This window comes from Azospirillum baldaniorum (assembly GCF_003119195.2).
In the GTDB taxonomy this organism is placed as follows: domain Bacteria; phylum Pseudomonadota; class Alphaproteobacteria; order Azospirillales; family Azospirillaceae; genus Azospirillum; species Azospirillum baldaniorum.
On record NZ_CP022260.1, the window covers coordinates 114,324 to 170,024 of the forward strand.

At 69.2% G+C, this 55,701-nt stretch carries 53 protein-coding genes and 1 pseudogene (2 of these 54 running past the window's edge); 31 read left to right on the forward strand and 23 right to left on the reverse strand.

Annotation, left to right across the window (positions count from 1 at the left end):
• Positions 1-3,256, forward strand: partial view of a trifunctional transcriptional regulator/proline dehydrogenase/L-glutamate gamma-semialdehyde dehydrogenase gene (putA, locus tag Sp245p_RS27215; protein ID WP_014242018.1) — the 3' portion only. The gene continues 473 nt to the left of window position 1, outside the view; the window shows 3,256 of its 3,729 coding nt (coding positions 474-3,729); the start codon falls outside the window, past its left edge; it ends in the stop codon at positions 3,254-3,256.
• A 47-nt stretch (positions 3,257-3,303) separates the two neighbouring features.
• Here the strand turns inward: putA and Sp245p_RS27220 are convergent, their stop codons facing one another.
• Positions 3,304-3,492 (reverse strand): hypothetical protein, encoded by a 189-nt coding sequence (locus Sp245p_RS27220; protein ID WP_014242019.1) that lies wholly within the window; start codon positions 3,490-3,492, stop codon positions 3,304-3,306.
• A 212-nt stretch (positions 3,493-3,704) separates the two neighbouring features.
• Here Sp245p_RS27220 and Sp245p_RS27225 point away from each other — a divergent pair, with 212 nt between their 5' ends.
• Positions 3,705-4,745 carry an MBL fold metallo-hydrolase gene (locus Sp245p_RS27225; RefSeq protein WP_014242020.1) on the forward strand — a complete coding sequence of 347 codons (1,041 nt, stop codon included), beginning with the start codon at positions 3,705-3,707 and terminating at the stop codon, positions 4,743-4,745.
• 16 nt (positions 4,746-4,761) lie between these two features.
• Here Sp245p_RS27225 and Sp245p_RS27230 read toward each other — a convergent pair whose 3' ends face one another.
• Positions 4,762-5,469: an extensin-like domain-containing protein gene (locus Sp245p_RS27230; protein ID WP_014242021.1), complete on the reverse strand. Its 708-nt coding sequence runs from the start codon at positions 5,467-5,469 to the stop codon at positions 4,762-4,764.
• Positions 5,470-5,687: 218 nt separating this feature from the next.
• Here Sp245p_RS27230 and Sp245p_RS27235 point away from each other — a divergent pair, with 218 nt between their 5' ends.
• Positions 5,688-5,993: a hypothetical protein gene (locus Sp245p_RS27235; protein ID WP_014242022.1), complete on the forward strand. Its 306-nt coding sequence runs from the start codon at positions 5,688-5,690 to the stop codon at positions 5,991-5,993.
• Positions 5,994-6,007: 14 nt separating this feature from the next.
• Here the strand turns inward: Sp245p_RS27235 and Sp245p_RS27240 are convergent, their stop codons facing one another.
• From Sp245p_RS27240 to Sp245p_RS27260, 5 genes are all read right to left on the reverse strand, one after another.
• Positions 6,008-6,439, reverse strand: a complete 432-nt coding sequence (locus tag Sp245p_RS27240; protein WP_014242023.1) for a hypothetical protein — start codon at positions 6,437-6,439, stop codon at positions 6,008-6,010.
• A gap of 139 nt (positions 6,440-6,578) precedes the next feature.
• Positions 6,579-6,914, reverse strand: a complete 336-nt coding sequence (locus Sp245p_RS27245; protein WP_014242024.1) for a hypothetical protein — start codon at positions 6,912-6,914, stop codon at positions 6,579-6,581.
• 58 nt (positions 6,915-6,972) lie between these two features.
• Complete coding sequence (locus tag Sp245p_RS27250) at positions 6,973-7,791, reverse strand: anti-sigma factor family protein (RefSeq protein WP_014242025.1); 819 nt, start codon at positions 7,789-7,791, stop codon at positions 6,973-6,975.
• Between the two features lie 3 nt (positions 7,792-7,794).
• On the reverse strand, positions 7,795-8,313 hold the full coding sequence (locus Sp245p_RS27255; RefSeq protein WP_014242026.1) for a sigma-70 family RNA polymerase sigma factor: 519 nt from the start codon (positions 8,311-8,313) through the stop codon (positions 7,795-7,797).
• 92 nt (positions 8,314-8,405) lie between these two features.
• A complete protein-coding gene (locus Sp245p_RS27260; RefSeq protein ID WP_014242027.1) occupies positions 8,406-8,792 on the reverse strand; it encodes a cytochrome c maturation protein CcmE domain-containing protein in 387 nt (128 codons plus the stop codon).
• Between the two features lie 186 nt (positions 8,793-8,978).
• Between Sp245p_RS27260 and Sp245p_RS27265 the strand changes: the two genes are divergently transcribed.
• Positions 8,979-9,353, forward strand: a complete 375-nt coding sequence (locus Sp245p_RS27265) for an ArsR/SmtB family transcription factor (RefSeq protein ID WP_014242028.1) — start codon at positions 8,979-8,981, stop codon at positions 9,351-9,353.
• A 10-nt stretch (positions 9,354-9,363) separates the two neighbouring features.
• Here Sp245p_RS27265 and Sp245p_RS27270 read toward each other — a convergent pair whose 3' ends face one another.
• The 3 genes from Sp245p_RS27270 to Sp245p_RS27280 are packed head-to-tail and all read right to left on the reverse strand — an operon-like array spanning position 9,364 to position 14,031.
• Positions 9,364-9,687: a rhodanese-like domain-containing protein gene (locus tag Sp245p_RS27270; RefSeq protein WP_244439514.1), complete on the reverse strand. Its 324-nt coding sequence runs from the start codon at positions 9,685-9,687 to the stop codon at positions 9,364-9,366.
• Positions 9,688-9,740: 53 nt separating this feature from the next.
• Positions 9,741-12,962: an efflux RND transporter permease subunit gene (locus tag Sp245p_RS27275; protein ID WP_014242030.1), complete on the reverse strand. Its 3,222-nt coding sequence runs from the start codon at positions 12,960-12,962 to the stop codon at positions 9,741-9,743.
• 10 nt (positions 12,963-12,972) lie between these two features.
• Positions 12,973-14,031 carry an efflux RND transporter periplasmic adaptor subunit gene (locus tag Sp245p_RS27280; protein ID WP_014242031.1) on the reverse strand — a complete coding sequence of 353 codons (1,059 nt, stop codon included), beginning with the start codon at positions 14,029-14,031 and terminating at the stop codon, positions 12,973-12,975.
• Positions 14,032-14,153: 122 nt separating this feature from the next.
• On the opposite strand from Sp245p_RS27280, the gene Sp245p_RS27285 reads away from it, so the two are divergent.
• The 3 genes from Sp245p_RS27285 to Sp245p_RS27295 all read left to right on the forward strand — a co-directional run bounded on the left by Sp245p_RS27285 (position 14,154) and on the right by Sp245p_RS27295 (position 16,916).
• Positions 14,154-14,357, forward strand: coding sequence for a YgaP family membrane protein (locus Sp245p_RS27285; RefSeq protein ID WP_014242032.1), 204 nt, complete (start codon positions 14,154-14,156; stop codon positions 14,355-14,357).
• 104 nt (positions 14,358-14,461) lie between these two features.
• Positions 14,462-16,315, forward strand: a complete 1,854-nt coding sequence (locus Sp245p_RS27290) for a sensor histidine kinase (protein ID WP_014242033.1) — start codon at positions 14,462-14,464, stop codon at positions 16,313-16,315.
• The gene (locus Sp245p_RS27295) at positions 16,305-16,916 is read left to right on the forward strand and encodes a response regulator transcription factor (protein WP_014242034.1); all 612 of its coding nucleotides are present in this window, start codon (positions 16,305-16,307) and stop codon (positions 16,914-16,916) included. The genes Sp245p_RS27290 and Sp245p_RS27295 overlap by 11 nt, the downstream gene beginning before the upstream one ends.
• 3 nt (positions 16,917-16,919) lie before the next feature.
• On the opposite strand, the gene trxC is transcribed toward Sp245p_RS27295, so the two are convergent.
• Positions 16,920-17,369 (reverse strand): thioredoxin TrxC, encoded by a 450-nt coding sequence (trxC, locus tag Sp245p_RS27300; RefSeq protein WP_014242035.1) that lies wholly within the window; start codon positions 17,367-17,369, stop codon positions 16,920-16,922.
• A 280-nt stretch (positions 17,370-17,649) separates the two neighbouring features.
• Here trxC and Sp245p_RS27305 point away from each other — a divergent pair, with 280 nt between their 5' ends.
• The 4 genes from Sp245p_RS27305 (at position 17,650) to Sp245p_RS27320 (ending at position 21,313) form a co-directional block, all read left to right on the forward strand.
• Entirely contained in the window at positions 17,650-18,240 is a 591-nt protein-coding gene (locus tag Sp245p_RS27305) for a hypothetical protein (RefSeq protein WP_014242037.1), read from the forward strand.
• An 88-nt stretch (positions 18,241-18,328) separates the two neighbouring features.
• Positions 18,329-19,114: an SDR family oxidoreductase gene (locus Sp245p_RS27310; RefSeq protein WP_014242038.1), complete on the forward strand. Its 786-nt coding sequence runs from the start codon at positions 18,329-18,331 to the stop codon at positions 19,112-19,114.
• A gap of 28 nt (positions 19,115-19,142) precedes the next feature.
• Entirely contained in the window at positions 19,143-20,504 is a 1,362-nt protein-coding gene (gene pabB / locus Sp245p_RS27315; protein WP_109139081.1) for an aminodeoxychorismate synthase component I, read from the forward strand.
• Positions 20,501-21,313: an aminotransferase class IV gene (locus tag Sp245p_RS27320; protein ID WP_014242041.1), complete on the forward strand. Its 813-nt coding sequence runs from the start codon at positions 20,501-20,503 to the stop codon at positions 21,311-21,313. Before pabB ends, Sp245p_RS27320 begins: the two co-directional genes overlap by 4 nt.
• Before the next feature lie 10 nt (positions 21,314-21,323).
• Here the strand turns inward: Sp245p_RS27320 and Sp245p_RS27325 are convergent, their stop codons facing one another.
• On the reverse strand, positions 21,324-21,791 hold the full coding sequence (locus tag Sp245p_RS27325) for a DsrE family protein (protein ID WP_014242042.1): 468 nt from the start codon (positions 21,789-21,791) through the stop codon (positions 21,324-21,326).
• A gap of 104 nt (positions 21,792-21,895) precedes the next feature.
• A complete protein-coding gene (locus Sp245p_RS27330) occupies positions 21,896-22,981 on the reverse strand; it encodes a site-2 protease family protein (RefSeq protein ID WP_014242043.1) in 1,086 nt (361 codons plus the stop codon).
• A gap of 115 nt (positions 22,982-23,096) precedes the next feature.
• Between Sp245p_RS27330 and Sp245p_RS27335 the strand changes: the two genes are divergently transcribed.
• Positions 23,097-23,789 carry a hypothetical protein gene (locus Sp245p_RS27335; RefSeq protein ID WP_129557242.1) on the forward strand — a complete coding sequence of 231 codons (693 nt, stop codon included), beginning with the start codon at positions 23,097-23,099 and terminating at the stop codon, positions 23,787-23,789.
• Between the two features lie 133 nt (positions 23,790-23,922).
• On the opposite strand, the gene Sp245p_RS27340 is transcribed toward Sp245p_RS27335, so the two are convergent.
• Positions 23,923-26,331 (reverse strand): transketolase, encoded by a 2,409-nt coding sequence (locus Sp245p_RS27340; RefSeq protein ID WP_109139082.1) that lies wholly within the window; start codon positions 26,329-26,331, stop codon positions 23,923-23,925.
• Between the two features lie 140 nt (positions 26,332-26,471).
• Between Sp245p_RS27340 and Sp245p_RS27345 the strand changes: the two genes are divergently transcribed.
• From Sp245p_RS27345 to Sp245p_RS27355, 3 genes are all read left to right on the forward strand, one after another.
• Positions 26,472-26,954 carry an Lrp/AsnC family transcriptional regulator gene (locus Sp245p_RS27345; RefSeq protein WP_014242047.1) on the forward strand — a complete coding sequence of 161 codons (483 nt, stop codon included), beginning with the start codon at positions 26,472-26,474 and terminating at the stop codon, positions 26,952-26,954.
• Between the two features lie 172 nt (positions 26,955-27,126).
• Entirely contained in the window at positions 27,127-28,017 is an 891-nt protein-coding gene (locus Sp245p_RS27350; protein WP_041813479.1) for a LysR family transcriptional regulator, read from the forward strand.
• Positions 28,018-28,298: 281 nt separating this feature from the next.
• Entirely contained in the window at positions 28,299-29,585 is a 1,287-nt protein-coding gene (locus Sp245p_RS27355; protein ID WP_109139083.1) for an MFS transporter, read from the forward strand.
• Positions 29,586-29,985: 400 nt separating this feature from the next.
• On the opposite strand, the gene Sp245p_RS27360 is transcribed toward Sp245p_RS27355, so the two are convergent.
• The gene (locus tag Sp245p_RS27360) at positions 29,986-30,705 is read right to left on the reverse strand and encodes a GntR family transcriptional regulator (protein ID WP_014242052.1); all 720 of its coding nucleotides are present in this window, start codon (positions 30,703-30,705) and stop codon (positions 29,986-29,988) included.
• Between the two features lie 184 nt (positions 30,706-30,889).
• Between Sp245p_RS27360 and Sp245p_RS27365 the strand changes: the two genes are divergently transcribed.
• From Sp245p_RS27365 to Sp245p_RS27375, 3 genes are all read left to right on the forward strand, one after another.
• Entirely contained in the window at positions 30,890-31,873 is a 984-nt protein-coding gene (locus Sp245p_RS27365; protein ID WP_014242053.1) for a C4-dicarboxylate TRAP transporter substrate-binding protein, read from the forward strand.
• Positions 31,874-32,047: 174 nt separating this feature from the next.
• Complete coding sequence (locus Sp245p_RS27370; RefSeq protein ID WP_014242054.1) at positions 32,048-32,566, forward strand: TRAP transporter small permease; 519 nt, start codon at positions 32,048-32,050, stop codon at positions 32,564-32,566.
• Positions 32,563-33,840 (forward strand): TRAP transporter large permease, encoded by a 1,278-nt coding sequence (locus Sp245p_RS27375; RefSeq protein WP_014242055.1) that lies wholly within the window; start codon positions 32,563-32,565, stop codon positions 33,838-33,840. Before Sp245p_RS27370 ends, Sp245p_RS27375 begins: the two co-directional genes overlap by 4 nt.
• Before the next feature lie 207 nt (positions 33,841-34,047).
• On the opposite strand, the pseudogene Sp245p_RS27380 reads toward Sp245p_RS27375, so the two are convergent.
• Together Sp245p_RS27380 and Sp245p_RS27385 are read right to left on the reverse strand one after the other, a co-directional pair.
• Positions 34,048-35,087 (reverse strand): annotated as a pseudogene (locus tag Sp245p_RS27380) (DUF808 domain-containing protein).
• Positions 35,088-35,165: 78 nt separating this feature from the next.
• Entirely contained in the window at positions 35,166-35,774 is a 609-nt protein-coding gene (locus tag Sp245p_RS27385) for a transcriptional regulator (protein ID WP_014242057.1), read from the reverse strand.
• 249 nt (positions 35,775-36,023) lie between these two features.
• Between Sp245p_RS27385 and Sp245p_RS27390 the strand changes: the two genes are divergently transcribed.
• Positions 36,024-36,218 (forward strand): hypothetical protein, encoded by a 195-nt coding sequence (locus Sp245p_RS27390; protein WP_014242058.1) that lies wholly within the window; start codon positions 36,024-36,026, stop codon positions 36,216-36,218.
• A gap of 105 nt (positions 36,219-36,323) precedes the next feature.
• Here Sp245p_RS27390 and Sp245p_RS27395 read toward each other — a convergent pair whose 3' ends face one another.
• Together Sp245p_RS27395 and Sp245p_RS27400 are read right to left on the reverse strand one after the other, a co-directional pair.
• Positions 36,324-38,246, reverse strand: a complete 1,923-nt coding sequence (locus tag Sp245p_RS27395; RefSeq protein WP_014242060.1) for an O-linked N-acetylglucosamine transferase, SPINDLY family protein — start codon at positions 38,244-38,246, stop codon at positions 36,324-36,326.
• Between the two features lie 189 nt (positions 38,247-38,435).
• The gene (locus tag Sp245p_RS27400) at positions 38,436-39,119 is read right to left on the reverse strand and encodes an HD domain-containing protein (protein ID WP_014242061.1); all 684 of its coding nucleotides are present in this window, start codon (positions 39,117-39,119) and stop codon (positions 38,436-38,438) included.
• A gap of 226 nt (positions 39,120-39,345) precedes the next feature.
• Here Sp245p_RS27400 and Sp245p_RS27405 point away from each other — a divergent pair, with 226 nt between their 5' ends.
• Both Sp245p_RS27405 and Sp245p_RS27410 read left to right on the forward strand, forming a co-directional pair.
• Positions 39,346-40,272 carry an ABC transporter ATP-binding protein gene (locus tag Sp245p_RS27405; RefSeq protein WP_014242062.1) on the forward strand — a complete coding sequence of 309 codons (927 nt, stop codon included), beginning with the start codon at positions 39,346-39,348 and terminating at the stop codon, positions 40,270-40,272.
• Positions 40,269-41,042, forward strand: a complete 774-nt coding sequence (locus Sp245p_RS27410) for an ABC transporter permease (RefSeq protein WP_014242063.1) — start codon at positions 40,269-40,271, stop codon at positions 41,040-41,042. Before Sp245p_RS27405 ends, Sp245p_RS27410 begins: the two co-directional genes overlap by 4 nt.
• Before the next feature lie 34 nt (positions 41,043-41,076).
• Here the strand turns inward: Sp245p_RS27410 and Sp245p_RS27415 are convergent, their stop codons facing one another.
• The 4 genes from Sp245p_RS27415 to Sp245p_RS27430 form a co-directional block, all read right to left on the reverse strand.
• A complete protein-coding gene (locus tag Sp245p_RS27415) occupies positions 41,077-41,571 on the reverse strand; it encodes a GFA family protein (RefSeq protein WP_109139084.1) in 495 nt (164 codons plus the stop codon).
• Positions 41,572-41,846: 275 nt separating this feature from the next.
• On the reverse strand, positions 41,847-43,130 hold the full coding sequence (locus tag Sp245p_RS27420; protein ID WP_109139085.1) for an amidase: 1,284 nt from the start codon (positions 43,128-43,130) through the stop codon (positions 41,847-41,849).
• A 33-nt stretch (positions 43,131-43,163) separates the two neighbouring features.
• The gene (locus Sp245p_RS27425; RefSeq protein WP_014242066.1) at positions 43,164-44,510 is read right to left on the reverse strand and encodes an amidase; all 1,347 of its coding nucleotides are present in this window, start codon (positions 44,508-44,510) and stop codon (positions 43,164-43,166) included.
• Positions 44,511-44,666: 156 nt separating this feature from the next.
• On the reverse strand, positions 44,667-45,296 hold the full coding sequence (locus tag Sp245p_RS27430) for an isochorismatase family protein (protein WP_014242067.1): 630 nt from the start codon (positions 45,294-45,296) through the stop codon (positions 44,667-44,669).
• 346 nt (positions 45,297-45,642) lie between these two features.
• Here Sp245p_RS27430 and Sp245p_RS27435 point away from each other — a divergent pair, with 346 nt between their 5' ends.
• From Sp245p_RS27435 to kdpA, 10 genes are all read left to right on the forward strand, one after another.
• Entirely contained in the window at positions 45,643-47,226 is a 1,584-nt protein-coding gene (locus Sp245p_RS27435; RefSeq protein WP_014242068.1) for an ABC transporter substrate-binding protein, read from the forward strand.
• Positions 47,227-47,228: 2 nt separating this feature from the next.
• Complete coding sequence (locus Sp245p_RS27440; RefSeq protein WP_014242069.1) at positions 47,229-48,167, forward strand: ABC transporter permease; 939 nt, start codon at positions 47,229-47,231, stop codon at positions 48,165-48,167.
• 4 nt (positions 48,168-48,171) lie between these two features.
• Positions 48,172-49,059 carry an ABC transporter permease gene (locus Sp245p_RS27445; RefSeq protein ID WP_041813140.1) on the forward strand — a complete coding sequence of 296 codons (888 nt, stop codon included), beginning with the start codon at positions 48,172-48,174 and terminating at the stop codon, positions 49,057-49,059.
• 26 nt (positions 49,060-49,085) lie between these two features.
• Positions 49,086-50,144 (forward strand): ABC transporter ATP-binding protein, encoded by a 1,059-nt coding sequence (locus Sp245p_RS27450; protein ID WP_211101746.1) that lies wholly within the window; start codon positions 49,086-49,088, stop codon positions 50,142-50,144.
• Positions 50,141-51,265, forward strand: coding sequence for an ABC transporter ATP-binding protein (locus tag Sp245p_RS27455; protein ID WP_014242072.1), 1,125 nt, complete (start codon positions 50,141-50,143; stop codon positions 51,263-51,265). The genes Sp245p_RS27450 and Sp245p_RS27455 overlap by 4 nt, the downstream gene beginning before the upstream one ends.
• Positions 51,266-51,299: 34 nt before the next feature.
• Positions 51,300-51,953, forward strand: a complete 654-nt coding sequence (locus Sp245p_RS27460; protein ID WP_014242073.1) for an isochorismatase family protein — start codon at positions 51,300-51,302, stop codon at positions 51,951-51,953.
• Between the two features lie 94 nt (positions 51,954-52,047).
• Complete coding sequence (locus tag Sp245p_RS27465) at positions 52,048-53,106, forward strand: AbrB family transcriptional regulator (RefSeq protein ID WP_109139087.1); 1,059 nt, start codon at positions 52,048-52,050, stop codon at positions 53,104-53,106.
• Positions 53,107-53,170: 64 nt separating this feature from the next.
• Entirely contained in the window at positions 53,171-53,881 is a 711-nt protein-coding gene (locus Sp245p_RS27470) for a GntR family transcriptional regulator (protein ID WP_109139088.1), read from the forward strand.
• 411 nt (positions 53,882-54,292) lie between these two features.
• Entirely contained in the window at positions 54,293-54,382 is a 90-nt protein-coding gene (locus Sp245p_RS27480) for a K(+)-transporting ATPase subunit F (protein WP_014242079.1), read from the forward strand.
• A 10-nt stretch (positions 54,383-54,392) separates the two neighbouring features.
• Positions 54,393-55,701: the 5' portion of a potassium-transporting ATPase subunit KdpA gene (gene kdpA / locus Sp245p_RS27485; RefSeq protein WP_014242080.1), read on the forward strand. It continues 401 nt past the right edge of the window; 1,309 of the gene's 1,710 nt are visible here — the first part of the coding sequence; it begins with the start codon at positions 54,393-54,395; the stop codon falls past the right edge of the window.

Consider the following 55,701-nt stretch of genomic DNA (forward strand, 5'->3'; position numbering starts at 1 on the left):
CACCGGCAAGCTGACCTCGGCGGGCGGCGAGCAGGCGCTGTCCTCCGCCCTGACGCGCCTGATCGCGCGCGGCGGAGAGCCGTTGATCCGCCGCGGCGTCGATTTCGCCATGCGCATGATGGGCGAGCAGTTCGTCACCGGCCAGACCATCCAGGAGGCGTTGACCAACGCCCGCACGATGGAGGCCGAGGGCTTCCGCTACTCCTACGACATGCTGGGCGAGGCGGCGCTGACGGCGGAAGACGCCGCGCGCTACTACGCCGACTACGTGAACGCCATCCACGCCATCGGCACGGCGTCGGCGGGGCGCGGCGTCTATGAGGGGCCGGGCATCTCCATCAAGCTGTCGGCGATCCACCCGCGCTATTCGCGCGCCCAGGCCGACCGGGTGATGGACGAGCTGCTGCCGCGCGTGAAGGCGCTGGCGCTGCTCGCCAAGGGCTACGACATCGGCCTGAACATCGACGCCGAGGAGGCCGACCGGCTGGAGCTGTCGCTCGACCTGATGGAGTCGCTGTGCTTCGACCCGGATCTGGCGGGCTGGAACGGCATCGGCTTCGTCGTCCAGGCCTACGGCAAGCGCTGCCCCTACGTCATCGACTTCCTGATCGATCTGGCGCGGCGCAGCGGCCACCGGCTGATGATCCGTCTGGTCAAGGGCGCCTATTGGGACAGCGAGATCAAGCGCGCCCAGCTCGACGGGCTGCCCGACTTCCCGGTCTACACCCGCAAGGTCTACACCGACGTCTCCTACGTCGCCTGCGCCCGCAAGCTGCTGGCCGCCCCGGAGGCGGTGTTCCCGCAGTTCGCCACCCACAACGCCCAGACGCTCGCCACCATCTACGAGATGGCCGGCAGCGACTTCCAGGTCGGCAAGTACGAGTTCCAGTGCCTGCACGGCATGGGCGAGCCGCTCTACAAGGAGGTCGTCGGCCCGCTGAAGCGGCCCTGCCGCATCTACGCGCCGGTCGGCACGCACGAGACGCTGCTGGCCTATCTGGTCCGCCGCCTGCTGGAGAACGGGGCCAACAGCTCCTTCGTCAACCGCATCGCCGATCCGGCGGTCCCGGTCGATGAGCTGGTCGCCGACCCGGTGGCGGTCGCCAGGGCCATCGCCCCGACGGGCGCGCCGCACGCGCTGATCGCCCTGCCGCGAAACCTCTACGCGCCGGAGCGGGCGAATTCCGCCGGCATCGACCTGTCCGACGAGACGGAGCTGGCCCGCCTGTCCGCCGCCTTGTCGGCCAGCGCCGAAATGACCTGGACCGCCGCGCCGCTGCTGGCGGACGGCGAGCGGGCGGGGCAGGCCCAGCCGGTGCGCAACCCGGCCGATCGCCGCGACGTGGTGGGCTCGGTGACCGAGGCGAGCGAGGCCCTGGTGGCGGAGGCCTTCGGCCACGCCGTCGCGGCGGCCTCCGCCTGGGCCGCCACCCCGCCGGAGGAGCGCGCCGCCAGCCTGTTCCGTGCGGCCGACACCATGCAGGAGCGGATGCCGACCCTGCTCGGCCTGATCGTTCGCGAGGCCGGCAAGTCGCTGCCCAACGCCATCGCCGAGGTGCGGGAGGCCATCGACTTCCTGCGCTATTACGGGGCGCAGGTGCGCGACCGTTTCGACAACGCCACCCACCGCCCGCTGGGGCCGGTGGTCTGCATCAGCCCGTGGAACTTCCCGCTCGCCATCTTCTCCGGCCAGATCGCCGCGGCGCTGGCCGCCGGCAACCCGGTGCTGGCGAAGCCGGCCGAGGAAACCCCGCTGATCGCCGCGGAGGCCGTGCGCATCCTGCACGCGGCGGGCATCCCCGCCGGGGCGCTCCAGCTTCTGCCCGGCGCGGGCGAAGTCGGCGCCGCCCTGGTCGGGCATGAGGCGGTGCGCGGCGTGATGTTCACCGGCTCCACCGAGGTGGCGCGGCTGATCCAGCGCCAGCTGGCCGGGCGCCTGCTGCCGGACGGCGCGCCGATCCCGTTGATCGCCGAGACCGGCGGCCAGAACGCCATGATCGTGGACAGCTCCGCCCTGGCCGAGCAGGTGGTCGGCGACGTGATCGCGTCGGCCTTCGACAGCGCCGGCCAGCGCTGCTCCGCCCTGCGCATCCTCTGCCTGCAGGAGGACGTGGCCGACCGCACGCTCGCCATGCTGAAGGGCGCCATGCGGGAGCTGCGCATCGGCAACCCGGACCGGCTGGCCGTCGATGTCGGCCCGGTCATCAGCGAGGAGGCCCGCGCCACCATCGCCGCCCACATCGAGGCGATGCGCGCCAAGGGCCGCAATGTGGAGTTCCTGCCGCTGCCCGCCGAGACGGCGGACGGCACCTTCATCGCCCCGACCGTGATCGAGATCGGCGGCATCCATGAGCTTGAGCGGGAGGTCTTCGGCCCGGTCCTGCACGTCGTCCGCTTCCACCGCGACGATCTGGACGCGCTGGTCGACTCCATCAACGCCACCGGCTACGGCCTGACCTTCGGCCTGCACACCCGCATCGACGCGACCATCGAGCGGGTCACCGGGCGGATCGGCGCGGGCAACGTCTACGTCAATCGGAACACCATCGGCGCGGTGGTCGGCGTGCAGCCCTTCGGCGGCCACGGCCTGTCGGGCACCGGCCCCAAGGCGGGCGGCCCGCTCTACCTCTCCCGCCTGCTCAGCCGCCGTCCCAAGGGCTGGCTGGAGTTCCGCGGCCCGGACGCGGCGCGTGCGGCCGGGCTGGCCTACGGCGAGTGGCTGCGCGCCAAGGGCTTCACGGCGGAGGCGTCGCGCTGCGCCGGCTACGTGGCGCGCAGCGCCATCGGCGGTGGCGCGGAGTTGAACGGCCCGGTGGGCGAGCGCAACCTCTATGAACTGCATGGGCGGGGCCGCGTCCTGCTGCTGCCGCAGACGCGGACGGGCCTGCTGCTCCAACTCGGCGCGGTCCTGGCGACGGGCAACAGCGCTGCGGTGGACGCCCCGCCGGACCTGGCCGAGCTGCTGCGCGGCCTGCCCCCGGCGCTGGCCGCGCGGGTGCGGACCACGGCGGATTGGCGCGACGTCGGGCCGCTCGCCGCGGTTCTGGTGGAGGGCGACCGCGAGCGCGTGACCGCCATCAACCGGCGCGTCGCGGATCTGCCCGGCCCGATCCTGCTGGTGCAGGCGGCGACCGCCGAGGCACTGGCGGCGGGGCGGGGCGAGGGCTACGACCTCGACCTGCTGCTGAACGAGCGGTCGGTCAGCGTCAACACCGCGGCGGCCGGCGGCAACGCCAGCCTCGTCGCCATGAGCTGACCTGGGAGCTGACGGCTTCGAACGGGACGGGGCGGGCGGTGCGCCGCCTACCCCGCAACCTCCCGTTCGATCACCAGCTCCTCGTCGTCGATGCGCAGGAAGGATCCGACCTCCAGATCGCCCCGTGCGATGGCGTCGTTGATCATGATCTGCGCCTCCGCGAGTGTGATCGTCCGGTCATCAAAGAAAACCGGCCCGTCGACGTGGCGGATGATCCTGAACGTTGCGGTGGTCATCCGGGTATTCTCCTTTGGCAATGCCCTTTCGTTAACCGCTGCGCGGCGCATTCGTCGCGAATCCCCTGATGCTCCCGCGGCGGAGCGGCACATGGGACGGGAAACGAGGCGCGTCAATGACCGGAATGTTCTATCTGCGGATAGTTGACCAGACGCGAACCAACGGGTAGCCAAGAGGTTGGGGGCACCGCAGCGCAAGGAGGATCATCAGGGTGAAAGACGACGCCGAACTCATCCGCCATCCGTTTTCCGAAGCACCGGACAATGGAACGGTCCGGGAGGTGGCGCCGGGTGTGCTGTGGCTGCGCCTGCCGCTGCCCTACGCGCTGGACCACGTCAACCTCTACCTCTTCGAGGAAGGGGACGGCTGGGCGCTGTTCGACACCGGGCTTGGCGACGACGTAAGCCGCAATTGTTGGGATCGGCTGCTGCGCGGCCCGCTGGGCGGCAAGCCGATCGTCCGGCTGGTGGTCAGCCACTTCCACCCCGACCATGTCGGTCTGGCCGGCTGGCTGCACGAGCGCTTCGCGCCGCCGCTGCACATGACGCAGAGCGAGTATTTCTACGCCAAGCTGCTGCAGCAGGGCCGCGACCCCCAGGCGTTGGAGGCGCAGGAGACGTTCTACCAATCCGGCGGTCTGTCGCCCGACGAGATCCAGCAGATGCTCGGCCGCGGCCTCAGCTACCTGAATCGCACGACCGGGCTGGCGCCCAGCTTCGAGCGGATGATCCCCGGCCAGACCCTGCGGTTGGGCGGGCGCGACTGGCGCATCCTGACCGGCGGCGGCCATTCGCCGGAGCAGGCGATGCTCTATTGCGCCGCCGACCGGCTGTTCCTCGCCGCCGATCAGGTCATCGCGCGCATCTCCCCCAACGTCAGCGTCTCGGCGATGCAGCCCAAGGCCGATCCGCTGGGGCTCTACCTGTCGTCGCTGGCCGCGATCCGCGAGGAGGTGGCGGCGGACGCGCTGGTCCTGTCCGGCCACAGGCTGCCCTTCTACGGGCTGGACCACCGCACCCGCGCGCTGGAGGCCCACCACGCCGACCGTTGCGCGCAGATCGACGAGGCCTGCCGCGCCAAGCCGCTGAGCTGCAAGGAGCTGGTACCGGTGCTGTTCCGCCGCGCGCTGGATTCCCACCAGCTGAGCTTCGCCTTCGGCGAGGCGCTGGCCCACATCAACCACATGGTCGGGCGCGGCGAGCTGCGCACCGAGACGCGCGCCGACGGGGTGCTGGCCTACCACAGCGTCTGATTCCGGCGGCGCCGGTTCACCGGCAGACGCGGTACGGCCCCATGTCGAGGTGGAAATGGTCGCGGTGGGCCTCGTTGTAGTCGGGGCCCAGCACCGCGCGGAAAACCTCGCAGGCACCGTCGCGCACCTCGCGCAGGAAGGCGCCCTTTCTCCCGTCCTGCGGGGTCCAATCGCCGGGCAGCGCGATGGTGGTGCCGTCGGCCAGCGTGAAACCGGCGATGTCGAGGGCGTTGGCGGTGGCGTGCTCGCTGCGGCGCCCCTCCGCCCGGCCGTAGACGTTGCGGCAGGCGTAGCTTCCCAGATGCCGCACCCGCGTTACGCGCTGGCCGAAATGCCGCTGCGCCGCGGGCTGGAGCGTGTGCGTCTCGAACAGCATCCAGGCGGCGGCGAGCGGGCAGGTGACCGTGAAGCCGCTGTTGAAGGCCACCGCCGAGCGGCTGACCTGCACCGCGTCGGTCAGGCCGCAGCCCGGACCGGTCTGCCGGTCGGTCACCGGACTGAAGCGCAGGCCCGCGTCGCCCAAGACGGCGTGGCACTGCCGCGGCGCGCCGTCCAGCCGGGACAGCTTGAGGCGGGTCAGCAGGTTCGGCGCCTCCGCGATGTCCAGCGGCGCCCAGGGGTCGTAGCGGGGTGGAACCGTCACCGCGCCCGTTCCCACCATCGCCGCCCCGCCCATGGCGGCCAGAAGCAGCAGGCCCGCCGTCCAGCGCAAGAACCGTCCCATACGTCTGCCGTCACTCCCCGTTGCCGTGCCGCAAGGATGAACAGCCGGGATCGTCGCGCGGCTTTCCCGGATCGTATTCCCCCTAATTGCCTATGAACCGGCGGCGGGGGCGGACTGTTGTCCAAGCGGCGGTTCATCCGTTCGTGCAATTGGACGGAGCGTGACTTCCATGCCACAGTTCCAGCGTTGCCCTTCGTCACGCGGTGAGGGAGAGTCCGATGTCCGATGCACACGATGAAGTCCTGGCCATGCAGGGCCGGACCGAACGCGCGAATTCCACCATCCCGCTCACCGCTTCCTCCGCGCTGGCCTCCGCCGCCGCGCTGTTCCGGAAGATCGAGACGCCTCCGCCGCCTCCGCCCGCCGAGGAGTGGATCGTCGGCGACGCCGGGGCCTTCGGCATCGGTGCCTATGGCCGTCTGCCCGCCACGGTTCCCGCGGCGTCGGTGGCGCCGGAGCTGTTGGCGCGGCGGGAACTGGCGGCCCGGCTCGACGGCGGGATGGCCGAGGACACCGCCGGCTGAGGCGCGATCGTCGCTCAGCCGTCCTTGCGGTACAGGGCGACCAGCGCCGTGAGGACGGCGGGATCGTCGTAGCGGCCGAGGAACAGGTCGCCGATGGCCCGGCGCAACAGGATGCTGATCCGGGCGCGGGCGCGGCCATGAACGGCGCCCTCCAGCCGGCGGCAGCGGTTGCACAGCAGACGGACCCGCTCGACCGCCGAGCGGGTGATGCGCAGCGCCTCGACGCTGACCAGGATGTCGGTGGTGGCGGCGTATTCGGTGGCCTCCGGCCAGGGCACGCGGCGCCCGCGACCGTCGCGCCACGTCTCGTCCGCCCCGTCGTACCAGCGCCCGTCGGGCAGGCAGCGCACGACGACCCCGTCGGGCCGCCCGCAGCAGCGGCAGCGCAGGTTTCCCGAGGTCTCTCCCACACGCACCGGGTCGAGATAGGGCGCACGGATCTGCATCCGGCTCCCGGAGCGTGTCTGCCTGCCCCGCATCGGCTGTCCCATTCCCTGGCTTGAAATCCCCACCCGGGGAGAGGTCCCCGGCGGGACGGGGACCATGACACGGAACAGCCGGTTCCGCGCGTGACTTCTGCGCGGATCAGGCCGCGAAGGGCATCAGGAACAATGTGACCGAGGCCAGTGTGAAGGCGGCCATGGAGCGGCGCCCCACGGCGACGGCGGCCTCGTCCTGCCCGCTCTCCTCCAGGCGCAGCGCCAGGAAGCCCTGGGCCATACCCGACGCGAAGGTGATGATGTGGATGATCGCGAGGCCGGGCAGCGCGTCCAGCCCCAGCAGCAGGGTGACCGCGCCCAGCACCATGCCGTTGAAGGCGGCCTGCCGCAGGATCGGTTCCCAATGCTCGCGGGCGACGAAGGTTTCGACCATGTCCAGCGGATGGCCGTTCCGCTCGTCCGGATCGGTGTACAGGCTCATGGCTGGGCTCCACAGGCTTGGTGGGGCTCCGCCCGACAGGGTTTCAGGCGGTGCGGTGTCAGGATCGGCGGATGCTGTCCGCCATCTTCTTGGCGACGGTCAGCAGATCGCCGTCGGCCTTGTTGCCGGTGACGGTGTAGGCGACCAGCCCGGCCCGCCAGTAGACGAGCCGCAGGCTGTCGTGCACCACGGTTTGCAGGGTGCCGTCCTGCGCCGGACCTCCCGACGCGACGAACAGGGTCAGCAGTTCGCCGTCCGGTTCCCTGTAGAGAAACTGGAGAGCGGTGCCATGGTTCCATGGCACGATGCTGGCCCGGATCAGGGTCAGTTCGGGACCGATGGCAGGAAGCGCCACCGTCATGCCGCGGCCCTCCGGCAGCGGCACCTGGGCGGTCTGCGCCGGGACGGGCGTGGCGTCCATCTGGGGCGGGGCCGGCTGCAGCGTGTTGAGCGCGACCGCCTTGGAATGCGCGTCCGCAGCCTCGTCCGCGAAGGCGGGGACGTCATCGACCTCGCCGGCCAGCTGCGGACCGGCGGCCCCGCCGGACTGCACCCATACGGTCAGGCTCCATCCCCCCATGACCAACAGCATCGCGGCGGCCAGCGGGGCGACCCGCCGGGTGAAGCGGTCCATGTCCAGACGCCAGCGCAGGCGCCCGGCCAGCGTTTCGGTCTCCTGCACCGAAACGGCGGCCATCATGTCCAGGCCCAGCTTCAGCATCTCCTGCTGGTGCCGGTATTCGTGCAGCTTGGCGGCCAGGGCCGGGTTGGCGGCCAACTGCGCCTCGAAGGCGGCGCGGCGGGCCGGCTCCATCTCGCCGTCCATGTAGAGATGCAGGTCGGCGTCCTGGTTGAGGCTGATGGGATCACCGCCCATGGTTCACCTCACCGCCCGTAGGGTGGCCTGGGCGCGATCCCGGTGCCCCATCTCGACGCGCAGCGCCTCCCGCCCGCGGGCCAGGCGCGACATCAGCGTGCCCAGCGGGATGTCCAGCTGGCGGGCGGCCTCCTGGTAGCTCATCCCCTCAACGGCGACGAGGGTGAGGACGCGGCGCTGTTCGTCCGGAAGGGTGGAGAAGGCCTCGATGGTCCGCATCAGCTCGACATGGTCGGGCTGGTTGGGCGGCATCTGCCCGTAGGTCATCGCCTCGATGGCCGAGGCGCCGCGCGCCCGCACCTGCTCCCGCCGCACCCCGTTGACATGGACGTTGTGCAGGATGCCGAACAGCCAGGACCGCAGGTCGCCGTTCGGCCGGAAGGTCCGGGAGCCGGAAATAGCGCGCACCAGCGTCTCCTGCACGAGATCCTCCGCATCGTCGCGGTTGCGCGCCAGCGCGAGGGCGTAGCGGCGCAGGGAGCGCAGTTGATTCGACAGTTGATCGCGCAGGCTGAACGTCACGTCTCCACCCCGTGGACTGGATTTTCCCGAATTCCTGCTCCGTTTTCGTTTCGGGAGGGCCTTTTAATCCCGGGGCGGGACGCTTTCCGCGGTCAATCGTCGTCGTGGTCGCGGGACGGCCGGTGCAGGGAGCCGTCGGCGAGGATGATCTCGCTGGCCATCAGCCCGCCCTTGCGGGCACGTCCGGTGACGGTGATGGGCGCGCCTTGCGCAATGCCTTCCGGCAGGGCGCCGCGCACCCTGACATCCGTCCGGCCGCTGTCGTCCTGAACGGTCATCCAGTTCACGCCCACCGCGGCGACCGACCCGGAGACGGTGCCGCCCCCGGTTCGCAGCACCTCGGCGACCGGCTGCGGCGAGGCGGCCTGGATCGTGCGGTGCCGCTCGCCGGCGTCGGCGGTGCCGGACAGCAGAAAGGCGGCGAAGGCCGCGGCCAGGACGGGGGCAACCAGAACGGGGAGGGTGGTGGAAGGGCGCATGATTCTGGTCTCCATCGCAAGGGGCGGGAGGTCCGCCCGAACAGGAGGGATCATGGCGGGGCGCGGCTGAGCCTTGTCTGAACGGGGCGTTCAACCGCGGTTCAGGAAGGCTGCTCACAAACCGCTTGATCGGCGGGGGGCAGCCTATAAATTAGTTATATCTTATCTGAAGGGCGGAAGAGGCCCATGTCGTCCACCGAGCCACCCGTCGGGTCAGCCGTTGAGCCGCCGCTCGACCCCGTCGAGCTGGAAGAGCGGGCGACCGAGGCGGAAGCCTTCCTGCGCTCCATCGCCAGCCGCCACCGGCTGATGATCCTGTGCAGCCTGCTGGACGGGGAGATGGCGGTGGGCGACCTCGCGCGGCGGCTCGGCCTGTCGCAGTCGAACCTGTCGCAGCACCTCGCCAAGCTGCGGGACGAGGGGCTGGTCGCCACCCGGCGGGACGGCACCTCGATCCACTACCGCATCGGGTCGGGCCGGGTGCGCCCGATCCTGCTGGAGTTGTACCGCCAGTTCTGCGTCGGCGCGCGTTGCGTGGCCGATGCGGACCCGATGCCCTGAAATCCTCCTCTCAGCGCTCGACCGGGCCGGACGCGGCCATCCAGGCGGCCATGCCGCCGTTCAGCCGGTGGATGTCCCCGGAATGGCCGCTGGCCGCCATCCGGGCCGACGCCGGGCCGCAGCGCCGCCCGCTCTGGCAATGGAAGACGAGGTGCTTGCCCGTCGCGTCCGGCACGCGGGCCGGGTCGAACTGTGACAGCGGCACCAGCGTGGCGCCGGGGATGTGGCCGGCACGGTGCTCGTGCGGTTCACGGACATCGACGATCACCGCCGATCCGTCCTTCAGCCAGCCCATGACGGTGGCGGCATCGACGGTCTTGATCTGGTCGCTCATGGCGCTTGCGCTCCGGTTGAAGCCGAAACGGGAAAGAAGGGACTTGAGCATGGTCATCCCTGAAGGTTGGAACGGTCACGACGGTCGGCGGCGTCCCCGCGCAGGACGATGTGGATCGCCGGGATCACCAACACCGTCAGAAGGGTTGAGCTGAACAGCCCGAACAGCAGCGAGATCGCCAGCCCCTGGAAGATCGGGTCGGTCAGGATGAAGGCGGCGCCGATCATCGCGGCGACGGCGGTCAGCAGGATCGGCTTGAAGCGGATGGCCCCGGCCTCCAGCACCGCCTCGCGCAGCGGCATCCCGCGCTCCCGCAGGTGGCGGATGAAATCCACCAGGAGGATGGAGTTGCGCACGATGATCCCGGCCAGCGCGATGAAGCCGATCATCGAGGTGGCGGTGAAGGCCGCCCCGAACAGCCAGTGGCCCAGCACGATGCCGATCAGAGTCAGCGGCACCGGTACCAGGATGACCAGCGGCAGCTTGAAGCTTCCGAACTGGGCGACGACCAGCAGATAGATGCCGAGGATCGCCACCCCGAAGGCCGCCCCCATGTCGCGGAAGGTGACGTAGGTGATCTCCCACTCGCCATCCCACAGCAGGACGGGCCGGCTCTGGTCGTCGGGTTGGCCGTGCAGACGGATCTCCGGCGCGGCGGCGAGCCCGGCGGCGGCCCAGTCGACGGCGTCCAGCCGCTCCTGCACCGCCAGCATCCCGTAAATCGGCGCCTCGAACCGACCGGCCAGATCGGCCATGACCATCTCCGCGAAGCGCCCGTTGTGGCGGAACAGCGTGTGGGAGGCCGGTTCGCGGGTCATCGTCACCAGATCGCCCAGTTCCACCGTGCCGCGCGCGCCCGGAACCGGGGTGGCGAGCAGGCGCTCCGACAGGAACAGGCCGGAGCGCGGCATCCGCACGGCGATCTCGATGGGCGTGCGCCCCGCCCCGCGGTGCGAGTAGCCGACCGGAACGCCGCCGGTCAGCGCGCGCAGCGTGTCGTAGACGGCCTGCTCCTCCACGCCGTGGAACTCCAGGCTCTCGCGGTCCAGCGCGAAACGCAGCCGGTCGCCGGTCGGCCGGATGCTGTTCTCCACGTCGACGATGAAGTCCACGCCGCGGAAGGCGTCCTCCACCGCCAGCGCCGCCTTGCGCCGGGTCTCGGCGTCGGGGCCGTAGACCTCCATGAGCAGGGTGGACAGCACCGGCGGGCCGGGCGGCACCTCGACCACCTTCAGCATGGTCCCGGCGGGCAGGGGAAGGGCGGAGAGCCGCGCCCGGATGTCGAGCGCGACCGCGTGGCTGCTGCGGCTCCGCTCGCCTTTCGGGGCGAGGTTGACCTGGAGGTCGCCCTGCTCCGGCTGGTCGCGCAGGTAGTAGTGCCGGACCAGACCGTTGAAGGTGAAGGGGGACGCGGTCCCGGCATAGGCCTGGACGCTGGCCAGCTCCGGCAGGTCGGCGATGGTCCGGGCGGCGGCGAACAGGGCGCGCTCGGTGTCCTCCGGCGCCGCGCCGCGCGGCAGGTCCAGCACCACCTGAAGCTCCGACTTGTTGTCGAAGGGCAGCAGCTTCACCGCCACGTCCTTGCTGTAGAACAGCCCCGTCGAGGCGAGCGTCGCCATCCCGACCGCCAGCAGGAAGATCCAGGCCCGCCGCTTGCTGCGCACCACCGGGCGCGCGGCGGCGCGGTAGAGGCGCCCCAGCCGCCCGCCGTCCGGTTCGCCGTGTCCATCAACGGGGGTTTCTCCCGGACGCAACGTCAGCATCAGCCAGGGCGTCAGCACCATGGCGACGAAAAAGCTGAAGGCCATGGCCGCGGAAGCGTTGGCCGGGATCGGGCTCATGTAGGGGCCCATCAGGCCGGAGACGAACATCATCGGCAGCAGCGCGGCGATGACCGTCAGCGTGGCGACGATGGTCGGGTTGCCGACCTCGGCCACCGCCTCGACAGCGGCCTGGACCTTGCCGCGACCGTCGCGCATCGACCAATGGCGGTCGATGTTCTCGACCACGACGATGGCGTCGTCGACCAGGATGCCGATGGAGAAGATCAGGGCGAACAGGCTGACCCGGTTGATGGTGTAGCCCATCAGCCAGGACGCGAACAGGGTCAGCAGGATCGTTGTCGGGATGACCACCAGCGTCACCAGACCCTCGCGCCAGCCGATGGCCAGGACGATCAGCCCGACGATGGTGACGGTGGCGAGCGCCAGATGGAACAGCAGCTCGTTGACCTTCTCGTTGGCCGTCTCGCCGTAGTTGCGGGTGACGGTCAGCGTCAGGTCCTTCGGCAGCCCTTCCGCCTGGATGGCCTGGACGCGCGCCAGCACGCGATCGGCGATGGTGACGGCGTTGGCCCCGGCGCGTTTGGCGATGGCGAGGGTGACGGCGGGGCTGCGGACCAGCCCGCCCTTGCCGTCCGGCACCAGATGCCAAGCGCTGCTCTCGTCGGGGCGCGCCCCTGCCACGACGTCGGCCACGTCCTTCACGTAGACGGGTCGCCCGTCGCGGGTGGTGACGAGAAGCAGCCCGATGTCCGCCGTTCCCTGGAGCGTCTGGCCGGCGACCACCGGCAGGCTGCCTCCCGCGTTGCGCAGCGACCCGGCGAGGAAGGAGCGGTTGGCGTTCCTCACCTTGTCGACGAGCTGGTTCAGCGTGACGCCGTAGAGCGCCAGCCGTTCCGGGTCGGGCTCCACCCGGATCTGGTCGGGGCTCCCCCCGACGATGAAACTGCGCCCGACATCCTCAACTTGGGTAAGCTGGCCCAGCAGGTCGTCGGCCACGCCGTGCAGGGCGTTGACGGTCCAGCGCCCGGCGGCCTCCGCCCGGGGCGACAGGGTGAGCGTCAGGATGGCGACGTCGTTGATGCCGCGCCCGACGATCAGCGGTTCCGGGATGCCCAGCGGGATGCGGTCCAGGCTGGCCCGCACCTTCTCGTGCACGCGCAGGATGGCGTCGTCGGACGGGGTGCCGACGAGGAAGCGCGCGGTAACCACCACGCGGTCGTCCATGGTCTGGCTGTAGGTGTGCTCGACCCCGTCGATGCCCTCGACGATCTCCTCCAGCGGCCGGGTGACCAGCTCGACCGCGTCGCCGGCCTTCAGCCCGTCGGCCTGGACGAGGATGTCGACCATGGGAACGCTGATCTGTGGTTCCTCCTCGCGCGGAAGCGACCGGAGGGCGATGGCGCCGACCGCCAGCGAGGCGAGCAGCAGCAGCGGGGTCAGGGGGGAGCGGATGAAGGTCCGCGTCAGCACCCCGGACAGGCCGAGCCTCATGGCGTCCCCCTCACGAGCCGGCTGGGCGGACGATGACGTCGCCCGGCTTCAGGCCGGACAGGATTTCCAGCCCGCCGGGCCGGTCGCCGGCCTTGGAGTCGATTGAGGGAATCTCACCGCCCGCCTGAACCGGGACCTCCGTCCCGTCGGCCAGCCGGACAAAATCGGTGCCGAAGCGGCGCAGCAGCCAGTCCGGCGGGATCACCACCGCGTTGCGCGAGCCGGTGGCGACATAGACCCGCACCCGCTCGCCGACGAAGAAGTCGCCCAGCCCATCGACCGTGGCGTCGGCCACCACCTGACCGCCGGCCATCTCGGGATAGACCTGCCGGACGGCGCCGCGCGCCAGCGCCGTGACGCCGGGATCGGCGACGGTCACCGGGGCCAGTCCGCGCTGGCCGACCAGCACCGGGTCGCCCTCCTTCAGGAAGCGGGCGTGCCGCTCCGGCAGGCGCAGCCGCAGGATGTAGGTGTCGGTGGCGATGCTGGCGACCGGTTCGCCGGGCATGACCACGGCACCGTCGATCACCTTGACCTGAAGGATACGCCCGGCGGCGGGGGCCAGCACCTCCCCCTCCCGCGCCTGCTGGGCGACGACGGAGCGTTCGGCCGTCATGGCGGCGATCCGGGCGCGGGCGACGTCCAGCGCCGCCTGGGCGTCGTCCAGCCGCTGTTGCGTGCCGGTGCCGCTGGCGCGGAGTTGGCGGGCGCGGTTCAGCTCCAGCTCCGCCTGATGCTGCTGCGCCGTCAGCGCCTGGATGCGCGCGTCCAGCGCGGCGCGCTGGAGCGGCAGCTTGGGGTCGCGCACGGTGGCGATGACTTGCCCGACGGTCACCTTGTCGCCCTCCGTCACCGTCAGGTCGGCGACGGTGCCGCCGATGCGGGTGCGGGCCAGCGTCTCGCGCACGCTTTCCACCGTGGCGAAGACGGCCTTCAGGTCCTCCACCGGGCGCGGCTGGACGGTCAGGCTTCCAGGCTCGGCCGCCGTTGCGGACAGGGGCAGGAGGATCGCCAGCAGGGCGAGCAGCGCCTTGCGGGCTGGCGTGTGTGGGAAGAGCAAGCGGGGCATGGCGGGCCACTTCGGACGGGAGGAGCGGAACTCAGCGTGTCTTGACTCCATATTTTAGATATTGCTAAATTAGTGTCAACGAATGAAATGACCCTGCCAACCGGCACAGAGGAGACCGCATCATGAGCATCGATCGTGTCATCATGGCTTTCGCCGGAACCATGATCCTGCTGAGCCTCGCCCTGTCCCAGCTTCACAGCCCGAACTGGCTGTGGCTGACCGCCTTCGTCGGGGCCAACCTGCTCCAGGCGGCCTTCACCGGCTTCTGTCCGCTGGCGATCATCCTGAAGCGGATCGGCCTGCGCCCCGGCGTCGCCTTCCCCTGAGCGCACGCGGTCACGCGGATTGAAAGCGGCGGCGTAAGGGTGTATGCGGCGCGTCGGGGCCGTTCCGGCGGTTTTCCCGCGTCTTCACCCGTCCGAAGGATGCCATGCGGTTCACCGTCCGCCCGGGTTGCCTGATGCTGGCGCTGCTGGGGATGCTCTCCGCCGGGCTCCCCGCCCGGGCGGCGGAGCCGCCGATCCGCGTCGGCGTGCTGGCCTACCGTGGCGGTGACCACGCCAACGCCGTCTGGGAACCGACCGTCCGCTATCTGGCGGATCGCTTTCCGCAGCGCGGGGCGGAGATGGTTCCGCTCGACCTGCCGGGCATGGACGCGGCGGTGGCCGCCGGCGGCGTCGATTTCGTGCTGACCAACACCGGCAATTACGTGGAGCTGGAGGCCCGCCACGGCGTCACCCGCATCGCCACGCTCCATTCCTCCCGCTCCGGCGCGTCGGGGGCGGCGGTGGGCTCGGCCCTGATCGTCCGCGCCGGACGCGAGGACATCCGGTCCTTGGCCGACCTCAAGGGCAAGACCGTGATGGCGGTGGACCCCGACGCCTTCGGCGGCTTCCAGGTCGCCTGGGGCGCGATGCTGACGGCCGGGGTCGATCCCTACGGCGATTTGAAGGAGCTGCGCTTCTCCGGTTTTCCCGTGGACCGTGTCGCCTTCGCCGTCCGCGACGGCGCGGTGGACGCCGGCGTTCTGCGCGCCTGCGTGCTGGAGGAATTGGCCGAGGAAGGGCACCTTGACCGCGCAGGTTTCCAGGTCGTCGGCGCCCGGACGGAACCGGGGTTCGGCTGCGCCCTGTCCACCGGACTCTATCCCGACTGGCCGCTCGCCCGGCTGGCCAAAACGCCGGAGGATCTGGCGAAGGCGGTGGTGGTCGCGCTGTTCCAGATGCCGGACGGCCATCCGGCGGCGCGGGCCGGCGGCTACGAGGGCTGGACGGTGCCGATGGACTACCAGCCGGTCCACGGCCTGTTCCGTAGCCTGCGCATCGGCCCCTACGAGCATCTGCGCGACGTCACCCTGCTCGACCTCGCGCGCGAACACTGGCACTGGCTGGCGCTGGCGGCGCTGGCTCTGCTGTGGTGGGCGGTCCATTCGCTGCGGGTCGAGCATCTCATCAAGGTGCGCACCGCCGAGCTGCGCGCGGCCAACCGCGATCTGCGCCGCGAGATGGCCGAGCGCCATCGCGCCGAGGAAACCGCCCGCGAGCGGCAGAAGGAGATGGACCACGTCGCCCGCCTCTCCATCCTCGGCGAGATGGCCAGCAACATCGCGCATGAGCTGAACCAGCCGCTGGGCGCCATCGCCAACTACGCGCGCGGCTGCACGCGGCGGCTGGAGGCCGGGGTGGGCAGCGCCGCGGAGTTCGCCGAGGCCTCCCGCGCCATCGCCGCCCAGGCCGACCGCGCCGGGCAGATCATCGCCCGCATCCGCGACTTCGTGCGCAAGCGCGCCGTCCAGCTGGAGCCGGCCGACGTCAACGGCGCGGTGGAGGCGGCGCTGCAGCTCTGCGAGGGGCGGGCGCGCAGCGGGAACATCCCGGTCACCCGTTCGCTGACCCCCGGCCTGCCGCCGGTGCTGGCCGACCGGGTGCAGATCGAGCAGGTCGTCCTGAACCTCGTCAAGAACGCGCTGGACGCGATGGATGGTTTGGCGGACGGCGAGGCGGGGGAGGGCCGGGGCGTCACCGTGCGCACCGGCCTGGACGGGGAAGGACGGGTGGAGATCGCCGTGGCCGACCGCGGGCACGGCCTGTCGGAGGACGCGCGGACGCGCCTGTTCGATCCCTTCTTCACCACCAAGCCCGGCGGCATGGGCCTCGGCCTGTCGATCTGCCGGACCATCGTGGAAAGCCATGGCGGCCATCTCTGGGCCACCGATCATCCGGGCGGGGGCACCGTCGTGCGCTTCGTCCTGCCCGCAGCGAAGGAGAAGGTCGATGCAGGCTGACGCGGCCCGCACCGTCTACGTGGTGGACGACGATCCGGCGATGCGCCATTCGCTGGGCTGGCTGATCGGCTCGCTGGGCGTGGCGGTGGAGTCCTTCGGTTCCGGCGAGGAGTTCCTGCGCGCCATGCGCGCCGACCGGCCCGGCTGCCTCGTCACCGACGTGCGGATGCCGGGGATGAGCGGGCTGGAGCTGCAGGACACGCTGGCCCGCGCCGGCTCCGTCCTGGCCGTGGTGGTCATCACCGGCCACGGCGACGTGCCGATGGCCGCCCGCGCCTTCCGCGCCGGGGCGGTGGATGTCATCGAGAAGCCCTTCAACGACCAGCTTCTGCTCGACCGGGTGCACGAGGCGCTGGAGAAATCCCGGCGGGCGTGGGAGGCGCAGGCGCGCAAGGGCCATGTCCGCGCCCTGCTGGGCCGCCTGACCCCGCGGGAGCGGCAGGTCGCCGATCTGGTGGTGCAGGGCAAACCGAACAAGGTCATCGCCGCGGAGATCAACCTCAGCCTGAAGACGGTGGAGGTGCACCGCCACAACGTCATGGACAAGCTGGAGGTCGCCTCCGTCTCCGACCTGACCCGGCTGCTGATCGAAGCCGAATAGCTGTCAAACGGCCGCCATCGCCTGCCGCACCCAGCCGAGCAGGGCGGGCAGCGGCATCGCCCCGGCGGTGCGCGCCACCTCGCGCCCATGGTGGACCAGGACGAGGGTCGGGATGCTGCGCACGCCGAAGCGGGCGGCGAGATCGGGTGCGGCCTCGGTGTCGACCTTGGCGAGACGGACGTGGGGTTCCAACTGGCCGGCGGCCTGCTCGAAGACCGGCGCCATCATCCGGCACGGCCCGCACCACTCCGCCCAGAAGTCGATGAGCAGCGGCAGGTCGCTGCGCTCCGCCTGGGCCGTGAAGCGGGCGGCGGTGAGCGGGATCGGCTTGCCCTGGAACAACGGCTGCCCGCAACGGCCGCATTTCCCGGCGCCGGGCTGGTCCAGGCGTCCGCGTGGCATGCGGTTCAGAGTATCGCAGTTTGGGCAGGCGACGTGCAGAAGGTCGGACATGGCGCGGCTTCCCTCCAGGGCGGGCATCCTTATGAGCGTGATCTAATGCAGCGTAGGGCCAGCGCAAGAGGCCGGTGGCGCGGGGCAGGGCTGCGGGCGGCGACCCTTTTTCGAGTGGGGGCAACGGAGGACACGACGCAGGGATGTGCGCCTTCGGCATTGCGGTTGGGCGGGCGCTGTTCCTAGAATGCCGGCCCATGGCCGCCGTCCCCGCCGGGAGCGGCCAAGCCCATTCGCCCATGCCTTTCGCCCGCATCCTTCCGCAGAACCGCGATTTCGAATGAAGCCTTCCTTTTCGTCCGCCTCCGCCGCCGGCTGTTCCTCCGTGGACGAGTCCGGTTCCGTCCTGGCGCGCGCGCGGGCTCTTACGGTGGGATGGGGGGCCGGAGCGCGGGCGCTGTCCACGCTGCCCGCCGCCACGGTCCCGGCGCCGTATCGGACGCTGCTCGACCACGACCGCGGCATGACCGCCGTCCTGTCGGAACGGTGGGGCGAGCCGGTGGGCGTGCGGGTGCTGCGCCAGTGGACGGAGCCGGACGGGACGGCGCTGCTGCGCGACATCGTGCTGACCGTCGGGCCGGACGCGCTGCCGGTGGAACTGGCGAGCATCCGCATCGCGCTCGACGGCTTTCCCGCGGCCTTCGCCGAACAGCTTCGCGAGGGGACGGAGCCCTTCGGGCGCCTGCTGGCGCGCAACGGCGTCGCTTTCTCGGTGGAGGTGCTGGGCCTGCTGACCGCCCCCGCCGCCGGGGCCTGGACCGCGGAGGGTCGTGTGTCCCCCGGCGCCACGCTGTATGGGCGCCTCGGGCGGCTGGTGCGGGCGGATGGCTGGACCATCGCGGAAACGGTGGAACTGCTTCCCCGCGCCTGACGCCTGAAATCGGACGCCGAACGGGGTGCCATCCGGCTGGCCATCTGCTAAATCTGCAAGACCGTCCACGCTCTCCGCATCGGTGACCATGACCGCTCCGCATCTCCCGTATCTGTCGCAGTTCTCGCTGGAAGGACGGGTGGCGCTGGTCACCGGGTCCGGGCGCGGGCTGGGTCTGGAAATCGCCCGCGCCATGGCCGGGTCCGGCGCCCATGTGCTGCTGAACGGGCGGGACGCCGCACGGCTGGAGCCGTTGGCCGAGGCCATCGCCGCAGCGGGCGGGCGGGCCTCGGTGCTGGCCTTCGACGTGGCCGACCGGGGCGCGGTGCGGGACGCCTTCGCGCGGATCGCCCGGGACCATGGGCGGCTGGACGTGCTGGTCCAGAATGTCGGGCAGCGCAACCGCAAGCCGCTGACCGACTTCACGGATGAGGAAATCAGCGAGCTGCTCAACGTCGATCTGGCCGCCGGCCTGATCCTGGCGCGGGAGGCGGCGCGGCTGATGCTGCCCCAGGGCTTCGGGCGGCTGATCACGGTGACCTCCATCTCCGGGCAGATCGCCCGCGCCAACGACGCGGTCTACGCCGCCGCCAAGGCCGGGCTGGCCGGCATGGTGCGGGCGCTCGCTGCCGAGTACGGCGGGAAGGGCCTGACCAGCAACGCCATCGCGCCGGGCTTCTTCGCGACGGAGACCAACGCCGGCATCACCGGCAACCCGGCCCTGTCCGCCTACTTCGAGGGACGCACCCCAATCGGCCGCTGGGGCCGACCGGAGGAGATCGCCGGGGCCGCGGTGTTCCTGGCCTCGCCCGCCGCGTCCTACGTCAATGGGCATGTGTTGGTGGTGGACGGCGGCGCCACCATTCTCATGTAAGGCCGGTCTTAGAGGAAGCTCCGCCGCCATGCTGGCGATCCCCTTGTCATGCGCCGATCCGGCGGAGGCTTTCCGTGCCCTGTCCGGACAGCCCTGGTCGATGCTGCTCGACAGCGCCGCCCCGCACCCGGCCCATGGCCGCTACAGCTACATCGCGGCGGAGCCCTTCCGCACCCTGGAGTCGCTGGGCGGGCGGGCGCATCTCGACGGCCGGCCGGTCGAAGGCGACCCCTTCGCCGTGCTGGCGGAGGAACTGGCGCGCTACGCCCGGCCCGAGGGGCCGCCGGGACCGGCGCCCTTCTGCGGCGGTGCGGTCGGCTTCATCGGCTACGAGGCGGGGCTGCGGCTGGAGCGCATCCGCTCATGCCACGCCAACCCAGGCGGCCAGCCGGAGATGGCCTTCGGCTTCTACGACGCGGTGGCCGCCTTCGACCATGCGGAGCGCCGCGCCTGGGTGATCGCCGCCCGCCCGGAGGCCGAGGGCCGCGCCCGCGCCCTGGCGGCCCGGCTGGAGGGCGGCGGAGCGTCCCCCCTCGGCCCCGTCCCGGCCGCCCCCTGGCGGAGCGAGCTGGAGCGCGACGACTATCTGGCGCGGGTGGAGCGGGTGCTGGAGTACATCCGGGCCGGCGACATCTATCAGGCCAACTTCACGCAGCGCTTCCTGGCCGAGCGGCGCGACGGGCTGGACAGCTACGCGCTGTACCGGCGGCTGCGCGCGATCAGCCCGGCGCCCTTCGCCGCCTATCTCGACTGCGGCCCGCGCCTGCGCATCGCCAGCGCCTCGCCGGAGCGCTTCATCCGCCTCAGCGCTGCGGGGGAGGTGGAGACGCGCCCGATCAAGGGCACCCGCCCGCGCTACGCCGATCCCGCCGCGGACGCCGCCGCTGCCGCGGAGCTGGTGGCCAGCGTCAAGGACCGGGCGGAAAACCTGATGATCACCGACCTGCTGCGCAACGACCTCGGCCGGGTGTCGCGGGTGGGCAGCGTCCGGGTGCCGACGCTCTACGGGCTGGAGAGCTTCGCCAGCGTGCATCACCTCGTCTCGGTCGTCACGGCGCGGCTGCGGCCCGGCCTGGGGGCGGTGGACCTGCTGCGGGCGGCGCTGCCTGGCGGCTCGATCACCGGGGCGCCCAAGATCCGTGCCATGCAGATCATCGACGAGCTGGAGGTGGCGCGGCGCGGCGCCTATTGCGGGTCCGTCGCCTGGCTTGGCTTCGACGGCGCGATGGACAGCAGCATCGTGATCCGCACCCTGTCGATCACGCCGGACACGGTGATCGCCCAGGCCGGCGGCGGCATCGTCGCCGATTCCGACCCGGCGGACGAGCACGAGGAGATGATGGTCAAGATCCGTGCCCAGCTCCGCGCGCTGGGGGAGGAGCGGGCGTGAGCGTCGTCTGGCTGAACGGCTGCCTGCTGCCGGCGGAGGAGGCGCGGATCGACCCGGCGGACCGTGGTTTCACGCTGGGCGACGGGCTGTTCGAGACGATCCGCGTGGCCGGCGGCACCGCCCGCCATCTCGGTCGGCATCTCGCCCGGCTGGCGGACAGCGCAGCGCTGCTCGGCCTGCCGCTTCCCCACGACGCGGCGGCGCTGGCCGTCGCCGCCGAAGCGCTGATCGCCGCGCAGGGCCGGGTGGAGGGTGTGCTGCGGATCACGCTGACGCGGGGGACCGGAGCGCGCGGTGTGCTGCCGCCGGTGGACGCCGTGCCGACTCTGCTGATGACGCTGGCGCCCGCTCCGCCGCCCGCCGGCCCGGTGGAGGCGGTCATCGCCCGGACCACCCGGCGCAACGAGCATTCGCCGCTGTCGCGCGTGAAGTCGCTGAACTATCTGGATTCCATCCTCGCCCGCCAGGAGGCGGCAACGCGCGGCGCGGGGGAGGCGCTCCTGCTCAACGGCGCGGGCCGTCTGGCCGAGTCCAGCGTGGCGAACCTGTTCATCGTCCGGGACGGGCGCCCGCTGACCCCGCCGGTCGCCGAGGGCGCCTTGCCGGGCATCCGCCGCGCGCTGATTCTGGAGCGGGGCGATGCCGGGGAGGCGCCGCTGTCCGTCACCGATCTGCTGGGGGCCGAGGAAGCCTTCCTGACCAACATCCTGGGCCTGCGCCCGCTGCTGCGCGTCGACGGGCGGGCCATCGGCGCTGGGACCGTGGGACCGGTGACCGCGGCCCTGCTGAAGGACATCGCGGCGGAGTAAAACGGCCCGGTCACGGGCGGATGTAGGACCAGCCCTCTTCCTGAAGCTGCATCAGCCGGACGACGCCGGAGGGCACCAGCTTGGCTTCCGGCACCATGGGGACCTCGCCCTGCTCGACGCGGATCATGCCGTTGCGGGTGTTTTCACAGGCGGAGTAGGTCAGGGTCGGCAGGCTGCCCTTCAGCGACGCCAGCCGGTCCTTCACGGGCGAGCGGTCGGCGCGCAGCATGTGCAGGCCGGGGCCGAAGGTGACCAGCTCGACCTCCACCGTCTCGCCGATGTTCTTGTAATATTCGATGATGTTCTTGACGTTGTTCAGCGCCATGTTCATCAGCGCCGGGTCGTTGCTGCTGACCTGGATGGCGACGCGGTGGACGCCGGGCTGGTCCGCCCCGGCCTTCCGCCCGGCCATGGCGGCGGTCATCCCGGCGAAGCCGGCCAGGGCCAACGCCGCCCGGCGCGTGGAGCGCATCGCCATGTCATCCTCCCTTCCGCTGTCGGGGCATCCGCTGTCCTAGCACAATGACCCCGGCGGCCGCTTGTTCCCGAAGGGAGAGGCCGCGCAACGGAAGGGGGAGGCGGTCAGCGGCGCAGAGCGTGCCGGGCGGCCTGGACCATCATCATCTCCCCCACATTCTCCGGGGTGACGAGACCGACCAGCCGCCCGTTCCCGTCATCGACGCCGACCGCGGGCAGACTCTTCTCCTGCATCAGGCGCAACGCCTCCTCCAGCTTGCCGTGCCGGTGGATCACGGGGATGTCGGGGCGCATCACCTCCAGCACCGGCGTGTCCGGGCCGCGGTCGCGCAGGGCGCGGATCAGGTCGTCGCGGGTCAGCACGCCGCGCAGTTTGCCGGCCCCGTCCACCACGGGAAACTCGTGCTGGGTCGTCCGGATCAGGCATTGCACCGCGTCCTCCAGCACGCCGGACGGGGGCAACGTCTCAAAGCGGGTGACCATCGCGTCCGACACGACCACGCCATGGGTAATCTCACGCATCTGCACCGCGTGCGCCTCCGACGAGGCGCCCAGATAGACGAACAGCGCGATGAACAGCAGCATCGGGTTGCCGAACAGCCCGAGCAGCCCCAGCCCGATGGCCACCGCCTGCCCGACCGAGGCTGCCACCTGGGTGCCGCGGACATATCCCATGCGGCTCGCCAGCACCGCCCGCAGCACGCGCCCGCCGTCCATGGGGAAGGCCGGGATCAGGTTGAACAGCGCCAGGAACAGGTTGACCACGGCCAGCCGCGACAGCACGTCGATGCCGGCGTTCTGCACCTCCGCCGCCCCCGCCGGCACGAAGCCGCCAAGTGCGGCGTAGAGCAGGGCGGCGATCACCAGATTGACCGCCGGCCCGGCCAGGGCCACGACCAACTCCTGCGACGGCTTTTCCGGCAGACGTTCCAGCCGCGCCACCCCGCCGATGGGCAGCAGGGTGATGTCCGGCGTGCGCACACCGTAGCGCCGGGCGGCGAAGACGTGCCCGAACTCGTGCAGCAGGACGCACAGGAACAGCAGCGAGAGGAAGACCACCCCCTCCAGCGCCGCCGGCCAGCCGCCCTGCGCGTGGTAGGCGGCGCCGATCCACAACAGGAACAGGAAGAAGGTGATGTGGATGCGGATCACCGTGCCCTTCACGGTGCCGATGGGGATCGACCAGCTCATCCCGACCTCGCCTCGCGCTGTGACCGACGTGGGTACGTTCCTTATGTGGTGATCCAAGGGGCGTGGTGTCACGCTGCGCTTGGGGAGGGCGGAACGGGCTGAACAATGCCGGTCCGTGCCGTGGATCGACGCCCGCTCGAACCAAATGGGGCAATTTCTGCTGCAACCATCGACAAAAAGGATTTTTGTTAAACCTAATTTCGACATACCATTGATAGTCAATCAAACTTATGCTACTTTCAGGTGCATTCAATGCGATGCGCGGAGGATTTCGGTGAGTTTTTTTGACAATTTTGCCGATCCGTATTTCAAGACGGGCGTTACCGGGCAGCGGATCTATTATCCATTTGGAATATTTGGTCGCGGTCGTATTTTGGAAGAAGAAGCCGAAGAGAGAAGATTAAGAGCCATAATAAAATTTGCCTTTATTGCTTCCGTTGCAGTGTATGCGGTTTTGTTCTCAGCGAGCTTTTCTTTCTGGGTGAGGATGCCCGCATTGTGCGGAGTGGTGGTGGTGCAATATGCCTCCCACTACATGCCCGTGCGGACCCACCGCGTATCAGCGGAGCGAATGTCTCTGGTGGAATCGTGGCTGATATCTGCCCGGGGCATTGGAAGGCGCACTCTGTGGGTGTTGTTTTTTCTCAGCGTTCTGATGACGGTGGTCGGTGTGTTCGTCACGTTCGTTGGTGAGGGAGGCATCTGGGACAGGCTCACGTTGCTCTTGGGAGCGGCATTCTTTGGAGCGTGCAGCCTTGTCTACCTATGGATGATCCGCCAAGCCGGCCGAAAAAACCGCCAACCATGACTCCTTCTCCGGACAGCCGCCGCGCTCGCGTGCGAAAGCGGGCGGCCACCGAAAGCGGGACCAGCCAAGCGGGCATGCGAACTTCCGCTTTGAAGCGCCGTCATCGCCGGCCCGCGCCGCGGATGCATCCAGCCTATACCGCCTTCAAGTAACGGACCGGCCGGCCTGGGGATAGCGCCTCCGCCGCGCGGACGATGGCTTGGGCGTCGATCCCGTGATGGCGATAGAGGTCGGCGATGGTGCCGGTCTGGCCGAAATGCTCCACCCCCAGTGCCCTTGTGCGGTGGCCGTGGACCGAGCCGAGCCAGCCCAGCCCCGCCGGATGCCCATCCTGCACCGTCACCAGCGCGCAATGGGACGGCACGCCCTCCAGCAGCCGTTCGACATGGGAGCGCGCGTGGGGCTTGCCGCGCTCGCGCGCTCGTTGCGCCGCGCTCCAGCCGGCGTGCAGCCGGTCGGCGGAGGTGACGGCCAGCAGGCCGACGTCGCGACGGTCCTCGCCGAGCATCCCCACCGCCTCGATGGCCTCCGGCGCCACCACGCCGCTGTAGGCGACCACCACCTGGGCGTTCGGCCCAGGGCGGCGCAGCCAGTAGGCACCCTGGACGATGCCGTTCTCCAGCTCCGCGTCCATGGTGCGGACCGGCTGCTCCAGCACGCGGGAGGACAGGCGCAGATAGACCGATCCGCCGGTCTCGTCGCGCAGCCAGTTCCGCTCGTCCGGCTCGCCCTCGCCTTCCCGCTGCATGTAGTCGAAGGCCCAGCGCATGGTGACGGCCAGCTCGTCGGCGAAAGCCGGCTCGAAGCAGGCGAGCCCGTCCTGGGCCATGCCGACCAGCGGCGTGGCGATGGACTGGTGCGCCCCGCCTTCCGGGGCCAGAGTCACGCCGGACGGGGTCGCCACCAGCAGGAACCGCGCGTCCTGATAGCAGGCGTAGTTCATCTGGTCCGCCGCCCGCATGACGAAGGGGTCGTAGACGGTGCCGATGGGCAGCAGCCGTTCCCCGAACAGCGAATGCGACAGGCCCAGGGCCGACAGCAGGATGAACAGGTTGGACTCGGCGATGCCCAGCTCGAAATGCTGCCCGTCGGGGGAGAAGTCCCACGTGTAGGTGGAGGGGATCCGTTCCTTCTTGAACAGGTCGGCCAGAGCGCTCTTGGCGAACAGGCCGCGGCGGTTCACCCAGGCGCCGAGGTTGGTGGAGACCGTCACGTCCGGCGCGGTCGTCACGATGCGCTCCGCCAGTTCCGTCTTCTCCCGCCCCAGCTCGTTCAGGATCAGGCCGAAGGCGGCCTGGGTGGACAGCGCCTTCTGCGCCGGGGCCGCCAGGGCCGCCGGCACCGGAACCGCCGCCGCGCCATGGCGACGCCGCCCCTTGGCTGCGAAGGGCACGCGCTTCAGGAAGGCGTCCAGTTCCGCCGCCGGCCGGCCCAGCCCTTCGAAGCGGTCCCACTCATGGCCTGGACGGACGGCGTTGGCGGCGCGGAACGCCTCCATCTGCGCCGGGGTCATCAGGCCGGAATGGTTGTCCTTGTGCCCGGCCAGCGGCAGCCCGGCGCCCTTGATCGTGTAGGCGATGAAGCAGACCGGCCGGTCGTGCGTGCGCGCCTGGGCGAAGGCGTCGAGCAGCGAGGGCAGGTCGTGGCCGCCCAGGTTGCCCATCAGAAGGGCCAGTTCCTCGTCGCTGCGGCGCTCGATCAGGCGGGTGACCGGCCCCTGGTCGCCCAGATCGTCGAGCAGCCGTTTCCGCCACGCCGCCCCGCCCTGGTAGGTCAGCGCGGAATAGAGCTGGTTCGGGCACCGGTCGATCCAGTCGCGCAGGCGCTGACCACCCTCCTCCTGGAAGGCCGCCTGCATCAGCGCGCCGTATTTCAGGATCACCACATCCCAGCCGAAGGCGCGGAAGATGTTCTCCAGCCGCTCCCACAGCCCCTCGCGGATCACCGCGTCCAGGCTCTGGCGGTTGTAGTCGACGATCCACCACGTGTTGCGAAGCCCGTGCTTCCAGCCCTCCTGAAGGGCTTCGAAGATGTTGCCCTCGTCCATCTCGGCGTCGCCGACCAGCGACACCATGCGCCCCTCGGGCAGGTCCTTCGCCCAGCCCTTGGCCTTCACATAGTCCTGCACCAGCGCGGCGAAGAGCGTCTGCGCCACCCCCAGCCCGACCGAGCCGGTGGAGAAGTCCACGTCGTCCACGTCCTTGGTCCGCGACGGGTAGGACTGGGCGCCCTTGAAGCCGCGGAAATTCTCCAGATTCGCGCGCGTCTGGTTGCCCAGCAGATACTGGATGGCGTGGAAGATCGGGCTGGCGTGCGGCTTCACCGCCACCCGGTCCTCCGGGCGCAGGGCCTGGAAATAGAGCGCCGTCATGATCGTCGCCAGCGAGGCCGAGGACGCCTGATGCCCGCCGATCTTCAGCCCGTCCTGGTTGGGACGGACGTGGTTGGCGTTGTGGATCGTCCAGGACGCGAGCCAGAGAACCTTGCGCTCCAGCTCGCGCAGGCAGGCGAGGTCGGCGTGGTTCGGAACGGTCGCGTCCATGTTGGTGCCTCTCTTGACGGAACGGCGGTCGATGATCGGTGAAGCCTATCATTTGTGCTGCGGCAGGAGTTTGCAAAGTGGCGCCGCAAGCGACGCCGGTTTAGCATCCAATTGCGCAAAATCGGGACAGACAGCACAAAATGCCAAAAATCAAACTCGATCGCATCGACCGGAAGATCCTGGCCCTGCTCCAGCAGGACGGGCGGATGCCCAACAACGATCTGGCGGAGCGCGTCGGTCTGTCGCCGTCTCCCTGCCTGCGCCGGGTCAAGGCGCTTGAGGAGGCGGGCATCATCACCCGCCACGTCGCGCTGGTCGATCCCGCTGCGGTCGATCTCCCGGTGAACGTCTTCGTCAGCGTCAGCCTGGAGCGGCAGGTGGAGGAGCGGATCGACGCCTTCGAGGCCGCCGTGATGGCGCTGCCGGAGGTGATGGAATGCTACCTGATGACCGGCGACGCCGATTACCTGCTGCGCGTGGTGGTGCCCGACCTTGCCAGCTACGAACGCTTTCTGAAGGAGCATCTGACGCGGATTTCCGGAGTCGCCAACATCCGGTCCAGCTTTGCCCTGAAGCAGGTGCGCTACCGCACGGCCCTGCCGTTGGGCCATCTGGCGGAGTGAGGTGGGCAAAAAATTAGACGTCTAATGTCCGCGGCGTCTTTCTCTGACGTTCGCGATGGAAGACCTGCGCCGCTTTTTGCCATAAAGAGTATTGGAACAGGGGCGCGCGGCGAATTTTCCCGCTGACAGACCCCGCCCAACAGGCAAAGGCATCGGGAAGCAGGACGGGATGATGGACTGGGACAAGTTGCGGGTGTTCCACGCTGTGGCCGAGGCCGGCAGCTTCACCCACGCGGGCGAGGCCCTCAACCTCAGCCAATCGGCGGTCAGCCGGCAGATCAGCGCACTGGAGGACAGCCTCGGCGTTCCGCTGTTCCACCGGCACGCCCGCGGCCTGATCCTGACCGAGCAGGGCGAGTTGCTGAATCACGCGGCGCGCGACATCTTCGCGAAGCTGTCGATGACCCAGGCGATGCTGAGCGAGAGCAAGGACGCCGCCAAGGGGCCGCTGAAGGTGACGGCCACGGCGGCCTTCGGCTCGACATGGCTGACTCCGCGCATCGGGGAATTCCTGGCGCTCTACCCGGACATCCAGCTTACCCTGCTGATCACCGACACGGAACTCGACCTGGGGATGCGCGAGGCCGACGTGGCGATCCGCGTCAGCCCGCCGCGCCAGCCGGACCTGATCCAGCGGCATCTGATGACCTTCCGCTCGCACCTCTACGCGCACCGCCGGTACCTGGACCGGAAGGGAGAGCCGCAGACGGTGGCCGATCTCGCCTCGCACGACTTGGTGACCTATCCGCAGGAATTGCGCCCGCCCTTCGCCAACACCCACTGGCTGCGCGATCTGGTGACCGATCCGGTGGCCCGCGACCGGACGGTCCTTCAGGTCAACAACCTCTACGCGATCTTCCGCGCCGTGGAGAGCGGGCTGGGTGTCGGCTCTCTGCCCGATTATCTGGTGACCGGCCTGAACGATATTGTGCGGGTGCTGCCGGATCAGTCGGGGTCGAAGGTAGACGCCTTCTTCGTCTATCCGGAGGAATTGCGCCATTCCAAGCGCATTGCGGTCTTCCGTGACTTCCTGGTCAAGAAGGTTGCGGAGAGCCAATTTTAATTCCCGCACAACGAGTTGACAAATGGGGCACGGCGCCGGACAGGGCCGTGCCCCTTTGTTTTTTCTGCCATCTGGTATGCGACATATTGTCGATCACGGGGGGCCGCCCGATTTGGCGCTTGCGCGTCGAACTGATATATAATATATGCCGCATATGCGGAGCCCGCCGCGTGCCAGCGTTCAAGCTCTGGGCCCCATCCAATAATTGCAATCGCCAGGAAGTTCCCGGAAGGGAAAGGCGTGCGCCCATGCCTGCCGATGAACAGGCAAGTGAGGAAGTCATGAAGATAGTGCGTGGCCTGAGATGGAAAGTCCTGGCGCTCATCATGCTGGGGACGATCATCAACTACATCGACCGCAACACGCTGGGTATCCTGGCGCCGATGCTCAAGGAGGAACTGCACTTCACGACGGAGCAGTACTCCTACATCGTCAGCGTGTTCCAGCTCTGCTATAGCCTGATGCAGCCGATCGCCGGCTATGTGACGGACCTCATCGGCCTGAAATTTGGCTACGCGATGTTCGCCTTCGTCTGGGGCAGCGCCGCGGCCTTGCACGTCTTCTCCGGTGGCTGGCAGTCGATGGCCTTCTTCCGCGGCCTGCTGGGCATCAGCGAGGCGGCGGCCATGCCGTCGGGCGCCAAGACCGCCGCCCTGTGGTTCCCGGCCAAGGAGCGCTCCATCGCCACGGGCTGGTTCAACACCGGCAGTTCCGTCGGCGCCATGATCGCCCCGCCGCTGGTGATCTGGCTGTCCGTGACCTGGAGCTGGCAGGTCGCCTTCGTCGTCACCGGCATGCTGGGCGTCGGCCTGTCGATGCTGTGGCTGGCGCTGTACCGCAACCCGGAAAACCACCCGCGCCTGACCAAGGAGGAGCACGCCTACATCCTGGACGGCCAGGAGCAGGTGCAGCTTCCCAAGCCCTCGATGAAGCGCGTCGTCACCATGCGCAAGTTCTGGGGCATTGCCGCCGCCCGCTTCCTGACCGAGCCGGCGTGGCAGACCTTCAGCTTCTGGATCCCGCTCTACATGGTCAGCACGCGCGGCATGGACATCAAGCAGTTCGCCCTGTTCGCCTGGCTGCCCTTCCTGTTCGCCGACATCGGCTGCGTCCTCAGCGGCTACCTGTCGCCCTTCTTCGCCAAGCGCTTCCGCATGTCGCTGGTCAACTCGCGCATCGCCGGCATCGGCATCGGCGCGGTGTGCATGATCGGCCCGGCCCTGATCGGCCTGACCAGCAGCCCGATCACCGCCATCTTCCTGTTCTCGGTCGGCGCCTTCGCGCACCAGATGCTGTCGAGCCTGCTCTACGCCCTGGTCACCGACACCTTCGAGAAGCAGGACGTCGCCACGGCGACCGGCTTCGGCGGCATGGCCGGCTACATGGGCGGCATGATCTTCTCGCTGATCATCGGCCAGCTCGCCAGCACGATCGGTTACGAGCCGCTGTTCGTCTGCCTGTCGGTCTTCGACATCACGGCCTTCATCGTGGTGCTGGTGGTTCTCGGCCAGTGGGGCCGGAACAAGGTCACGCCCCCGGCGGTGCCGAGCGGCGCCCACGCCGACTGACCCCGGCGTCCTCTCGTCTCACACCATGGGGCTGCGCGATCCGGGAAGACTCGGGCCGCGCGGCCCTTTTTCCATGTGGACGGGCGGTTTACTGGATGGCGGCGGTCAGCAGGGAGGCGAGGGCGAAGCCGCTGACGATGACGAGGCGGGCGATGATGTGGGTCTTCATGGCAAGGCTCCAATTGGCTTTGGCGGGCGGCGGGGTGAGCCCCGGTGTCGTGCTGAGCCAATGTTCGCACCGCGCGGATTAAAGAAAAACCGCGCAATTCGCATGCCTTCCATATCGATATTGCAGCGCAACATAGCGCTGTTATAAGTCGAGACCTTGGTGAACGGAAGTATTCGCAGCGCTCCTCACAGCGCTGCTATTGGATATCTTGCAGCGCTGCGATCCCTGTGTTCATGCGGATTCGGCGATCGGTTCGGCCGGAGCGGAATCGCTGTCGAACAGGTCGGGGAAGCGCTGGGCCAGTTCGGGCAGGGAGTTCAGGATTTCGCGCAGATGCACGCGCATGGCGGCCTCGGCGGCGTCGGGACAGCGCGCCCGGATGCCCTCGACGATCTGCTCGTGCTGGGTGATCAGCCGGTCCAACGGGGTCGCCTGCGGCAGGCTGAGATAGCGCACGCGGTCCATCTGGGCCTTAGTTTCCTCGACCACCCGCCAAGCGTATTCGCAGTCGACCCCCAGCGCGATGGTGCGGTGGAAGGCTTCGTCCAGTTCCAGGAAGGCCGCCGGGTTGGTGCTCTGGGCGGCTTCGCGCTGCGCCTTCAGGTTGGTCTCCAACTCCGCGACGGCGCGGGCGGGCAACCCCTCGCCGGCCTTGCGGGCCACGGCCAGTTCTACCGCTTCGCGGACGAAGCGGGCGTCCATCACCTGCTTGGCCGAGATCTTCACGACGAAGGTGCCGCGCTGCGGGCGGATGACGACCAGTCCGGACTCGCTCAGCTTGATGAAGGCCTCACGCACCGGCTGGCGGCTGACCCCGAGTTGGCCGGCGACCTCCTGCTCGGACAGCGGCTGGCCGGGCTGGAACTGCATCGTCACGATGGCGTGGCGCAGTTCCCGAAAGACGCGGCGCGCCACGGGCTCCGTCGAATCCGGCTCGATCCTCCTCAACATGCTCCCCCCATCCCTTCTTTTTTCAGTCCGTACCGCCGGTGCCCGCCCGGACGATCCTGGACGGCGGATTCATCCTGCACCGTTTGCAATCCCATGGACAACACCATTCTTGTATACTACCATACCAGTCGCGTACCGAACAATCGCCTCCGTGCAAGAGGCGTTGTCCTCAAAGGGAGGAAACATGAGCATCATCACCCGCACCTGGCGCGTGGCCGCCCTCGGCTTTGCGCTGGCCACCGTCGCCGGAAGTGCGCTGGCCGCCGACTACACGCTCAGCGTCAACACGGCGCTGGCCCAGCAGGACCCGCTCTACAAGGGGCTGGAGGAGTTCAAGAAGAACGTCGAGGCGCGGTCCGGCGGCAAGATGGCCGTCCGCCTGTTCCCCGGCTCGCAGCTCGGCAAGGACGAGGACGTGCTGGAGCAGGCCCGCGCCGGGGCCGGAGTCGCGGTCGTCGTGGACGGCGGGCGCCTCGCCGTCTTCGTGAAGGAGTTCGGTGTCCTGGGCGGGCCGTACCTCGCCCAGGGCTACGACGGCATCCGCAAGGTCGTCACCTCGCCGATGTTCGACCAGTGGTCGGACAAGCTGCGCAAAGCGTCGGGCCATCAGGTGCTGTCCTTCAACTGGTGGCAGGGCGAACGGCATCTGCTGACCAACAAGCCGGTCAAGGGGCCGGAAGACCTCGCCGGCATCCGCATGCGCACGCCGGGCGCCCCGGTGTGGATGGAGACGATCCGCGCCATGGGCGCCACCCCGACCCCGATGGGCTGGTCGGAGGTCTACACCGGCCTTCAGCAGAAGGTGATCGACGGCGTCGAAGCCCAACACCCGGCCAGCTTCGGCGCCCGTCTCTATGAGGTGACCAACCGCGTCACCAAGACCGGCCACATCAATCTGATCACCGGACTCGTCACCAGCGCCGCCTGGTTCGACAAGCTGCCGCCGGAGCAGCAGACGATTCTGAAGGAAGAGGCGCTGAAGGCCGGCGACAGCGCGTCGCGCGCCACCCAGGCGTCGCTCGCCGACTTCGAGAAGCAGATGAAGGAGAAGGGCGTGACGATCGAGGAGATCGACGTGACGCCGTTCCGCAAGGCCACCGCGCCGGTCTACGAGAAGCTGGGCTACGCCGAACTCCACAAGGACGTGGAAAAGCTGCTGCAGAACTGACGCGGGATTCGGTTCGCGCTGACCTTGCCCCCTTCCTGACCCTCTCCCTCTAGGAGGTGGAGGGGACAATTCTCCCTCTCCCTCGAAGAGGGGGAGGGCCGGGGTGGGGGCCAGCACCTCCTCCCATAATCAACGCCGTCCGCCGCCATCAGCCGCCATCAAGGGACCGCCATCATGTCGTCCTTGTTTCACAAGGGGGAAGCCTTCCTGGCGATGCTTCTCCTCGCCGCCATCGTTCTGCTCGTCTTCGCCGCCGGCGTCATGCGCTGGTTCGGCCATCCCCTGGTCTGGTCGGTGGACGTGGCACAGCTCCTGTTCGTCTGGGTCGCCTTCCTCGGCGCCGACATGGCGCTGCGCAAGCGCGCCCACATCGGCATCGACTATCTGGTCAAGCGCCTGCCGAACTCCACCCGGGCCGTGCTCGACCTGGTGCTGGGCGTGCTGGTTCTCGCCTTCCTCGTCACCATGACGGTGATGGGCTACCGGCTGACCATGCTAAACCTGGAACGCCAGTTCGGCGACAGCGGCATCAGCTACGCCTTCGTCACCGCCGCGGTGCCGGTGGGCTGCCTGCTGCTCGCCATCACGCTGACCGCTCAGATCCTGGAAACGCTGCGCGAGCTGCGCAGCCATCCCAAACCGGTCTTCGCGCCGGCCCCCAAGGCTGGCGACATCGAGGAGGTCGTGCCGTGACCCTGCTTGCCGTCACCTTCTTCGCGCTGATGGCCTTCGGCCTTCCCATCGCCTTCGCCATCGGCATCGCCGGTTTCTCCTTCTTCGCCACCAACGACATCATCCCGATGTCCATCGGGGTGCAGCAGGTCGCCTCGGCTTCGCAGAGCTTCCCGCTGCTGGCTGTGCCCTTCTTCGTGCTCGCCGGGCACATGATGAACCGGACGGGCATCACCAGCCGCCTGATCAACTGCTCCAACGTGCTGGTGTCCTGGATGTCCGGCGGGCTGGCGCAGGTCTGCATCGTGCTGTCCACCCTGATGGGCGGCGTCTCCGGCTCGGCGGTGGCCGACGCCGCGATGGAGGCCCGCATCCTCGGTCCCAGCCTGATCGCCCGCGGCTATTCGAAGGGCTTCACCGCCGCCGCCATCGCGGTCGGCTCGCTGATCACCGCGACCATTCCGCCCAGCCTGGGGCTGATCCTCTACGGCTTCGTCGGCAACGTGTCGATCGGGCGGCTGTTCCTGGCCGGCGTCATTCCGGGCTTCATGATGATGGCCGGGCTGATGCTGACCGTCTGGCTGATCGCGCGCCGCCGCGGCTACCGTCCGGAAATGGCCGAGCGTCCGACCCTGCGCGCCGTGTGGCGGGCGGTGGCCGACGCCAAATGGGCGCTGCTGTTCCCGGTGGCCCTGCTGTTCGCCATCCGCGGCGGTCTGTTCACCCCGTCGGAGGTCGGCGCCTTCGCCGTCGTCTACGCCGCCGTCGTCGGCTTCCTGCTGCACAAGGAGCTGACCTGGGCCGCGGTGGCCGAGGCGCTTCAGGAAGCGGTGGTGGACACCGGCCTGATCATGCTCATCATCCTGTTCTCGGGCATGGTCGGCTACGCCATCATCTTCGAGCAGGCGCCCCAGACCATCGCCGAGGCGATGACCCAACTGACCAGCAGCCCGCTGCTGGTGGTGGCGCTGATCCTGATCTTCCTGTTCATCGCCGGCCTGTTCGTCGAAAGCACGGTGCTGGTCCTGCTGCTGACGCCGATCTTCCTGCCCATCGTCACGCCGCTGGGCGTCGATCCGGTGCATTTCGGCATCCTGATGATGACCATCGTCACGCTGGGCTCGATGACCCCGCCGGTGGGCGTGGCCATGTACACGGTGTGCAGCCTGCTCGACTGCCCGATCGAGGAGTATGTCGTCGAATCGCTGCCCTTCGTCGGCACCATCGTCCTGCTGGTCGCCGTGCTGACGCTGTGGCCGGGGCTGGTGCTGTTCCTGCCCAACATGCTGATGTGAGGGAAAGGGGGGCTTGCCTTGGCGCGGGGCGCTGATATACTAATATATGGCGCTCCGATCTCTCGGCGGACCCACGGCCGGTCCGGGCACACCAAGCCCCGTCCATGGAGCGTCCTTGTCATTGTGGAAACGGGGCAGGGCCGCGTGTGAAGGGCAAACGCCAAGGGGCGGTCCGGGCAGGGCCGCCCCTTCGCGCTTTCAGACGCTTTATTTGCCCGTCACCATGCGCCAGAGCGGCTCGGCGACCTTGTGCACCAGCGGGATCAGCAGGGCGCCCAGCAACAGGCCGAAGACACCGGCTCCGGCCGCCCCGACCAGCCATTCCACCGCGGCCTTCGCCGCCGGCACAGACTCTCCCGCCGCCACGGCGGCGCCGTGGATCGCGTGCCCGACCGCGGTCAGGCCGAAGCCCTCCAAGCCATGGATGACGATGCCGCCGCCGACCCACAGCATGGCCGCGGTGCCGACCAGGGCCAGCAGCTTCAGGAAGACCGGCATCCCCTTGACCAGACCGCGTCCGATTGCCTGGGTCACCGGGGCGAGCGCCCGGTCGGCGCCGCCCGGCGCGCCGGGGGAGGGGGTGCGCAACCCCAGGAGACTCGCCGCCGGGCGCCCGTTCTGCGCCAGCGACAGGCCGACGTCGTCCGCTTTCACGATCAGCGCCACCGCGCCGTAGACGAGGCCGGTGATGCCCGCGCCGACGACCGCGAGAACGGCGGCCTGCATCCAGAAGGACGAGGTTTCGGCGGCGACCGTGGACAGGACGATGGCCATGATCTCCGCCGACAGGATCAGGTCGGTCTTGATGGCGCTGTTGACCTTCTCCCGCTCGAACTGCGCGGCGTCCTGTCCCGCGGCGCCCGCTCCCTCGGCGTCCTGGTGTGCTGCATGAGGGCGCAGCGCCTCCCACACCTTCTCCGCCCCCTCGTAGCAGAGGAAGCCGCCGCCCAGCATCAGCAGCGGCGTGATCGCCCAGGGCGCCACGAGGCTGAGCGCCAGCGCCAGGGGAAGCAGGAAAATCAGCTTGTTCTTCAGCGAGCCCAGAGCGATCTTGCCGATGATCGGCAATTCTCGGTCGGCGGTGAAGCCGACCACATAGCGCGGCGTCACCGCGGCATCGTCCACCACCACCCCGGCGGCCTTGGCCCCGCCCGCGCCGCCTGCCCCGCGGCGTCGTCCAGCGAGGCGGCGGCGACCTTCGCCAACCCGGCCACATCGTCCAGCAGTGCGATCAGTCCCGTGCTCAAGGTTTTGGCTCCCCTCCGTACCGGCGTCCATGGAGCAGACAACGCCGCCGAGGGCAAGCCGGACCTTCGAAAGGCCGGTCAGTCGTCGACCAGCTGGTCGGCGGTGAGCATGTGGACATCCGGGTCCGGCGTGTCCCGACCATCGTCCAGGTAGAGCACCCGGTCCACCAGCACCAGGACGCGCACACCGTCCACCGGGACGACGTTCAGCCGCCGGTTGATGACGGCGTTGCGGAAGGCCACGGCCCGGTCGTTGTAGGTGACCGACAGGACATCGCTCGTCCCCTCCAGCATGGGCAGGGCGTAGCGTTCCATCATCTCGGCGGTCAGCCCGTCGATGCGCGGCAGCAGGGAGGAGCCGACGATGTCGAAGCGGTGCCGCTCGAGCCACTGCGCCAGCGGCGGGGACACGGTTTGCGCGATCAGGCCGGGCGTGTAGAGGGTGCATTTCTCGCCCATGCTCCGCACCATCGCCTTCAGGCCGAGGAAAGTGGGATGGTGCCGGAAATGGCCGGTCAGCACGTCGCGCAACAACGCCTGTTCCCGCGGGTCGGGCAGGGCGGCTCCGGCTTCCCAGCGGGCGACGGTTTCCTCGGTGGTGGCCAGCATGACGGCGAACTGCGCGGCGGTCAGGCCGTGCAGCCTTCGCAACGCGCGCACGATCTGCGGCCACTCATGCACCGGCACAGACGGCTCTCCAGATTATCTCCAGGGGTAATGATCGAAGAATACGCGATTCCCCGGCAAACACATACGCAATCATGTGGGAGAAGTCATACCGGAGTGTCCATTTTCTTGGTTCGCCAAGCCGACTGTTTTGATTCTAAACGCTTGAGGAAGCTGTAATTTTTTGGTCTTGCTGCTCTGCGGGCATAGCGCTTCTGGTATCGGGTATACCACGGCACAATAACCCCATCAGCAAAGAGGAGACACATCATGGCTTACGCTTCCGCCCATCACAGCCATCACGACGGCCTTCTGTCGAGCATCGCCAAGGGTGTTACGGAGTTCGCCAGCGCTTGGTTTTCGGCCACTCCGCTGTATATCGTATACCAAGCTGTCTCGTCCGGCACCTACGCTCCGGCGGCCAGCACCTCGACGCTCGACCTGCCGACGCTGATGCGCGAATGACCAGCGCCAGGGCCATCCGGCCTCACGACGCGACGGCCCGCCCATCCGGGCCGGAAAAAAGGACCGACTCCTCCGGAGCGGTCCTTTTTCGTTTTGTGCGCTGTTTTACCCGGCAACGGTGAAGGTCGTCGGCGGCTTGCCTTGGCGCTGGCGCTCCAGCATCGTCAGCAACGCCTGATCGAAAAGGCGCGTGTGGGTGTTCATGTCGAACAGCGGCCCGCCGTCGCGCCCGGCGCGCAGCCTGTCCCGAACGGCGTCGAGACCGGCCCGGTTGTTCGCCCAATGAAGAACCGCGCTTTGGTAGTGCGCCAGGGATTCCGTCACGAAGTCGGGAAGGCCCGCGGTGTGGAGCAGACTGGCGGCGACGCGCGATTGCAGCGTGTGCCCTGGGCACGTCACCAGCGGAAGCCCGACCCACAGCGCGTCGCTCGCCGTCGTGTGGGCGCCGTAATGCAGGGTGTCCAGCATCAGGTCGGCGTTCTGGAGCCGGGACAGGTGATCTCCCAAGGTCGGCGCCCAGGACGCGAAGACGATGCGGTCCGTGATAATCCCTGCCGATTGGGCGGCTCGCAGCAGATTCTGCTCGGCCTCCGCGGTCGTCCGGGCAAGCCACAGCACCGCGTCTGGGATTTTGTGCAGCAACGCCATCCAGACGGCCCAGATCTCGGGCGTGATCTTGTAGGCGTTGTTGAAGCAGGCGAGCACGAAGCCATCCGCCGGAAGACCGCAGGCCGACCGCGGCGGCGCCGGCGGAACTCCATGACCCCGGTCCCGCGGCAGGAAGCAGCGCGGCATCCGGGCGACCGCCTCGGTGAAGCGGTTTTCCAGTTCCGGCGGCAAGGAGACGGGATCGGCGACGATGTAGTCGACCCAGGGCGCGCCCATGGTGCCGGGATAACCCAGGAACTGGACCTGGACCGGTGCCGGCCGGGCGGCGAGGATGTGCGGCCGCGGGTGACCGGTGTAGCCCTTGAGGTCGATCAGGATGTCGACGCCATCCCGCCGCATCGTCTCGGCGGCCTCCTCCGCGGTCAGGGAGTCGATGTCGATGAAGCGGTCGACGCCTTCGCGGATGCGACGGCGCTCGACGCTGTCGTCGTCCGGCCCGTAGCTGTAGGCGAGCACGCGGAAGCGCAACCGGTCGTGCAGCGCCAGCACCTCGGCCAGCAGCTGCGCGACCGGATGCTGGCGGAAATCGTTCGACAGGTAGGCGATGGTGGCGACGCCCGTCCTGCCGGGCTTCGTCTTCAGCCGCACCGGCTTCGACCGGATCGTCTGCGCGTGCGCCCGCGCCGCCGCCAGGAGCGACCGGGCGGAAACGCGGTGGGACAGCATCATGGAGGCCTGGACCGGCACTCCCTGCGCGGCGATGGAGTCCAGAGTAACCGCATCGTCGTCGAAGCTGGACCAGTCGCAGGACCGTTGCTTCGTCTGGATCAGCCCGACCGTTGCGGTCGGGTTTCCCGGTGCGATTGTCAGCGCGCGGCGATAGGCGTCCGCCGCGGCGGCCAGCCGGTCCTGCCCCTTGAGGGCGGTCCCCAGATTGAACCACACCGCCGCGGCGCTTGGCGCCACCGCCGCAGCCTGACGGGCCCAGCGCTCCGCCTCGGCGAGGCGGCCCAATTGGAACAGCACCGCCGAGAGGCTGAGCAGCGTGTCGGGGCTCACCGGATGCAGCGACCGCGCCCGTTCTAGCGCGTCGGCAGCACGGTCGTAGGTGCCCATTCTGAACAGGGTGTTGCCGATGTTGAGCAGGATTCCGGGGTGATGCGGGTCGCAAAGACGCGCCCGCTCGAACGCGCTCAACGCGTCGTCATAGCGCTGGCTTCTGAAAGCGGCGTTGCCGACCGCCGCATGGAGGTCCCGCCCGAACTCCGCGATTTGCGGAGTCAGGACGGCGCCCCTGGTCGCCTGTTCGAACAACGAGACGGCGCGCCCCAGATCGCCTTTCTGGGCCAAGGCCAGTGCGTCCGACAGTTTGCGCATGTCCGGCGCGGAGAGACCGCCGGACTGCCTGTTCTTGTTCATGGTCGATACAACCAGGATTGCTTCGGTTCACGCAACACACCGAACCGGGCTGCGCTCGCCGCAGTCCGGTTCGTGCGAGCCGCACCGCCATCGCGACGCGCTCCATAAGGTTATGCTAACGCGGCGCCACCCCGGGGAGGAGAGCGTTGTCGTCGGACCTGCTTCCACACGCAGGCCGTGCCGGGACCGTCAGGCGTCCCCGGCGATCTCCGCCAGGAGCTGGACCTGGAAGGACAGCAGGAAGGCCGCGCGCTCCTGCGCCCGCGCCCGGCCGGCCGGGGTCTGCATGGTGTTGGGAAGCAGCAGCAGCTTCGCCTTGAAATGGTCCAGCGCGTATTGCAGGTCGTCCAGCGGGCGGGTCTCGGCCATCGGGTCCTCGCCGTGGAACAGCGCCCGCTTCATCAGGCCGGAGGTGGCGAAGCAGCGGGCGATGCCGATGGCCCCCAGGCTTTCCAGCCGGTCGGCGTCCTGGACCAGCTTCGCCTCGATGGTCAGCGGCGGGATGCCGGCGGAGTAGCTGTGCGCCTCGATGGCGTGGCGGGTGGCGGGAATCAGCGCTTCCGGGAAGCCCATGCCGCGCAGAACCTCCTCCGCCCGGTCCGCCGACAGGCGGGAGGCGCGGCTGCGGTCCGGATGGTCCTTGGGCACGTTCACGATGTCGTGGAGCAGGGCCGCGGCCAGCACGACGAGCATGTCGGGCGGCGGTCCGCCCTCCCGTTCGGCCTCCGCCGCGGCCAGAGCCTTGGCGGTGCGCCAGACGCGAAGAAGATGGTCGATGTCGTGGGCCGGGTCCTCGGCCGCGTTGGAACGCAGCCATGTGGTGATGGAGCTTTCCCAAACATCGACATCGCTGAGCACAACATCTTTTGGCATGAGCGCTCGTCCTCTTTCGTGCTTTTTACATAATATGGGGATGGGCAGGGCTGTTGTCCCGAAATCATTTGTGGGCGGGCATCCCCCACCCCGAATCGGGACTCCCAAATCAGGTCCCCCTTATCCGGAATGGTTGCGTCGCGCCGAATGCCCGATGACCAAGCGCCGTCCCGCCGTTAAGGTGACGCCCGCCCGGAACGGGCCGACCGACAGGCAGAGGGGAGACATGCAGCCGATCATTCAGGTGCGTGGGCTGGAAAAGACCTACGCCACCGGCTTCCAGGCGCTGAAAGGGGTCGATCTCGACATCCGCCGCGGCGAGATCTTCGCCCTGCTGGGACCGAACGGCGCCGGCAAGACGACGCTCATCAGCACCGTCTGCGGCATCGTCAACGCCACCGCGGGCACCGTGACGGTCGACGGGCACGACATCGTGCGCGACTGGCGCGCCGCGCGTTCGCTGATCGGCCTCGTCCCGCAGGAGCTGACGACCGAGGCGTTCGAGAGCGTCTGGGCCACCGTCAGCTTCAGCCGCGGGCTGTTCGGCAAGCCGCCCGATCCCGCCCACATCGAGAAGGTGCTGAAGGACCTGTCCCTCTGGAACAAGAAGGACAGCAAGGTCATGGCGCTCTCCGGCGGCATGAAGCGCCGCGTGATGATCGCCAAGGCCCTGTCACACGAGCCGCGCATCCTCTTCCTCGACGAGCCGACCGCCGGGGTGGACGTGGAGCTTCGCCGCGGCATGTGGGAGATGATCGGGCGGCTGCGCGACAGCGGAGTGACCATCATCCTGACCACCCACTACATCGAGGAGGCGGAGGAGATGGCCGACAGCATCGGCGTCATCTCCAACGGCCGCATCGTGCTGGTCGAGGACAAGGCCGCGCTGATGCGCAAGCTCGGCAAGCGGCTGCTGACCCTGCAGCTCCAGAACCCGCTGGAGGCCATCCCGGCGGAGCTGGCCGGCTACCCCCTGACCCTGTCCGGCGACGGGCGGGAGCTGGTCTACAGCTTCGACACGCAGGACGACCAGACGGGCATCGCCCGGCTTCTCCGCAAGCTCGGCGACCACGGCATCGATTTCACGAACCTGCACACCGAGGAAAGCTCCCTTGAGGAGATCTTCGTCAGCCTTGTGAAGGAGCGGGCATGACCTCCCCCATCAACCTTCATGCGGTCAAGGCCATCTACCTGTTCGAACTGGCCCGCACCTGGCGCACGCTGTTCCAGAGCATCGCGGCGCCGGTCATCTCGACCTCGCTCTATTTCATCGTCTTCGGGGCGGCCATCGGCGGGCGCTTCACGGCGGTGGACGGGGTGAGCTACGGCGCCTTCCTGGTGCCCGGCCTCGTCATGATGTCGGTGCTGACGGAAAGCGTGTCCAACGCCTCCTTCGGCATCTACATGCCGCGCTATTCCGGGACGATCTACGAGGTGCTGTCGGCCCCGATCTCGGCTTTCGAGACGGTCCTCGGCTATGTCGGGGCGGCGGCCACCAAGTCGATGATCCTTGGCGTGCTGATCCTGCTGACCGCCCGGCTGTTCGTCGACTACTCGATCCAGCACCCGTTCTGGATGGTCGCCTTCCTGGTGCTGACCTCGGTCACCTTCAGCCTGTTCGGCTTCATCCTGGGCGTCTGGGCGGACGGCTGGGAGAAGCTGCAGATCGTGCCGATCCTGGTGATCACGCCGCTGGCCTTCCTCGGCGGCAGCTTCTACTCGATCAGCATGCTGCCGCCGCTGTGGCAGAAGATCACCCTGTTCAACCCGGTCGTCTATCTGGTCAGCGGCTTCCGCTGGAGCTTCTACGGGCAGGCCGACGTGCCGGTGGGGATCAGCCTCGCCATGACCGCCCTGTTCCTGGCGCTCTGCCTGACGGCGGTCTGGTGGATTTTCCGCACCGGCTACAAGCTGAAGAACTGAAAGCTGAACAACTGACCGGCCCGGACGGCGGGGTTCACGCCCCGCCGTCCGGCTTCCCGCTTTCCAGCATCCCGTGGGCGCGGTGCCACTCCTCCAGCGATTCCGGCGGGTAGTCGTCACTGCGCTCATCCCCCGGCCCGGCCTCGACCGGCACCCAGTTGGCCTTCGACCCCAGCATCATGTGGACGTGGGCCGGCGCCTCCGGCAGGGGGCTGTCGATGGCGCTGGCGAAGGGGTGGACCAACTCCGGCCAGCGCGGGTCGCTCACCCACAGGGCGGAGCCGCAGCGCGCGCAGAAGCGCCGCTCGCCGGGGCTTTCCTGCCCGTCGATGCGGGCGTGGAAGACGGAGATGTGCTCCGCCCCCGTCACCGCCAGCGTGTCGGCCTTGGCCCCCAGATTGATGGCGTAGCCGCCCCCGCCCGCGGTCTTGCGGCAGATCGAGCAGTAGCAGCGCAGGTAGGGGACCGGCGCGTAGGCGTCCACCGAGAAACGCACCGCGCCGCAGTGGCAGGACCCGTCGAGCTTCATCCGTCCTCTCCTCCGATGCTCGGGCGCCCGGCTGCGGCGCCGCCCCCGTCCAACCCTCCCGGTCCGGGAAAGTTTCCCGGGGACGCGGCATCGTTTCAAGTCACGGATGGCAGTAGGCAGGCAATCGCATGCGCGGCTTATGAACCCTCTCCCCTCTGGGGAGAGGGTGGCCCGAAGGGCCGGTGAGGGGGTTGCGCTTGGCGGTAGATTCGGCAAAAGCGCAACCCCCTCACCCTAACCCTCTCCCCAGAGGGGAGAGGGGATTTCGCCCGCCCTCACACATCGACCACCGGGGCCATGGCTTCGGCCATCGCGAGCAGGGCGGCGTCCTGGAAGCGCGGCGCCACCAGCTGCACCCCCACCGGAAGCCCGCGCGGCCCGCGGCCGCAGGGCATGGCGAGGCAGGGGACGTGCAGCACGGTCCAGATCGAATTGAAGATGTGATCGCCGGTGGTGTGCAGCCCCTCCGGCGCTTCCCCCGGCGCGGGCGGGGTCAGGATCACGTCGATGGACTCGAACAGGGCGGCGAAGCGCGGCCGGCAGCTGTCGGCCACGTCGTAGGCCTCGGTCAGGGTGCGCGCGGTGATGCCGTGGTTGTGCTCGCAATGGTCGGCCAGCTCGGGATGCAGCCGATGGCGGTCGCTGATGTAAAGGTCGAGGAAGGAGGCCCGTCCCTCGCCGCGGCGGATCACGTCCTGCACCTCGGCCAGCGTCGAGAAATCCTCCGGCAGCTCGAAGGGCACGACCACCGCGCCGGCCTCCTCCAGCCGCTTCGCGGCGAGCAGCAGCGCCGCCTCGCCCGCCGGCTCGATGCGCGACCAGACGGGGGAGCGGCAGAGCCCGACGCGCAGCCCCGCCAGGGTGACCGGCGGCGTCTTGCCCATGCCCTCCAGCTGGAACGCTTCGGCCATCAGCGCGAGGTCGGCGACCGAACGCCCGTACCAGCCGAGCGTGTCGAGGGACACCGCGTAGTGCTTCATCCCCTCGCGGCTGACCACGCCCCAGGTCGGCTTGAAGCCGTAGATGCCGTTGAAGGCGGCGGGGCGGATGTGCGAACCGCCGGTCTGGGTGCCGAAGGCCAGCGGCACATGCCGGTCGCCGACCGCCGCCCCCGACCCGGAGGAGGAGCCGCCCGGCGTGTGGGCAAGGTTGACCGGGTTGCGCGTCGCCGCCTTGCGCCCGCCGGAGGCGAACTCCACCGTGTCGGTCTTGCCCAGCAGGATTCCCCCGGCGCTGCGCGCGATGGCCACGCAGGCGGCGTCGCGGGCCGGTCGGTGGCCCTGGAAGATCGGCGAGTTCTGGGTGGTCGGCAGGTCGGCGGTGTCGATCACGTCCTTCACGCCGAAGGGCAGGCCGTGCAGCGGGCCGGCGGCGGGGCGCTTGTCGGCTTCCCGCGCGGCGGCCAGCGCCAAGGCGGGATCGACGGTGATCCAGGCGCGCACCTGCGGATCGCGGTCTTCGATCCGCTCCAGGCAGGAGCGGACCAGCGCCTCGCTGGTCAGTCGGCCGTCGCGGATGGCGTGGGCGGCCTCGCTGGCCGTGAGTTCGAACGGTTCCATGGCGGGTCCTTTCGGGAAATCAGGCGGGAGGCATCAGGCGGGTAGGGCGGGGCGCTGGCGGTGGTGGTCGGTCGCCGCCTGGAAGGCCGCCCCGGCGCGGAAGACTAGCGGCTCGTCGAACCAGCGCCCGACGATCTGCAGGCCCACCGGCATCCCGTCGCCGTCGAAGCCGCAGGGCACCGACATGGCGGGCAGGCCGAGCGCGCCGAAGCCGTAGGTGAAGCGGCTGACCGCCCGCGTCGCCTCGATCATGTCGGCGCTGTCGTAGATGCGCGGCGCCGTGATGGAGGTGGTCGGGGTGAGGATCAGGTCCACCCGCTCGAACAGCGCGCGGAACCGCAGCTTCCAGGAGGCCAGCCAGCGCCGCGAGTCCGCGTACTGCACGCCCGACACCGGCAGGCCGAGCTGCAGGCGGCGCAGCACCTCCGGCCCGATGGACTCCGGCGCGGTTTCCATCTTGTCGAGGTGGTATTGCGCCATGTCGGCGACGAGCAGGGAGAAGGCGGTGCGGGCCTGCGCCACCTCCGCGTCCTCGATGGTGACGTCGACCAGGACGGCGCCGGCCTTCTCCAGCACCGCCGCCGCGGCGCGCACCCGCTCCGCCACCGCGGGCTGGAGGTTGTCGAAGTAGAAGTTGCGCGGCAGACCGATGCGCGTGCCGGCGATCCCCGCCTTCAAATCCGGCAGGAAATTGCCGAGCGGCACGTCGACCGAATTGGGGTCCTCCGGGTCGTAGCCGGCGATGGCGGCGAAGGCGCGCGCCACGTCGGCGACCGAGTAGGCCAGCGGGCCGACGGTGTCGAAATCGACGCTGCACGGGATCACGCCGCTGTTCGACACCCGGCCGACGCTGGGCCGCAGCCCGACCACCCCGCAGAGCGCCGCCGGGATGCGGATGGAGCCCCCGGTGTCGGTGCCGATGGAGACCCGGCACAGCCCGGCGGCGACCGACGCCGCCGACCCGCCGCTCGACCCGCCGGGCACCCGGCCGGTGTCCCAGGGGTTCCGGCAGGGGCCGTGATGCTCGTTCTGGTTCGTCGAGCCCAGGCAGAATTCGGACAGGTTGTTGCGCCCGACCAGGATGGCGCCGGCGTCGCGCAGGCGACGAATCAGCGGGGCGTCCCGATGCCCCATCCGGGCGAAGCGGTCGGACGAGCCGTAGCTGGTCGTCTCTCCGGCCAGTTCGAAGCAATCCTTGACGGTGACCGTCACCCCGTCCAGCAGGCCGGGCCAGTCCCCCGCCGCCCGCGCCTCGTCCTGCGCCCGCGCCCGGCGGATCGCCCCGTCGGCGTCCACCGCCAGCAGGGCGTTGACGATCGGGTTCAGGCTCTCGATGCGGGCGAGCCGGGCACGGGTCTCCGCCTCGCTGGCGCCGGGCATGGAAGGGCTGCCGCCGCCGGACCGGGCCGGATGCGTTGTCGAAAGATCAGACATGCGTTGCTGCTTTCCGCTCGCGTGCCGGATGGCTTCGGACGAACTGCTCCGGCGACGGCCTGTTGAAGTCGCTTCGTTGCGCTTAGGGACGGAACCGCCGGATCAGGCGGCGTCGGCCAACGCCAGATGGGCGATGACCGCGTCCAGCGGCATCACGTCGGCGTATTTCTTGCCCATGTCGAACAGGTTGGCGCGGTGCGGCTCCTCCGCCCGGTCGCCGACGCACTCCTCCACGATGATCGGGCGCAGCCCGTGGGCAGAGGCGTCAATCACGCTGGCCCGCACGCAGCCCGAGGTCGTGCAGCCGGTGACCAGCAGCGTGTCGACCGCGTTCGCGCGCAGCCAGGACGACAGGGCGGTGCCGAAGAAGGCCGAGGCGTGCTGCTTGCGCACGATGAACTCGTTGGGCAGCGGCGCGACCTCCGGTGCGAAGGCGACATCGGGTGAGCCGGCGGTCAGGGTCAGCAGCGACGGAATCTTCTCGCCGAACGGACCGATGCCGCCTGGAGCCTCCGGCGCGATGAAGCAGGCGTGGGCGATCGGCATGCCCAAGGGACGAACATGTCCGAGCAACTTCCCCGTGGCGGTGATGGCGCTGTTGATGTTGAAGCCGCCGAAGGCGTCTTCACGCGTGAAACCGATCTGGAAGTCGATGATGAGGAGGGCGCACTTGCGGCCGAAGCCGAGCGGCTTGCCGATGCCCTGGCGGTCGTAGATGGAAAGATCGCTCATTTCAGGAGGTTCCTTCTTCCGCTGCTGCGCCGCATCGTGGGCGCCCAGCCAGCATACAACGAGGTATTTTTGCATTCAAAGTCCATAGTTTCACCATTTCAAACCCGCCTCTGCCCGCCTTTTGCGCAGATATGCATATTGCTGTATTCACAAGCAATTCCACGAAGAGCCTCTTTAAATAGCTGATTTCAAGTGATTATTAGACGCCCTGCGACAGCTCGCCGCAGGATGGCACGATTCCTGCGAATTTGGTCGGGCATAAGGGTCCAGCGCAGATTGTGTGCAAAAATAGACCGGACAAATCTCAGCGCTGCCCGTAAAATCTTTGACACAGAGGAGCAGGCTTATGGACGGGATCAATCGCAAGGAACGGGCCGGCCGGATCGAGCGGAGCGGCGTCAACCGCCGCCAGTTCGGCACTTTGCTGGCCGCCGGCGCCCTGGTGGCGGGCAGCGGCTGGCCTCTGCCGGCGTCGGCGGCGCCGCCGGTCCTGCGGGTGCGCATCGGCAGCGACATCGGCAACCTGGATCCCGCCCGCATCTTCCAGATCGAGAACCAGACGGTCGCCACCCAGATCTTCAACGGGCTGGTCAAGTATGACGAGGCGAGCAACGCCATCGTCCCCGACCTCGCCACCGGCTGGGACATCTCCGGCGACGGCACCGTCTACAGCTTCGCCCTGCGCAGCGGCGTCACCTGGCACAAGGGCTTCGGCCCCTTCACCTCCGACGACGTGAAGTTCTCGTTCGAGCGCGTGCTCGACCCGCAGACCGGCAGCAGCTACAGCGGGCAGCTCGCCTCCATCAAGTCCATCGAGACGCCGTCCCCCGACAAGGTGGTCATCACGCTGAAGGAACCGAATTCCGGCTTCCTGCATAAGGTGTCGGCCTTCAACCAGGGCTGGATCGTCAGCCGCAAGGCGCTGGGCGAGATCGGCGACAAGGCCTTCGCGCTGAACCCCATCGGCACCGGCCCCTTCGTGTTCCAGAACTGGGCGCCGGGCCGCGAGGTCAAGCTGTCCGCCAACAAGGACTATTTCGCGGGCGCGCCCAAGGTCGAGGAGGTGCAGTTCCGCGTCATCAAGGACGAGACGGCGGCAGCCATCGCCCTGGAGAACGGCGAGATCGACATCTTCTTCGGCCTGCAGCAGCCGGAGGTCATCCAGCGCCTGAAGGGCGGCGGGCTGGTCACCGTGCTCGACCGCGACGCCAACCACACGATCAACCTCGTCCTCAACACCTCGATCAAAACGCTGGGCGATGTGCGGGTGCGTCAGGCGATCTACCACGCCATCAACCGCAAGGCGCTGATCGACGGCTTCTTCAAGGGCACCAAATCGGAGGCGAGCGGCGTCCTCACCTCCTCCTTCCAGGAATTCACCGATCAGGTCCCGCTGTTCCCCTACGACCCGGCGAAGGCCAAGGCGCTGCTCAAGGAGGCCGGGGTGGGAAGCTTCACGCTGGACCTCGTGGCGCCGGGCGCCAACCCCTACGACAAGATCGTCGTGCCGATCGCCAGCGACCTCGCCGCCGTGGGCATCGACGCCAAGATCAAGGTGCTGGAGCGCGGCGCCTACCTCCAGGCGCGCAACAAGGGCACGGTGCCGACCTGCATCACCGGCGTCGTCGGCGCCCCCGACCCGGACAGCCCGATTCTGTCGCTGTTCGCCAAGTCCTCCTTCCCGCCGGGCCTCAACACCGCCCATTACGAGGGCATCGAAGACATGATCGCCGCCGCCCGGCAGGCCCAGGGCGACGCCGCCCGCAAGGAGGTCTATGGGAAGATCCAGGCCAAGGTGATGGGCGACGTGCCGGTGATCCCGCTCTACGCCGACCACCTGTTCATCGCCCACACCAAGAAGGTCTCCGGCTTCGTCCAGAACTCCCTGTTCACGATGAGCGCCTATCCGGTCTCGCTGCTGGAGGCGTGACGATGGACCGGCTTCTTCGCCAACTCTCGCAGCTCGCGATCACGGTGTTCGGCATCGTGACCGTGACCTTCTTCCTGGTCCGGATGATCCCCGGCGACCCCGCCCAGTACATGCTGGGCGACTACGCCACCGAGGAGGCGCTGGCGACGCTGCGCGCCCAGCTCGGCCTCGACCAGCCGGTCTACGTGCAGTACGGGCTCTATGTGCTGCGCGCCGTCACCGGGGATTTCGGATCGTCGGTGGTCACCGGCCGCCCGGCGCTGGAGGAGATCCTGTTCAGCCTCCCGGACTCCGCGATCCTGGCCTTCGCCGGCCTCGCGGTGGCGGTGGCGATCGGCATCCCGCTCGGCATTCTCACCGCGGAGCGGCAGGGATCGTGGAGCGACATGCTCATCATGATCGTGGCGCTGTTCGGCATCTCCTTCCCGGTCTTCTGGCTCGGCCTCGCCTCCGTCCTGCTGTTCTCGCAGGAGCTGAAATGGTTCCCGGCGCTGGGGGCCAGCTCGGGCGGCGGGTTCCTCACCCACCTGCACCATCTGGTGCTTCCGGCGGGGGTGCTGGGCATCTCGGTCGCGGCCTACATCACCCGCCTGACCCGCTCGGCGATGCTGGAGGTGCTGGGCCAGGACTGCATCCGCGTCGCCCGCGCCATGGGCGTGCCGGAACGCCGGGTGGTGTGGCGGCTGGCGCTGAAGAACGCGCTGGTGCCGATCCTCGCCATCGTCGGGGTGACCTTCGCCTGGTCGCTGGGCAGCGCCATCCTGATCGAGGTGGTGTTCAGCCGGCCGGGCATCGGCTCGATGATCCTGAAGGCGGTCTCGGCCCGCGACTACCAGCTCGTCCAGGCGGGCGTGCTGGTGCTGGCCGTCGCCGTCGTCCTCGTCAACAGCCTGCTCGACCTCGCCTACGGGCTGGTCGATCCGCGCCTGTCCACACGGTGACCCCATGGCAGCCACAGCAACCCTTTCCGCGCCCGCTTCGGCGCGGCGGTCGTCCCTGATGCGCTATTTCCGCCATCCGGGCTTCCTGATCGGCGTGATCCTGCTGACCCTGCTGCTGATCGTGGCGGTGGCGGCCCCCTGGATCGCCCCGATGTCGCCGCTTGAGACCGACCTCGCCAACACGCTGGCCCCGCCCTCGGCCGCGCATCTCCTGGGCACCGACCAGTTCGGGCGCGACGTGCTGTCCCGCCTGATCTGGGGCACCCGCATCTCCCTCCAGGTCGCCGTCGCGGTGATGGCTCTGTCGCTGTCGCTGGGGATGGTGATCGGCGCGGTCGCCGGCTTCTTCGGCGGTTGGGTCGAGCGGGTGACCGTCTCGATCATCGACATCCTGCTGGCCTTCCCCGGCTTCCTGCTGGCGCTCGCCCTGGTGGCGGCGCGCGGCTCCTCGCTGGAGTCGGTCATCATCGCGGTGGCGCTGGCCTTCACGCCGCGGGTCGCCGCGGTGATGCGGGCGGTCGTGCTGACCATCAAGCCGCGCACCTACGTCGAGGCGTCGCGGGCCATCGGCATGGGCACGATGCGGCTGCTCTTCCTGCACGTCGTGCCGAACAGCCTGCCGCCGGTGATCGTGGTCGCCACGGTCAGCGCCGCCACCGCCATCCTGGCGGAAGCGGGCTTGAGCTTCCTCGGCCTCGGGGTCCAGCCGCCGGCCCCGACCTGGGGCAACGTCATCGCCGACGGGCAGAGCTTCCTGGCCTCCAACCCGCTGATCTCGCTGTCGGCGGGGATCTGCATCGCGGTGATGGTGGTCGCCCTGAACCTGCTGGGGGACGGCCTGCGCGACACGCTCGACCCGCAGATGCGCCGCTCCTCCGGACGCGTGCTGTGAGAATCCCCCCGATGCCAAACAAGGCCATGCCGAACCTTCATCCCGTGGCGCCGGCGGCTCCCGTCGCCCCCGCCACGGCCCCCCGCCCGGTCGCGCTGGAGCTGCGCGACCTGACCACGGTCTTTCCCGGCGACGACGGTCCGGTCACCGTCATCGACGGCGTGTCGCTCGCCGTGCGGGCCGGCGGCACGCTGGCGGTGGTTGGCGAGTCCGGATCGGGCAAGTCGATGACCTTCCTGTCGGCGCTGGGCCTCGTCGCGGCACCGGGCCGCGTCCGCCGCGGCGAGGTGCGGATCGACGGCGCCGACATCCTGCACCAGCCGCCGGAGCGGCTGCGCCGCCTGCGCGGGGCGGTCATTTCGATGATCTTCCAGGACCCGCTGACCGCGCTGAACCCCGTCTTCACCATCGGCGAGCAGATCGTTGAGGTGCTGCGGGCGCACCAGCGCATCGGCCGGACCGCCGCCCGCGCCCGCGCCATCGAGCTGCTGGCCCGCGTCCAGATCCCCGACCCGGCGCGGCGGGTGGACGACTACCCGCACCAGCTCAGCGGCGGGCAGCGCCAGCGCGTGCTGATCGCCATGGCCATCGCCCTGTCGCCGAAGATCCTGATCGCCGACGAGCCGACCACGGCGCTCGACGTGACGGTGCAGGCGCAGATCCTCGACCTGCTCGCCGACCTCCAGGCGGAGACCGGCATGGCGCTGGTGCTCATCACCCACGATCTGGGGCTGGTCGCCAAATACGCCGACGACGTGGCGGTGATGTACGCCGGGCGGCTGGTCGAGACCGGCTCCATGGAGGAGGTGTTCACCAGGCCCCGCCATCCCTACACCCGCGCGCTGTTCCGCAGCATCCCCCGCCTCGACGGACCGGTGGACGAGGAGCTTCCGGCCATCGAGGGCCAGCCGCCCAACGTCGCCCGCCTGCCGCCCGGCTGCGCCTTCGAGCCGCGCTGCACGGTCGGCCGCGGGCGGGCGGACTGCTGCACCCGGCGGCCGCTGCCGCTGGCCGGCGACCGCTCCGGCCACCGCAGCGCCTGTTTCCACGAAGACCTGCCCGACCGGAAGGAGGCCACCCGATGAGCGACACCCTCTCCGCACCGCCTCCGGCCCTGGAACTCGTCGACGCCACCCGCGTCTTCACCCGCCGCGGCGGCCTGTTCAAGTCGGCCGGCAAGGCGGTGCGGGCGGTGGACGGCGTGTCGCTGACCATCCGCGCCGGCGAAACCCTCGGCCTCGTCGGCGAGAGCGGCAGCGGCAAGAGCACGCTGGGCCGCCTCGCCCTGCGGCTGGTCGAGCCGACCAGCGGACGCCTGCTGGTCGACGGGCGCGACGTGACCGGCGTGTCGAAGGCCGAGATGCAGGCGATGCGGCGCGACATCCAGATGGTCTTCCAGGACCCCTACGGATCGCTCGACCCCCGCGTCACCATCGGCCAGAGCATCGCCGAACCGCTGAAGGTCCATGGCCTGTGGGACAGCGACGGGCCGCAGAAGGTGGCCGGGGTGATGAGCCTCGTCGGGCTCGACCCCTCGCACGCCGACCGCTACCCGCACCAGTTCTCCGGCGGCCAGCGCCAGCGCATCGGCATCGCCCGCGCCCTGACGCTCGACCCCAAGATCCTGGTGCTGGACGAGCCGGTGTCGGCGCTCGACGTGTCGATCCAGGCGCAGATCATCAACCTGCTCCAGCGCATCCAGCGGGAACGCGGGCTGTCCTACCTGTTCATCGCCCACGATCTGGCGGTGGTCCGCCACGTCAGCCACCGCATCGCCGTGATGTATCTCGGCAAGGTCGTGGAGATGGCGGAGCGCGACAACCTCTACCGCCGGCCGCTGCATCCCTACACCGTCTCGCTGCTGGCGGCGGTGCCCATCGCCGACGTGCGGATGCGCAACCGACGCCGCACCTCGGTGACGATGGGCGAGATCGGCTCGGCCACCAACGTGCCGCCGGGCTGCCGCTTCCACCCGCGCTGCTATCGGGCGCGGCTGGTCGCCGCGGCGGGCGGCGTGCCCACCGAGCGCAGCGGCGACGCCCTGCTGCCGCGCGCCTGCCTGATCGACCAGCCCGCGTTGAAGGCCTGCGGCGGCACCGATCAAGTCGCCTGCCACTTCCCCGAAACACCGGAAACCCGGTCCGAGGTCGCCACGGCGGTCCTCCAGGACATCGGCTATCCGCCCATCCGTCCCATCACCCTGTAATCGGCCCCCTGCAATCGGCTTAAGGATCACCCCCATGTTCAGCGTCACCGACGAACTCAAGGACAACTATTCCGGCGTCTTCCAGAACCGGATCGGCTTCGGGCGGAAGGCCGCCATCATCTCCATCGACTTCATCGACTTCTACACCCAGCCCGGCGCCCCCTTCTTCGGGCAGGGGGTGGTGGACGCGACGATCGCCAGCGTGCCGCTCTACGCCGCCGCCCGCCGCGCCGGCCTGCCGGTCATCTACACCAAGGTCGTCTATGACGCGGCCGGGACCGAGGGCGGCATGTTCGTGAAGAAGATCCCGGCGTTGCGCGCCTTCACCGCCGACAACCCGCTGGCCGAGTTCGACGCCCGCGTGACGCCGGAGCCGCAGGACGTCGTGCTGGTCAAGCACCATTCCTCCGCCTTCTTCGGCACGCCGCTCAGCACCATGCTGCGCGTGATGGAGTGCGACACGGTGATCCTCACCGGCTGCTCGACCAGCGGCTGCGTGCGGGCGACGGCGGTGGACGCGGTGTCCCACGGCTTCCGCGTCATCGTCCCCGCCGAATGCGTGGGCGACCGCCACCAGGCCCCGCACGATTCCGCCCTGTTCGACATGAACGCCAAGTACGGCGACGTGCTGCCGGTGGCGGAGGTGATGGCCTACGTCAAGAAACAGGCCGAGGCCGTGGCCGCCTGATCCCTCCCAACCGCCTCTGACCCCATCCGAACTGTATGGAGCGGTGGCGCGTCCGCGGCCGACCGGCGGGCGCGCCCCTGAACAATCTGCCGACATGATGCCCCTTTCCAATCCCCTCCAGTGGTGCCTGCTGGTGGGGGCGACCCTCCTGTTCACCGCCCTGTTCATGGTGGCCGGCCTTCCCGGCGCGACGTTGCTCGGCCCGATGGCGGCGGCGATCCTGCTGGGGGTGCGCGGCGCCTCGATCGAGCTGCCCAAGCGCTTCTCCTGGCTGGCCCAGGCGCTGACGGGGGGCGTCGTCGCCCGGTCCATGGACGTGACCATCCTGCACGACGTGGCGCTGCACTGGTTCCCCATGCTGATGGCGCTGTCCACGATGTTGGCCGGCGCGGTGCTGGTCGGCTGGCTGCTGGAGCGGTCGGGCCGCTTTCCCGGCGGCACCGCCCTGTGGGGGACCATGCCGGGCGCCGCCCCGGCGATGATTGCCATGGCCGGCGATTTCGGCGGCGATCCGCGCTTTGTCGCCGTCATGCAGTATCTGCGGGTGATCGTGGTCGTCGTCCTGGCCTCGCTGGTCTGCCATTTCCTGCTGGGCAGCGTTCCCGTGCCAATCGCCGTTCCGGGCGCCGTTCCCGGCGCCGTTCCCGCGCCATCGGCCTCCGTCGCCTCGACGCTGGCGCTGGTGGCGGTCGCGCTGGCCGGCGGCTGGGCCGGGACCGTGACACGGCTTCCGGCGGGGCCGCTGCTGGGGCCGATCCTGCTCGGCGGCACGCTCAACATGACCGGGCTGGTGGTGCTGGACTCGCCGTCCTGGCTGATCGCCGTCGCCTTCACGATCATCGGCTGGACGACCGGCCTGCGCTTCCGGCGGGAACTGCTGCGCGATCTGGTGGCGTCGGTGCCGCTGATGCTGCTGTCCACCTTCGGTCTGGTGGCGATGTCGCTCGGCTCCGCCTGGCTGCTGGTCACGCTGACCGGCAAGGACCCGCTGACCGCCTATCTGGCGACCAGCCCCGGCGGGTTGGACTCGGTGACGGTGGTGGCGTTGGGCAGCGCCGCCGACGTGCCCTTCATCCTCACCTTGCAGACGCTGCGGCTGTTCGGGACAATCCTGATGAGCGTTCTGCTTGTGCGATTCCTGCGCCGCCGATAGAACGCAATCCCTTGCCCCGCCATTTTCCAACCGCCGGTGCCCGAAGCCCCGGCCGGAGGACACCGTGACCCCGTTCAGCGATGAGAAGGCGACCGGGACCGTCCGGTCCGAGCAGGTCGGCTCCATCATGACCGCCCTGCGCAACCGGGTGCTGGAGGGCAAGCTGCTCCCCGGCACCAAGCTGAAGGAGGCGGAACTGGCCGCCCAGTTCGGCGTGTCGCGGACCCCGATCCGCGAGGCGCTGGTGGCGGCCGAGCGGGAAGGGCTGGTCACTTACGAGACCAACCGCGGCTACACGGTGCGCCAGTTCACCCGGCGCGACCTGCTGGAGAGCTATGAGATGCGCAGCCTCCTGGAGGGGCACGGCTGCCGCATCGTGGCGGAGCGCGGCCTGCCGCTCGACGTGGAGCGGGCGCTGCGCAACGGCCTCGACCGCGCCGAGGCGCTGATTGCCGGCGACAGCCCGCTGGAGGGGGAGGCGCTGGAGCAGTGGCGCCTGCTGAACCAGCGCTTCCACACCACCCTGATGGGGCTGGTGCCGAGCGGGCTGTTCAACCGCTCCTTCCAGACCGTCTACCGGGTCCCGAAGATCTACGACGTCCTGGAGATGGAGAAGGACGGTCCCACCCTGCGCCAGTACAACGAGGAGCACCGCCGCATCCTCGACGCCATCGCCCGCCGCCAGAGCGGGCGCGTGGAGTTCCTGATGCGGGAGCATCTCCAGGGACCGTGCGATTTGCTTCTCCGCCGGATGGAGGAAACGCCGGGCGGGTGAGGTGACGTGTCGCTGTGCTGACGGTGCCCCCACCCTAACCCTCCCCCGCTGTCGCAGGGGAGGGGACTGCCGCCGCTTCGCGATCATCTCCCTCCCCTGCGCAGCGGGGGAGGGCCGGGGTGGGGGAGAGAACCTCACCATTTCAAGTACTTTACCTTCCCCTCGTATACGCGCCCTATATTCTCCACCCCCCACCACCCCCCTCGAATCTATACGCCCATCGGGCGCAGCCTGATCGTGCCGGACACAGCCGTGCCGGCATCCGATCCACGCTGACGCGCGTCCGGCTGTCCGGACGCGCCCCGGAGGCAACCATGCTGGACATCATCGCGCTGGCGATCACCGCGGCCTTCTTCGCTGCGTCCATCGCCTATGTGCACGCTTGCGACCGCTTGTGAGGGAGGGCGGGCCATGTTCGTCGATTACGCGCTCGGCGGCCTCGTCGCCGCCGGGCTGCTGGGCTACCTCGTGTACGCCCTGATCCGCCCCGAACGGTTCTGAGGAGACTCCCATGACCGTCAGCGGCTGGATCAACATCCTGCTCTTCGCCGCCCTCGTGGCCGCCGTGGCGCGCCCGCTCGGCGGCTATATGACGCGGCTGTTCAACGGGGAGCGCACGCTGCTGTCGCCGCTGCTCGGCCCCGTCGAGCGCGGGCTCTACCGCTTGGCCGGGGTGGACGTGAAGGCGGAGCAGCATTGGGTGACCTACGCCGTCGCCATGCTGCTGTTCAACGTCGCCGGCCTGCTGCTGCTCTACGCGCTGCAGCGCCTGCAGGGCGTCCTGCCCCTGAACCCCACCGGCATGGCGGCGGTGCCCGCCGACCTCGCCTTCAACACCGCCGCCAGCTTCGTCACCAACACCAACTGGCAGAATTACGGCGGCGAAAGCACGATGAGCCATCTCGTGCAAATGGCCGGGCTGACCGTGCAGAACTTCGTGTCGGCGGCGACCGGCATCGCGCTGGCCGTGGCTCTGGTCCGCGGCTTCACCCGCACCGGGGCGCGGACGGTGGGCAATTTCTGGACCGACCTGACCCGCGGCACGCTCTACCTGCTGCTGCCGCTCAGCCTGCTCTACGCGCTGTTCCTGGTCTGGCAGGGCGTGCCGCAGACGCTGGCCGGGACGGTGGACGCCACCACGCTGGAGGGCGCCCGGCAGACCATCGCGCTCGGCCCCGTCGCTTCGCAGGAGGCGATCAAGATGCTGGGCACCAACGGCGGCGGCTTCTTCAACGCCAACTCCGCCCATCCTTTCGAGAATCCGAACGCCCTGACCAATCTGGTGCAGATGCTGTCGATCTTCGCCATCGGCGCCGGGCTGACCAACCTGTTCGGGCGCATGGCCGGCGACGAGCGGCAGGGCTGGGCCATCCTGGCCGCCATGGGCCTGCTGTTTTTTATCGGCGTCGCCGCCGTCTATTGGGCGGAAGCCCAGGGCAACCCGGCCTTCGCCGCCCTCGGGCTGGACAACGCCGCCGGCAACATGGAGGGCAAGGAGACCCGCTTCGGCATCGCCATGAGCGCCCTGTTCGCCGCGGTGACCACGGCAGCCTCCTGCGGCGCGGTCAACGCCATGCACGACAGCTTCATGCCACTGGGCGGCATGGTGCCGATGGTCAACATGATGCTGGGCGAGATCATCGTCGGCGGCGTCGGGGCCGGCCTCTACGGCATGCTGCTGTTCGCCATCGTCACCATGTTCGTCGCCGGGCTGATGGTCGGGCGCACGCCGGAGTATCTGGGCAAGAAGCTGGAGGCGAAGGAGGTCAAGATGACCATGCTCGCCGTCCTCTGCCTGCCCTTGATGATGCTGGGCGGCA

Coding starts and splice junctions, on each gene's coding strand:
- Sp245p_RS27450 (WP_211101746.1), top strand. CDS start 49,086: ATGCCGAACCTTCATCCCGTGGCGCCGGCGGCTCCCGTCGCCCCCGCC.
- Sp245p_RS27275 (WP_014242030.1), bottom strand. CDS start 12,962: ATGAGGCTCGGCCTGTCCGGGGTGCTGACGCGGACCTTCATCCGCTCC.
- Sp245p_RS27435 (WP_014242068.1), top strand. CDS start 45,643: ATGGACGGGATCAATCGCAAGGAACGGGCCGGCCGGATCGAGCGGAGC.
- Sp245p_RS27350 (WP_041813479.1), top strand. CDS start 27,127: ATGGACTGGGACAAGTTGCGGGTGTTCCACGCTGTGGCCGAGGCCGGC.
- Sp245p_RS27270 (WP_244439514.1), bottom strand. CDS start 9,687: ATGAGCGACCAGATCAAGACCGTCGATGCCGCCACCGTCATGGGCTGG.
- Sp245p_RS27310 (WP_014242038.1), top strand. CDS start 18,329: ATGACCGCTCCGCATCTCCCGTATCTGTCGCAGTTCTCGCTGGAAGGA.
- Sp245p_RS27400 (WP_014242061.1), bottom strand. CDS start 39,119: ATGCCAAAAGATGTTGTGCTCAGCGATGTCGATGTTTGGGAAAGCTCC.
- pabB (WP_109139081.1), top strand. CDS start 19,143: ATGCTGGCGATCCCCTTGTCATGCGCCGATCCGGCGGAGGCTTTCCGT.
- Sp245p_RS27420 (WP_109139085.1), bottom strand. CDS start 43,130: ATGGAACCGTTCGAACTCACGGCCAGCGAGGCCGCCCACGCCATCCGC.
- Sp245p_RS27220 (WP_014242019.1), bottom strand. CDS start 3,492: ATGACCACCGCAACGTTCAGGATCATCCGCCACGTCGACGGGCCGGTT.
- Sp245p_RS27230 (WP_014242021.1), bottom strand. CDS start 5,469: ATGGGACGGTTCTTGCGCTGGACGGCGGGCCTGCTGCTTCTGGCCGCC.
- Sp245p_RS27290 (WP_014242033.1), top strand. CDS start 14,462: ATGCGGTTCACCGTCCGCCCGGGTTGCCTGATGCTGGCGCTGCTGGGG.
- Sp245p_RS27305 (WP_014242037.1), top strand. CDS start 17,650: ATGAAGCCTTCCTTTTCGTCCGCCTCCGCCGCCGGCTGTTCCTCCGTG.
- Sp245p_RS27365 (WP_014242053.1), top strand. CDS start 30,890: ATGAGCATCATCACCCGCACCTGGCGCGTGGCCGCCCTCGGCTTTGCG.
- Sp245p_RS27285 (WP_014242032.1), top strand. CDS start 14,154: ATGAGCATCGATCGTGTCATCATGGCTTTCGCCGGAACCATGATCCTG.
- Sp245p_RS27340 (WP_109139082.1), bottom strand. CDS start 26,331: ATGGACGCGACCGTTCCGAACCACGCCGACCTCGCCTGCCTGCGCGAG.
- Sp245p_RS27390 (WP_014242058.1), top strand. CDS start 36,024: ATGGCTTACGCTTCCGCCCATCACAGCCATCACGACGGCCTTCTGTCG.
- Sp245p_RS27370 (WP_014242054.1), top strand. CDS start 32,048: ATGTCGTCCTTGTTTCACAAGGGGGAAGCCTTCCTGGCGATGCTTCTC.
- Sp245p_RS27240 (WP_014242023.1), bottom strand. CDS start 6,439: ATGCAGATCCGTGCGCCCTATCTCGACCCGGTGCGTGTGGGAGAGACC.
- Sp245p_RS27355 (WP_109139083.1), top strand. CDS start 28,299: ATGAAGATAGTGCGTGGCCTGAGATGGAAAGTCCTGGCGCTCATCATG.
- Sp245p_RS27410 (WP_014242063.1), top strand. CDS start 40,269: ATGACCTCCCCCATCAACCTTCATGCGGTCAAGGCCATCTACCTGTTC.
- Sp245p_RS27325 (WP_014242042.1), bottom strand. CDS start 21,791: ATGGCGATGCGCTCCACGCGCCGGGCGGCGTTGGCCCTGGCCGGCTTC.
- Sp245p_RS27260 (WP_014242027.1), bottom strand. CDS start 8,792: ATGCGCCCTTCCACCACCCTCCCCGTTCTGGTTGCCCCCGTCCTGGCC.
- Sp245p_RS27425 (WP_014242066.1), bottom strand. CDS start 44,510: ATGCCCGGCGCCAGCGAGGCGGAGACCCGTGCCCGGCTCGCCCGCATC.
- Sp245p_RS27295 (WP_014242034.1), top strand. CDS start 16,305: ATGCAGGCTGACGCGGCCCGCACCGTCTACGTGGTGGACGACGATCCG.
- Sp245p_RS27445 (WP_041813140.1), top strand. CDS start 48,172: ATGGCAGCCACAGCAACCCTTTCCGCGCCCGCTTCGGCGCGGCGGTCG.
- Sp245p_RS27245 (WP_014242024.1), bottom strand. CDS start 6,914: ATGAGCCTGTACACCGATCCGGACGAGCGGAACGGCCATCCGCTGGAC.
- Sp245p_RS27235 (WP_014242022.1), top strand. CDS start 5,688: ATGTCCGATGCACACGATGAAGTCCTGGCCATGCAGGGCCGGACCGAA.
- Sp245p_RS27460 (WP_014242073.1), top strand. CDS start 51,300: ATGTTCAGCGTCACCGACGAACTCAAGGACAACTATTCCGGCGTCTTC.
- Sp245p_RS27395 (WP_014242060.1), bottom strand. CDS start 38,246: ATGAACAAGAACAGGCAGTCCGGCGGTCTCTCCGCGCCGGACATGCGC.
- Sp245p_RS27330 (WP_014242043.1), bottom strand. CDS start 22,981: ATGAGCTGGTCGATCCCCATCGGCACCGTGAAGGGCACGGTGATCCGC.
- Sp245p_RS27345 (WP_014242047.1), top strand. CDS start 26,472: ATGCCAAAAATCAAACTCGATCGCATCGACCGGAAGATCCTGGCCCTG.
- trxC (WP_014242035.1), bottom strand. CDS start 17,369: ATGTCCGACCTTCTGCACGTCGCCTGCCCAAACTGCGATACTCTGAAC.
- Sp245p_RS27465 (WP_109139087.1), top strand. CDS start 52,048: ATGATGCCCCTTTCCAATCCCCTCCAGTGGTGCCTGCTGGTGGGGGCG.
- Sp245p_RS27280 (WP_014242031.1), bottom strand. CDS start 14,031: ATGCCCCGCTTGCTCTTCCCACACACGCCAGCCCGCAAGGCGCTGCTC.
- Sp245p_RS27455 (WP_014242072.1), top strand. CDS start 50,141: ATGAGCGACACCCTCTCCGCACCGCCTCCGGCCCTGGAACTCGTCGAC.
- Sp245p_RS27405 (WP_014242062.1), top strand. CDS start 39,346: ATGCAGCCGATCATTCAGGTGCGTGGGCTGGAAAAGACCTACGCCACC.
- Sp245p_RS27250 (WP_014242025.1), bottom strand. CDS start 7,791: ATGGGCGGTGATCCCATCAGCCTCAACCAGGACGCCGACCTGCATCTC.
- Sp245p_RS27265 (WP_014242028.1), top strand. CDS start 8,979: ATGTCGTCCACCGAGCCACCCGTCGGGTCAGCCGTTGAGCCGCCGCTC.
- Sp245p_RS27440 (WP_014242069.1), top strand. CDS start 47,229: ATGGACCGGCTTCTTCGCCAACTCTCGCAGCTCGCGATCACGGTGTTC.
- Sp245p_RS27415 (WP_109139084.1), bottom strand. CDS start 41,571: ATGAAGCTCGACGGGTCCTGCCACTGCGGCGCGGTGCGTTTCTCGGTG.
- Sp245p_RS27360 (WP_014242052.1), bottom strand. CDS start 30,705: ATGTTGAGGAGGATCGAGCCGGATTCGACGGAGCCCGTGGCGCGCCGC.
- Sp245p_RS27480 (WP_014242079.1), top strand. CDS start 54,293: ATGTTCGTCGATTACGCGCTCGGCGGCCTCGTCGCCGCCGGGCTGCTG.
- Sp245p_RS27430 (WP_014242067.1), bottom strand. CDS start 45,296: ATGAGCGATCTTTCCATCTACGACCGCCAGGGCATCGGCAAGCCGCTC.